Source organism: Pseudomonas sp. Choline-02u-1 (assembly GCF_002836515.1).
GTDB lineage: Bacteria > Pseudomonadota > Gammaproteobacteria > Pseudomonadales > Pseudomonadaceae > Aquipseudomonas.
Genome location: NZ_PJBC01000059.1, coordinates 1 through 56247, shown reverse-complemented (window position 1 = coordinate 56247; position 56247 = coordinate 1). Strand labels below are relative to the sequence as shown.

General features: G+C 60.7%; 56 protein-coding genes (1 of these 56 only partly in view). 22 read left to right on the top strand and 34 right to left on the bottom strand.

Translation table 11 applies throughout. The annotated features are described in order from the left end of the window. Nucleotides 1-429, bottom strand: the 5' portion of a protein-coding gene (locus CXF97_RS15570) for a Nif3-like dinuclear metal center hexameric protein (RefSeq protein WP_101159257.1). The gene continues 330 nt to the left of window position 1, outside the view; only the first 429 of its 759 coding nucleotides appear in the window; it begins with the start codon at nucleotides 427-429; the stop codon falls past the left edge of the window. Between the two features lie 104 nt (nucleotides 430-533). Here CXF97_RS15570 and algW point away from each other — a divergent pair, with 104 nt between their 5' ends. The 3 genes from algW (at nucleotide 534) to CXF97_RS15555 (ending at nucleotide 4617) form a co-directional block, all read left to right on the top strand. Next, nucleotides 534-1691 carry a Do family serine endopeptidase AlgW gene (gene algW / locus CXF97_RS15565; protein WP_101159256.1) on the top strand — a complete coding sequence of 386 codons (1158 nt, stop codon included), beginning with the start codon at nucleotides 534-536 and terminating at the stop codon, nucleotides 1689-1691. A gap of 88 nt (nucleotides 1692-1779) precedes the next feature. Continuing rightward, entirely contained in the window at nucleotides 1780-3885 is a 2106-nt protein-coding gene (locus tag CXF97_RS15560; RefSeq protein WP_101159255.1) for a TonB-dependent siderophore receptor, read from the top strand. Between the two features lie 12 nt (nucleotides 3886-3897). After that, entirely contained in the window at nucleotides 3898-4617 is a 720-nt protein-coding gene (locus tag CXF97_RS15555; RefSeq protein WP_101159254.1) for a DUF4198 domain-containing protein, read from the top strand. A gap of 113 nt (nucleotides 4618-4730) precedes the next feature. Here the strand turns inward: CXF97_RS15555 and hisC are convergent, their stop codons facing one another. The 10 genes from hisC to CXF97_RS15505 all read right to left on the bottom strand — a co-directional run bounded on the left by hisC (nucleotide 4731) and on the right by CXF97_RS15505 (nucleotide 12698). Further along, nucleotides 4731-5783 (bottom strand): histidinol-phosphate transaminase, encoded by a 1053-nt coding sequence (gene hisC, locus CXF97_RS15550; RefSeq protein ID WP_101159253.1) that lies wholly within the window; start codon nucleotides 5781-5783, stop codon nucleotides 4731-4733. Nucleotides 5784-5786: 3 nt separating this feature from the next. After that, nucleotides 5787-7124: a histidinol dehydrogenase gene (hisD, locus tag CXF97_RS15545; RefSeq protein WP_101159252.1), complete on the bottom strand. Its 1338-nt coding sequence runs from the start codon at nucleotides 7122-7124 to the stop codon at nucleotides 5787-5789. Nucleotides 7125-7250: 126 nt separating this feature from the next. Then, nucleotides 7251-7886: an ATP phosphoribosyltransferase gene (gene hisG / locus CXF97_RS15540; RefSeq protein WP_095180378.1), complete on the bottom strand. Its 636-nt coding sequence runs from the start codon at nucleotides 7884-7886 to the stop codon at nucleotides 7251-7253. A 128-nt stretch (nucleotides 7887-8014) separates the two neighbouring features. Further along, nucleotides 8015-9280, bottom strand: a complete 1266-nt coding sequence (murA, locus tag CXF97_RS15535; RefSeq protein WP_101159251.1) for a UDP-N-acetylglucosamine 1-carboxyvinyltransferase — start codon at nucleotides 9278-9280, stop codon at nucleotides 8015-8017. Between the two features lie 22 nt (nucleotides 9281-9302). Beyond that, nucleotides 9303-9542, bottom strand: coding sequence for a BolA family protein (locus CXF97_RS15530; RefSeq protein WP_008085051.1), 240 nt, complete (start codon nucleotides 9540-9542; stop codon nucleotides 9303-9305). Nucleotides 9543-9657: 115 nt separating this feature from the next. Beyond that, entirely contained in the window at nucleotides 9658-9963 is a 306-nt protein-coding gene (locus CXF97_RS15525; RefSeq protein ID WP_039759362.1) for a lipid asymmetry maintenance protein MlaB, read from the bottom strand. Further along, a complete protein-coding gene (locus CXF97_RS15520) occupies nucleotides 9960-10613 on the bottom strand; it encodes a phospholipid-binding protein MlaC (RefSeq protein WP_101159250.1) in 654 nt (217 codons plus the stop codon). Before CXF97_RS15520 ends, CXF97_RS15525 begins: the two co-directional genes overlap by 4 nt. A gap of 11 nt (nucleotides 10614-10624) precedes the next feature. Next, on the bottom strand, nucleotides 10625-11092 hold the full coding sequence (gene mlaD, locus CXF97_RS15515) for an outer membrane lipid asymmetry maintenance protein MlaD (protein WP_093104671.1): 468 nt from the start codon (nucleotides 11090-11092) through the stop codon (nucleotides 10625-10627). Continuing rightward, the gene (gene mlaE, locus CXF97_RS15510) at nucleotides 11092-11889 is read right to left on the bottom strand and encodes a lipid asymmetry maintenance ABC transporter permease subunit MlaE (RefSeq protein ID WP_101159249.1); all 798 of its coding nucleotides are present in this window, start codon (nucleotides 11887-11889) and stop codon (nucleotides 11092-11094) included. The genes mlaD and mlaE overlap by 1 nt, the downstream gene beginning before the upstream one ends. After that, nucleotides 11889-12698 (bottom strand): ATP-binding cassette domain-containing protein, encoded by an 810-nt coding sequence (locus tag CXF97_RS15505; protein ID WP_101159248.1) that lies wholly within the window; start codon nucleotides 12696-12698, stop codon nucleotides 11889-11891. Before CXF97_RS15505 ends, mlaE begins: the two co-directional genes overlap by 1 nt. Nucleotides 12699-12970: 272 nt before the next feature. Here CXF97_RS15505 and CXF97_RS15500 point away from each other — a divergent pair, with 272 nt between their 5' ends. The 10 genes from CXF97_RS15500 to CXF97_RS15455 all read left to right on the top strand — a co-directional run bounded on the left by CXF97_RS15500 (nucleotide 12971) and on the right by CXF97_RS15455 (nucleotide 19974). Further along, nucleotides 12971-13945 (top strand): KpsF/GutQ family sugar-phosphate isomerase, encoded by a 975-nt coding sequence (locus CXF97_RS15500; protein WP_101159247.1) that lies wholly within the window; start codon nucleotides 12971-12973, stop codon nucleotides 13943-13945. Continuing rightward, a complete protein-coding gene (locus CXF97_RS15495) occupies nucleotides 13945-14469 on the top strand; it encodes an HAD family hydrolase (RefSeq protein ID WP_101159246.1) in 525 nt (174 codons plus the stop codon). Before CXF97_RS15500 ends, CXF97_RS15495 begins: the two co-directional genes overlap by 1 nt. Nucleotides 14470-14477: 8 nt before the next feature. After that, nucleotides 14478-15050 carry an LPS export ABC transporter periplasmic protein LptC gene (gene lptC, locus CXF97_RS15490; protein ID WP_101159381.1) on the top strand — a complete coding sequence of 191 codons (573 nt, stop codon included), beginning with the start codon at nucleotides 14478-14480 and terminating at the stop codon, nucleotides 15048-15050. After that, on the top strand, nucleotides 15037-15582 hold the full coding sequence (lptA, locus tag CXF97_RS15485; RefSeq protein WP_039759374.1) for a lipopolysaccharide transport periplasmic protein LptA: 546 nt from the start codon (nucleotides 15037-15039) through the stop codon (nucleotides 15580-15582). The genes lptC and lptA overlap by 14 nt, the downstream gene beginning before the upstream one ends. Continuing rightward, nucleotides 15582-16307 carry an LPS export ABC transporter ATP-binding protein gene (gene lptB, locus CXF97_RS15480; protein ID WP_024011621.1) on the top strand — a complete coding sequence of 242 codons (726 nt, stop codon included), beginning with the start codon at nucleotides 15582-15584 and terminating at the stop codon, nucleotides 16305-16307. The genes lptA and lptB overlap by 1 nt, the downstream gene beginning before the upstream one ends. Before the next feature lie 166 nt (nucleotides 16308-16473). After that, on the top strand, nucleotides 16474-17964 hold the full coding sequence (locus tag CXF97_RS15475; RefSeq protein WP_101159245.1) for an RNA polymerase factor sigma-54: 1491 nt from the start codon (nucleotides 16474-16476) through the stop codon (nucleotides 17962-17964). Nucleotides 17965-18037: 73 nt separating this feature from the next. Next, nucleotides 18038-18346, top strand: a complete 309-nt coding sequence (gene hpf / locus CXF97_RS15470; protein WP_007912419.1) for a ribosome hibernation-promoting factor, HPF/YfiA family — start codon at nucleotides 18038-18040, stop codon at nucleotides 18344-18346. A gap of 12 nt (nucleotides 18347-18358) precedes the next feature. Next, the gene (ptsN, locus tag CXF97_RS15465; protein ID WP_039759380.1) at nucleotides 18359-18823 is read left to right on the top strand and encodes a PTS IIA-like nitrogen regulatory protein PtsN; all 465 of its coding nucleotides are present in this window, start codon (nucleotides 18359-18361) and stop codon (nucleotides 18821-18823) included. A gap of 2 nt (nucleotides 18824-18825) precedes the next feature. Then, nucleotides 18826-19683 (top strand): RNase adapter RapZ, encoded by an 858-nt coding sequence (gene rapZ, locus CXF97_RS15460; protein ID WP_101159244.1) that lies wholly within the window; start codon nucleotides 18826-18828, stop codon nucleotides 19681-19683. A gap of 15 nt (nucleotides 19684-19698) precedes the next feature. After that, complete coding sequence (locus CXF97_RS15455) at nucleotides 19699-19974, top strand: HPr family phosphocarrier protein (protein ID WP_101159243.1); 276 nt, start codon at nucleotides 19699-19701, stop codon at nucleotides 19972-19974. 96 nt (nucleotides 19975-20070) lie between these two features. Here CXF97_RS15455 and CXF97_RS15450 read toward each other — a convergent pair whose 3' ends face one another. The 6 genes from CXF97_RS15450 to pmbA all read right to left on the bottom strand — a co-directional run bounded on the left by CXF97_RS15450 (nucleotide 20071) and on the right by pmbA (nucleotide 25426). Continuing rightward, nucleotides 20071-20964, bottom strand: a complete 894-nt coding sequence (locus CXF97_RS15450) for a ZIP family metal transporter (protein ID WP_101159242.1) — start codon at nucleotides 20962-20964, stop codon at nucleotides 20071-20073. 29 nt (nucleotides 20965-20993) lie between these two features. Then, entirely contained in the window at nucleotides 20994-21605 is a 612-nt protein-coding gene (locus tag CXF97_RS15445; protein WP_101159241.1) for a superoxide dismutase, read from the bottom strand. A gap of 1 nt (nucleotide 21606) precedes the next feature. Then, nucleotides 21607-22047, bottom strand: coding sequence for a hypothetical protein (locus tag CXF97_RS15440; protein WP_101159240.1), 441 nt, complete (start codon nucleotides 22045-22047; stop codon nucleotides 21607-21609). 27 nt (nucleotides 22048-22074) lie between these two features. Continuing rightward, on the bottom strand, nucleotides 22075-23451 hold the full coding sequence (locus CXF97_RS15435; protein ID WP_101159239.1) for an aspartate ammonia-lyase: 1377 nt from the start codon (nucleotides 23449-23451) through the stop codon (nucleotides 22075-22077). Beyond that, on the bottom strand, nucleotides 23432-23839 hold the full coding sequence (locus CXF97_RS15430; protein ID WP_101159238.1) for a FagA protein: 408 nt from the start codon (nucleotides 23837-23839) through the stop codon (nucleotides 23432-23434). Before CXF97_RS15430 ends, CXF97_RS15435 begins: the two co-directional genes overlap by 20 nt. Before the next feature lie 234 nt (nucleotides 23840-24073). Next, nucleotides 24074-25426: a metalloprotease PmbA gene (gene pmbA, locus CXF97_RS15425; protein ID WP_178081199.1), complete on the bottom strand. Its 1353-nt coding sequence runs from the start codon at nucleotides 25424-25426 to the stop codon at nucleotides 24074-24076. Nucleotides 25427-25528: 102 nt separating this feature from the next. Here pmbA and yjgA point away from each other — a divergent pair, with 102 nt between their 5' ends. Beyond that, nucleotides 25529-26053, top strand: coding sequence for a ribosome biogenesis factor YjgA (yjgA, locus tag CXF97_RS15420; protein WP_101159236.1), 525 nt, complete (start codon nucleotides 25529-25531; stop codon nucleotides 26051-26053). 51 nt (nucleotides 26054-26104) lie between these two features. Here yjgA and tldD read toward each other — a convergent pair whose 3' ends face one another. From tldD to mreB, 8 genes are all read right to left on the bottom strand, one after another. Next, the gene (tldD, locus tag CXF97_RS15415) at nucleotides 26105-27547 is read right to left on the bottom strand and encodes a metalloprotease TldD (protein WP_101159235.1); all 1443 of its coding nucleotides are present in this window, start codon (nucleotides 27545-27547) and stop codon (nucleotides 26105-26107) included. A 4-nt stretch (nucleotides 27548-27551) separates the two neighbouring features. Beyond that, nucleotides 27552-28412, bottom strand: a complete 861-nt coding sequence (locus CXF97_RS15410) for a carbon-nitrogen hydrolase family protein (protein WP_101159234.1) — start codon at nucleotides 28410-28412, stop codon at nucleotides 27552-27554. 128 nt (nucleotides 28413-28540) lie between these two features. Then, nucleotides 28541-32344: a YhdP family protein gene (locus tag CXF97_RS15405; RefSeq protein WP_101159233.1), complete on the bottom strand. Its 3804-nt coding sequence runs from the start codon at nucleotides 32342-32344 to the stop codon at nucleotides 28541-28543. 75 nt (nucleotides 32345-32419) lie between these two features. Further along, nucleotides 32420-33877, bottom strand: a complete 1458-nt coding sequence (gene rng / locus CXF97_RS15400) for a ribonuclease G (RefSeq protein ID WP_016771696.1) — start codon at nucleotides 33875-33877, stop codon at nucleotides 32420-32422. Between the two features lie 58 nt (nucleotides 33878-33935). Next, a complete protein-coding gene (locus CXF97_RS15395; protein WP_101159232.1) occupies nucleotides 33936-34532 on the bottom strand; it encodes a nucleoside triphosphate pyrophosphatase in 597 nt (198 codons plus the stop codon). Between the two features lie 37 nt (nucleotides 34533-34569). Continuing rightward, the gene (gene mreD / locus CXF97_RS15390) at nucleotides 34570-35061 is read right to left on the bottom strand and encodes a rod shape-determining protein MreD (RefSeq protein WP_024011608.1); all 492 of its coding nucleotides are present in this window, start codon (nucleotides 35059-35061) and stop codon (nucleotides 34570-34572) included. Then, a complete protein-coding gene (gene mreC / locus CXF97_RS15385; RefSeq protein ID WP_101159231.1) occupies nucleotides 35061-36164 on the bottom strand; it encodes a rod shape-determining protein MreC in 1104 nt (367 codons plus the stop codon). Before mreC ends, mreD begins: the two co-directional genes overlap by 1 nt. 141 nt (nucleotides 36165-36305) lie before the next feature. Further along, nucleotides 36306-37343, bottom strand: a complete 1038-nt coding sequence (gene mreB / locus CXF97_RS15380) for a rod shape-determining protein MreB (RefSeq protein ID WP_002555108.1) — start codon at nucleotides 37341-37343, stop codon at nucleotides 36306-36308. A gap of 211 nt (nucleotides 37344-37554) precedes the next feature. On the opposite strand from mreB, the gene gatC reads away from it, so the two are divergent. The 6 genes from gatC to CXF97_RS15350 all read left to right on the top strand — a co-directional run bounded on the left by gatC (nucleotide 37555) and on the right by CXF97_RS15350 (nucleotide 42765). Next, nucleotides 37555-37842 carry an Asp-tRNA(Asn)/Glu-tRNA(Gln) amidotransferase subunit GatC gene (gene gatC / locus CXF97_RS15375; RefSeq protein ID WP_024011606.1) on the top strand — a complete coding sequence of 96 codons (288 nt, stop codon included), beginning with the start codon at nucleotides 37555-37557 and terminating at the stop codon, nucleotides 37840-37842. Nucleotides 37843-37858: 16 nt separating this feature from the next. After that, nucleotides 37859-39310: an Asp-tRNA(Asn)/Glu-tRNA(Gln) amidotransferase subunit GatA gene (gene gatA / locus CXF97_RS15370; RefSeq protein WP_101159230.1), complete on the top strand. Its 1452-nt coding sequence runs from the start codon at nucleotides 37859-37861 to the stop codon at nucleotides 39308-39310. 10 nt (nucleotides 39311-39320) lie between these two features. Next, entirely contained in the window at nucleotides 39321-40766 is a 1446-nt protein-coding gene (gene gatB / locus CXF97_RS15365) for an Asp-tRNA(Asn)/Glu-tRNA(Gln) amidotransferase subunit GatB (RefSeq protein ID WP_101159229.1), read from the top strand. A gap of 145 nt (nucleotides 40767-40911) precedes the next feature. Then, on the top strand, nucleotides 40912-41283 hold the full coding sequence (locus CXF97_RS15360) for a septal ring lytic transglycosylase RlpA family protein (protein ID WP_101159228.1): 372 nt from the start codon (nucleotides 40912-40914) through the stop codon (nucleotides 41281-41283). Nucleotides 41284-41314: 31 nt separating this feature from the next. Next, the gene (locus CXF97_RS15355; RefSeq protein WP_178081202.1) at nucleotides 41315-42391 is read left to right on the top strand and encodes a calcium/sodium antiporter; all 1077 of its coding nucleotides are present in this window, start codon (nucleotides 41315-41317) and stop codon (nucleotides 42389-42391) included. Further along, complete coding sequence (locus tag CXF97_RS15350) at nucleotides 42388-42765, top strand: carboxymuconolactone decarboxylase family protein (protein ID WP_101159227.1); 378 nt, start codon at nucleotides 42388-42390, stop codon at nucleotides 42763-42765. The genes CXF97_RS15355 and CXF97_RS15350 overlap by 4 nt, the downstream gene beginning before the upstream one ends. An 84-nt stretch (nucleotides 42766-42849) precedes the next feature. On the opposite strand, the gene CXF97_RS15345 is transcribed toward CXF97_RS15350, so the two are convergent. The 5 genes from CXF97_RS15345 to kdgD all read right to left on the bottom strand — a co-directional run bounded on the left by CXF97_RS15345 (nucleotide 42850) and on the right by kdgD (nucleotide 49470). After that, nucleotides 42850-43791: an AEC family transporter gene (locus tag CXF97_RS15345; RefSeq protein WP_101159226.1), complete on the bottom strand. Its 942-nt coding sequence runs from the start codon at nucleotides 43789-43791 to the stop codon at nucleotides 42850-42852. A gap of 159 nt (nucleotides 43792-43950) precedes the next feature. Beyond that, nucleotides 43951-45504 (bottom strand): galactarate dehydratase, encoded by a 1554-nt coding sequence (gene garD / locus CXF97_RS15340; protein WP_101159225.1) that lies wholly within the window; start codon nucleotides 45502-45504, stop codon nucleotides 43951-43953. An 11-nt stretch (nucleotides 45505-45515) separates the two neighbouring features. After that, nucleotides 45516-46877: an MFS transporter gene (locus CXF97_RS15335; RefSeq protein WP_101159224.1), complete on the bottom strand. Its 1362-nt coding sequence runs from the start codon at nucleotides 46875-46877 to the stop codon at nucleotides 45516-45518. A gap of 164 nt (nucleotides 46878-47041) precedes the next feature. After that, nucleotides 47042-48487, bottom strand: a complete 1446-nt coding sequence (locus tag CXF97_RS15330; RefSeq protein WP_101159223.1) for an aldehyde dehydrogenase family protein — start codon at nucleotides 48485-48487, stop codon at nucleotides 47042-47044. A 71-nt stretch (nucleotides 48488-48558) separates the two neighbouring features. Then, entirely contained in the window at nucleotides 48559-49470 is a 912-nt protein-coding gene (gene kdgD, locus CXF97_RS15325) for a 5-dehydro-4-deoxyglucarate dehydratase (protein WP_042557640.1), read from the bottom strand. Between the two features lie 124 nt (nucleotides 49471-49594). On the opposite strand from kdgD, the gene CXF97_RS15320 reads away from it, so the two are divergent. Next, nucleotides 49595-50149, top strand: a complete 555-nt coding sequence (locus tag CXF97_RS15320; RefSeq protein WP_256589837.1) for a hypothetical protein — start codon at nucleotides 49595-49597, stop codon at nucleotides 50147-50149. Between the two features lie 3 nt (nucleotides 50150-50152). Here the strand turns inward: CXF97_RS15320 and CXF97_RS15315 are convergent, their stop codons facing one another. From CXF97_RS15315 to CXF97_RS15300, 4 genes are all read right to left on the bottom strand, one after another. After that, nucleotides 50153-50902 (bottom strand): FadR/GntR family transcriptional regulator, encoded by a 750-nt coding sequence (locus CXF97_RS15315; protein WP_178081198.1) that lies wholly within the window; start codon nucleotides 50900-50902, stop codon nucleotides 50153-50155. A gap of 176 nt (nucleotides 50903-51078) precedes the next feature. Then, nucleotides 51079-52806: an ABC transporter ATP-binding protein/permease gene (locus CXF97_RS15310; protein ID WP_101159221.1), complete on the bottom strand. Its 1728-nt coding sequence runs from the start codon at nucleotides 52804-52806 to the stop codon at nucleotides 51079-51081. Between the two features lie 96 nt (nucleotides 52807-52902). Then, on the bottom strand, nucleotides 52903-53463 hold the full coding sequence (locus CXF97_RS15305; RefSeq protein ID WP_003221630.1) for a response regulator transcription factor: 561 nt from the start codon (nucleotides 53461-53463) through the stop codon (nucleotides 52903-52905). Beyond that, entirely contained in the window at nucleotides 53460-54719 is a 1260-nt protein-coding gene (locus CXF97_RS15300; RefSeq protein WP_101159220.1) for an ATP-binding protein, read from the bottom strand. Before CXF97_RS15300 ends, CXF97_RS15305 begins: the two co-directional genes overlap by 4 nt. Before the next feature lie 272 nt (nucleotides 54720-54991). On the opposite strand from CXF97_RS15300, the gene CXF97_RS15295 reads away from it, so the two are divergent. Then, the gene (locus tag CXF97_RS15295) at nucleotides 54992-55708 is read left to right on the top strand and encodes an SIMPL domain-containing protein (RefSeq protein WP_101159219.1); all 717 of its coding nucleotides are present in this window, start codon (nucleotides 54992-54994) and stop codon (nucleotides 55706-55708) included. Nucleotides 55709-56247 lie beyond the last annotated feature (539 nt).

The window sequence follows — 56247 nt, the reverse complement described above, 5'->3', positions numbered from 1 at the left end:
CGGTTCATTCAGCGAACCCACCAGACCGACGACTTTCGGATTGCCCGGATCCAGCGGCCCCTCGACGGTGATATCGAGCTGACGCGCCAGTTGCACGTTGTTGCCCACGTCCGGGTGCAGATCCAGCGGCAAGTGATAGGCGAGCAAACTGATGTCGTGCTTGAGCAGGGTTTTCAATCGACGTTGTTTCATCCCGGTGACGCAGGGGTTTTCGCCTTTCCAGAAATAACCGTGGTGGACCAGGATCAGATCAGCCTCGGCTTCGACGGCGGCGTCCAGCAAAGCCTGGCTGGCGGTGACGCCGCTGACGATGCGCATCACCTGCGGGCGGCCTTCGACCTGCAGTCCGTTGGGGCAATAATCGGCAATTTTCGCACTGGCCAGGTAACGGTCGGCTTCTTCGACGAGGGTGCTGAGGGCAACGGCCATGAAAGACTCCTAAATATCCCGTTCAGAGGCACGCGCGGCCTCGTATAATGCGCGACATTATGGGCGGTCTGACCTCGCCTGCAACCTTTCCAGGAACGTGCTTAATGCTCAAGGCGCTGCGTTTTTTTGGCTGGCCGCTGTTGGCCGGTGTGCTTATCGCTCTGTTGATTATTCAGCGTTACCCCGAGTGGGTCGGGCTGCCGAGCCTCGACGTCAATCTGCAACAGGCTCCACAGACCACGATCGTGCAACAGGGGCCGGTGTCCTATGCGGACGCGGTGGGCATCGCCGCGCCGTCGGTGGTCAATCTGTACACCACCAAGGTCATCAACAAACCGGCGCATCCTTTGTTCGAGGATCCGCAGTTCCGCCGTTTCTTCGGTGACAATTCGCCTAAACAGAAGCGCATGGAATCGAGCCTCGGTTCCGGGGTAATCATGAGCCCGGAAGGCTACATCCTTACCAACAACCACGTCACCAGCGGCGCCGACCAGATTGTCGTGGCACTCAAGGATGGTCGCGAAACACTGGCACGGGTGATCGGCAGCGATCCGGAGACCGACCTTGCGGTGTTGAAGATCGACCTGAAAAACCTGCCGGCGATCACCGTTGGCCGCTCCGACAGCATTCGCATCGGCGACGTCGCGCTGGCCATCGGCAATCCGTTCGGCGTCGGCCAGACTGTGACCATGGGCATCATCAGCGCCACCGGGCGTAACCAGTTGGGCCTGAACAACTACGAAGACTTCATCCAGACCGACGCGGCGATCAACCCGGGCAACTCCGGCGGCGCGCTGGTCGATGCCAACGGCAACCTCACCGGCATCAACACGGCGATCTTTTCCAAGTCCGGCGGCTCGCAAGGCATCGGTTTTGCCATTCCGGTGAAACTGGCGATGGAAGTGATGAAGTCGATCATTGAGCACGGTCAGGTGATTCGCGGCTGGCTGGGCATTGAGGTGCAACCGCTGACTCAGGAACTGGCCGAATCGTTTGGCTTGTCCGGGCGCCCGGGGATTGTCGTCGCCGGAATCTTCCGTGACGGCCCGGCACAGAAGGCCGGCCTGCAACTGGGCGATGTGATTCTGAGCATTGATGGCGAGCCGGCCGGCGATGGTCGCCGTTCGATGAACCAGGTCGCGCGGATCAAACCGACCGACAAGGTGACAATTCAAGTCATGCGCAACGGCAAGGAGCTGAAGCTGACGGCTGAAATCGGTCTGCGGCCCCCGCCGGCACCGGTGAAAGAAAAAGAACAATAAAAATGTTTTCACGCCAGGGGCGCGAATAACAGACATTCTCAACAGGCATGTTATATTGTTTCAATTCTGACAATTGGAACAACATAACATGTCGTCTCGCAAAAAGGCCTCGCTGTTGGGCCTGACTCTGGGTTTGCTCTGCGATCCCGCCTTCGCCGATGAATCACAGGCCGTTGAGCTGGAAGCCATCAGCGTCACCTCCGACTACGAATCACCCATTGGCCCGGTCAGCGGTTATCGCGCGACTCGCTCGGCCAGTGCGACCAAAACCGACACGGCGATTCGCGACATCCCGCAAGCCATCAGCGTGGTTCCGGCCAGCGTGCTCTCGGATCTGGGCAGCACCAGCGTTGAGCGCGCGCTGGATTTCGCCGGCGGTGTATCGAAACAGAACAATTTCGGCGGCCTGACCCTGTACGAATACAGCGTGCGCGGCTTCACCACTTCGGAGTTCTACAAGGACGGCTTCAGCGCCAATCGCGGTTACCCGAGCACGCCGGATGCGGCCAACATCGAGCGCATCGAAGTGCTCAAAGGTCCGGCGGCCAGCCTGTACGGCCGCGGCGATCCCGGCGGTACGGTGAACATCGTCACCAAGAAACCGCAGCGTGAAGCGTTCACCACACTGCAAACCAGCGCCGGCAGTTGGGATCGCTATCGCACTGCGCTGGACGTCAACACGCCCCTCGATGATCAGGGCGATGTGCTTTCGCGCATCAACCTCGCCGTAGAAGACAACAACAGCTTCCGCGATCACGTCGACAGTAAGCGGGTCTTCGTCGCGCCCTCGATCAGTTGGCAGTTGAACCCGGATACCTCGCTGCTGGTGGAAAGCGAAATCGTCCGTCACAACTCGACTTTCGATCGTGGCGTAGTGGCGCCGAACAACAAATGGAGCGGCGTATCACGCTCGACCTTCTTGGGCGAACCTGACGACGGCAACATCGACAACCACAACAACCTGCTCCAGGCCACCCTTGAACACCATCTGAACGACAGCTGGAAACTGCGTCTGGCCAGCCACTACAAGGAAGGCAAACTCTGGGGCGACGCTTCGGAACAACGAGCACTGAACGCCGACGGCCACACGGTCAACCGCCGCTTGCGCGAGCGCGATACCAGTTGGCACGACAGCATTACCCAACTGGAACTGCGCGGCCTGGTCGACCTCGGCCCATGGCAGCATGAATTGCTGATCGGCACCGAATACGAGAATTACCGCAAGGACGAACGTGTTACCACCATCGCCGGCGGCCCCTACGCCATCGATATCTATAAACCGGTCTACGGCCAGCCGAAACCCAATGGTGCACGCTCGGGCACCGATTTCTTCGAACACGTCGAAAGTCATGCGCTGAACCTGCAGGACCAGATCATCTTGACCGACAAACTGCGCGGCATGCTTGGCGCGCGCTTCGAGCACTTCGACCAGCGCATCGACGACCACAGCCGCAACGCCAAAAGCCAGCAGCGCCACGACGCCCTCACCCAACGCGCCGGCCTGCTCTATCAACCGACACCGAACACCGGCCTGTTCGCCAACGCCTCGACCTCGTTCAAACCGAACAACGGCCTCGACGCCGCCGGCAAATCGTTCGACCCGGAAGAAGGCGTCGGTTACGAAGTGGGGATCAAGAACGAACTGTTTGATGAGCGCGTGAGCAGCACCCTCGCCTTCTTCCACATCGACAAGGAAAACGTCCTCGCCCTCGACCCGGCCACCGACACCAGTCGCGCCATGGGCAAAGCGCGCAGTCAGGGCTTCGACTGGCAAGTGAGCGGCCAGGTGACCGATGCGGTGCGGGTCATCGGCGCCTTCGCCTACATCGATGCCGAAGTGACCAAGGGCGACGCGACGATCCCCACCGGCAGCCGCATCCTCGGCGTGGCCAAACGCAGTGGCAGCCTGCTCGGGGTGTATGAATTTCAGGATGGCCATCTGCGCGGCTCGGACGTTGGCGCAGCGTTCACTTACGTCGGCGACCGCTCGGGCGAATCCGGCAGCGACTTCGAATTGCCGGCCTATCAGACCGTCGACCTGCTCGCGCACTACAAGGCCAGCGACAACGTCACGGTCGGCCTCAACCTGAACAACCTCTTCGACAAAAAGTATTACGAGCGCTCGTACAGCAACTACTGGGTCAATCCCGGCGAGCCGCGCAACTTCACCGTCAGCCTCACACTCAACCTGTAAAAGGACGTCACCATGCACTACGGCAAAACCCTCGCACTCCTCGCCGCACTGTTCGCCGGGCAGGTTTCGGCCCACGGTTTGTGGACCGAACAGCGGCGCGGCAACATCGAAGTGGTCTACGGCCATGGCGCCGAAGACAACGCGTTCAAGGCGCAGAAAATCAGCGGCGCATGGGCTTATGACACGGTCGGCAAGATGATCCCGGTCAGCGTCGAGCGCCTGGCCGATCATGCCCGGCTGAAACCGTTGAAGCCGCCGGCGGTAATGGCCGTGGCGTTGAACAATGGCATGTGGTCGCAGACGGCGGACAAGAAGTGGATCAATGAAGGGCGCAGCAAAGTGCCTGGCGCCACCGAGGCCACACAGACGTTCAAATACAGCCTGGCGATTTACCAGCCGGGGGCGAAGTTGCCGAAACTTGATCAGATCAAACTGTTGATCCTGCCGGAGGTCGACCCGCTGACGGTAGGGCCGGGCAACTCATTGCCGGTGCGGGTGTTGCTCGATGGCAAACCGGCAGCGGGGGTGAAGTTGATTGGCGACTATCGCAGCGCGCCGAATACGCTGAGCACCGAGACCGACAAGGAGGGGCGTGCGCAAGTGCTGGTGAGAAATGAGGGGTTGAATGTGATTGCGGCGCAGGTTGAGGTGCCGGTGAAGGACAGCGCGGATGTGGACAGTCGAGGGTTGTTCAGTTCACTGACTTTCCTGGGCGAGCCGCATCACGAGTAAGGGTTCGAAAGCGGTGGCGCTCCTTTTGCGAACAAGCCCGCTCCCACACTCAATCGCGGTCCGGCTGAAGAAACGCGATTGAGTGTGTGAGCGGGCTTGCTCGCGAAGGCGATTCAGAGGTCGCCCAGGCCGTCGATCAGCGCCTGATTCTGCTCCGGCGTGCCAATCGAAATGCGCAGGAACTGCGCAATCCGTTCCTGCTTGAAATGCCGCACGATCACGCCCTGCTCGCGCAGTTTTGCCGCCAGCCCCGCCGCGTCATGCTGCGGATGCCGGGCGAAGATGAAGTTTGCCGCTGATGGCAGCACTTCAAAGCCCTTGGCCTGCAACTGCGCCACCACCCATTTGCGGCTCTCGATCACCTGACGACAGGTTTTGTCGAAATACTCGCGATCTTCAAACGCCGCCGCCGCACCGACAATTGCCAAACGATCCAGCGGATAGGAGTTGAAGCTGTTCTTGACCCGCTCCAGCGCCTCGATCAGTTCTGGATGCCCCACCGCCAGACCGACACGCAGGCCGGCCAGCGAGCGTGACTTGGACAGCGTCTGCGTCACCAGCAGGTTCGGATAGCGATCCACCAGACTGATCGCCGTCTCGCCGCCAAAGTCGATGTACGCCTCATCCACGACTACGACCGAATCAGGACTGGCCTTGAGGATTTGCTCGACCGCGTCCAGCGCCAGCAGGCAACCGGTCGGGGCGTTCGGGTTAGGGAAAATGACCCCGCCATTGGGTCTGGCGTAATCGGCGGGGTTGATCTGGAACTGCGCATCCAACGGCACCGCATCGAATTCAATGCCATACAACCCGCAGTAAACCGGATAGAAGCTGTAGCTGATGTCCGGGAACAGTAGCGGTTGATCGTGTTGCAGCAGGCCGTGAAAAATGTGCGCGAGCACTTCGTCCGAACCGTTGCCGAGGAACACCTGACTGGTTTGCACGCCGTAGTATTCGGCCACGGCGTTTTTCAGCAGGTCACTGTTCGGGTCCGGGTACAGGCGCAGGTTGTCGTTGAGCTCGGCTTGCATCGCCGCCAGCGCTTTTGGCGACGGGCCGTACGGATTTTCATTGGTATTGAGCTTGACCAGTTTGGTCAGCTTCGGCTGTTCGCCCGGCACGTAGGGCACCAGGTCCTTGACGAACGGGCTCCAGAATTTACTCATCGCTCAGTTCCCCTGCCCTTTCAGAAAGTCTTCGTCTTTGATGCGGTATTCGGCGCTGCGTGCGTGGGCGCTCAGCGATTCGCCACGGGCCAGTACCGATGCAGTTTTGCCCAACTCCGAAGCACCGGCCTCGGAACAGAAGATGATCGACGAGCGCTTCTGGAAATCGTAGACACCCAGCGGCGAGGAGAAACGCGCGGTGCCGGAAGTCGGCAACACGTGGTTCGGGCCGGCGCAGTAGTCGCCCAGCGCTTCGGAGGTGTGGCGGCCCATGAAGATCGCACCGGCGTGGCGGATCTGCGGCAGCCAGGCTTGCGGATCAGCGACCGACAATTCCAGGTGTTCCGGGGCGATGCGGTTGGCGACTTCGATGGCCTGGGCCATGTCGCTGACCTGAATCAAAGCACCCCGGCCATTGATCGAGGTTTCGATGATGGTCGCGCGATCCATGGTCGGCAGCAGTTTGTCGATGCTCGCGGCCACCTTGTCGAGGAACCCGGCGTCCGGGCTGACCAGAATCGCTTGCGCGTCTTCGTCGTGCTCGGCCTGGGAGAACAGATCCATGGCGATCCAGTCCGGATCGGTCTGGCCGTCGCAGACCACAAGAATTTCCGAAGGGCCGGCGATCATGTCGATGCCGACCTGGCCAAACACATGGCGCTTGGCCGTGGCGACATAGATGTTGCCCGGGCCAACCACCTTGTCCACACGCGGCACGCTTTCGGTGCCGTAGGCCAGCGCGGCAACCGCTTGCGCACCGCCGATGGTGAACACGCGATCCACGCCCGCGATGCAGGCAGCGGCCAACACCAATTCATTGATTTCACCGCGCGGGGTGGGCACGACCATGACCACTTCTGTCACGCCGGCGACCTTGGCCGGAATCGCATTCATCAACACCGACGACGGATACGACGCCTTACCACCCGGCACGTACAGACCGGCGCGATCCAGCGGCGTGACCTTCTGGCCAAGCACCGTGCCGTCGGCTTCGGTGTAGCTCCAGGAATCCTGCTTTTGCTTTTCGTGATAGCTGCGCACCCGTGCAGCGGCTTTTTCCAAAGCCTCGCGTTGCGGCGCAGTGATGCGGGTCAGGGCCAGTTCCAGGCGCTCGCGCGGCAGGATCAGGTCAGCCATCGAGGCTACTTCGAGGCCGTCGAATTTCTGGGTGAACTCGACCAGCGCCGCGTCACCGTGCTCGCGCACAGCCTTGATGATGTCCAGCACGCGCTGATTGACCGAGTCGTCAGACACACTTTCCCAGCTCAGCAGATGATCCAGATGATGCGCGAAATCCGGGTCAGCAGCGTTGAGTCGGCGAATTGCAGTCGGTGCGGTCATAGCGAGAGCCTCATAGGAATTGGCAAAAAACTCAGGCGCCCGAAACTAGCATTCGATCCGCTTGGGCACCTGAGAATTCTGGCTATGAGGCGGATAGACGGCGCGGCCTCGGGCCGCGCAGGTAGATCAGCCGCGGTGTCGCGATTCCACTGCGTTGCGCAGGGTGTCGATCAACGCCTGGATTCGGGCGTGCTGCATTTTCATCGAGGCCTTGTTGACCACCAGTCGCGAGCTGATCGTGGCGATCAGTTCCTGGGGCTCCAGGCCATTGGCGCGCAGGGTGTTGCCGGTGTCGACCACGTCGATGATCTTGTCGGCCAGACCAATCAGCGGCGCCAGCTCCATCGAGCCGTACAGCTTGATGATGTCGACCTGGCGGCCCTGCTCGGCGTAGTAACGCTTGGCAACATTGACGAACTTGGTCGCCACACGCAGACGGCCCTTGGGCTCGACCGCGCCGATCTTGCCGGCGGTCATCAGCTTGCACTGAGCAATCTGCAGGTCCAGCGGCTCGTACAGGCCCTGGCCACTGTACTCCATCAGCACGTCCTTACCGGCGACGCCGAGGTCGGCGGCGCCATGCTCGACATAGGTCGGCACGTCGGTGGCACGCACGATCAGCAGACGCACATCGTCCTGGGTCGTGGGGATGATCAGCTTGCGGCTCTTGTCCGGATTCTCGGTCGGCACGATGCCCGCTTCAGCGAGAAGCGGCAGAGTGTCGTCAAGGATGCGGCCCTTGGACAGTGCGATGGTCAACATGGGAAACGTCAGTCCTTATCAAGGTACTCATGCCCGGTCGCAATCGGCGCCGGACACACATCGAGGGTGCGCACACCCTCGACTCGAAACGAATTCAGTGGACACGTCCGTGTGTCCCGATGCAGCGATCAGCCCGGAACTCGACGGATCTTGGCGCCGAGCATCTGCAGTTTTTCTTCGATGCACTCGTAACCACGGTCTATGTGGTAGATGCGGTCGATCAGCGTGTCGCCTTCGGCAACCAGTGCCGAGATCACCAGGCTGGCCGAAGCCCGCAGGTCGGTCGCCATCACAGGCGCGCCTTTCAGGATTTCGGTGCCGGTGACGATCGCGGTGTTGCCTTCGACCTGGATCTTGGCGCCCATGCGGTGCAATTCGTACACGTGCATGAAGCGGTTTTCGAAGATCGTCTCGATCACCGCACCGGTGCCTTCGGCAATGGCGTTGAGCGAAATGAACTGCGCCTGCATGTCGGTCGGGAACGCCGGGTACGGCGCAGTGCGCACGTTGACCGCTTTCGGGCGCTTGCCGTGCATGTTCAGCTCGATCCAGTCTTCACCGCAGGTGATTTCCGCGCCGGCTTCACGCAGCTTTTCCAGCACCGCTTCGAGGATGGTCGGATCGGTGTCCTTGACCTTGACGCGGCCACCGGTCACGGCAGCGGCGACCAGATAGGTGCCGGTTTCGATACGGTCAGGCATGACCTTGTAGAAAGCCGAACCCAGACGCTCGACGCCGTCGATGGTGATGGTGTCGGTGCCGGCGCCGGAAACCTTGGCGCCCATGGCGTTGAGGAAGTTCGCCAGGTCGACCACTTCAGGCTCGCGCGCGGCGTTCTGCAGCACGCTGCGGCCTTTGGCCAGTGCTGCGGCCATCATGATGTTTTCGGTACCGGTCACACTGACGGTATCGAAGAAGAAGTGCGCGCCGCGCAAGCCACCTTCAGGCGCCTTGGCCTTGATGTAGCCGCCTTCTACGTCGATGACCGCGCCCATGGCTTCCAGACCGCGGATGTGCAGGTCGACCGGACGCGAACCGATGGCGCAGCCGCCAGGCAATGCGACTTCCGCTTCACCGAAACGGGCAACCATCGGGCCCAGTACCAGAATCGACGCACGCATGGTTTTCACCAGTTCGTACGGCGCGATCAGGGTCTTGATGGTGCGCGGGTCGATTTCGACGCTGAGCTTCTCGTCGATCACAGGCTCAATGCCCATACGCCCGAACAGCTCGATCATGGTGGTGATGTCGTGCAGGTGCGGCAGGTTACCAACGGTGACCGGGCCATCGCACAGCAAGGTCGCGGCCAGAATCGGCAGAGCGGAGTTCTTCGCGCCGGAAATGCGGATCTCGCCATCAAGACGAGCGCCACCGGTAATAATCAATTTATCCATTAGTATCTCGACGCCCTAGGGCTCAGGTGCGCTCGGCCCAGGCCGCGCTGCTGAAAAATTTCATAGTGACCGCATGGATGCTGCCATCGGTGATCCATGGGTTCAAATGGGCATAGACCTGCTGCTGACGCTTCACCGGGCTCAACGCCGCCAGTTCATCGCTAATCACGTTCAGCTGGAAGTTGCAGCCTTCGCCTTCAACTTCTACCAGCGTTCCTGGCAGCTTTCCTTCAAGGAAGCTCTTCACTTCTACGGCCTGCATGCTCAACCTCAATCGGCGCCCTGTGCGCACGGGTCGGACATCATACAAAAAAGCCCCGCGCCTGCGAACCCCGCAACGCAGGACTCTGACGGGGGGCTTCTTTACAGATGATGGTTCAGGGGTGCGCCAACAGCTCGGTCAATTCGCTGACCTGAGCGATTTCGCGCATGTCTTCCGGCATTGCGCGGATGCTGACGGCCTTGCCGGCTGCCTGCGCATCACGCATGAAGCACAGCAGCAACGACAGGCCGACACTGCTGGACTTCTGTACCGCCGAACAATCGATGACCAGCGCCGATGCCTTGCTCGACTTGATCAGCGCCTGCCCTTCCTTGCGCAGGTCGGGTCCGGTGCGATAGTCCAGCACGCCGCTGAGCACCAGCTCGTCGACATCACTCATACGAACTGCCGCCTCACTCATTGCGCTGGCTTCGCGGCGGCTTTGTCGGTTTCCTGCTTGGCCTTGGCCACTTCACCGGCCCAGCCATCGATGGTCTTGTCCAGATCGTTGCCATTGCGCTGCATGGCGTCGGCGAACTGGTCACGGAACAGTTTGCCGATGTTGATACCGTTGATGATCACGTTGCGCAACTTCCACTCGCCGCCGATCTTTTCAAGGGTGTACTGCACCGGATAGATCGCCCCGTTGCTGCCCTTGACGGTCATGTTGACGCTGGTGCGGTCGCCCGATTCGTCTTTGGCCGGGTCAACGGTGATGCCCTGGTTGTTGTACTCCAGCAGCGCGTTGCCGTAGAACTGGAACAGGCCGCGCTTGAAGTTTTCCTGAAAGCGCTGCATCTGTGCAGGCGTGGCCTTGCGCGAATACTTCACGGTCATGATGCTTTTGGAGATGCCCTCGGCATCCACCACCGGGCCGACAATGTTGTTCAGTGCCGCATAGAAATCCTGCGGATCCTGCTTGTACTTCTCTTTGTTGGCCTGCAAGTCGGCAAGCATCCGGTTCGTGGTGTCCTGAATCAGGTCATGAGCCGATTGCCCCGGTGCAGCGTTAGCCATCAACGGCAGGGCCGCGAGCAACACCAACAGGCCACGTCGCAAGATAGAGATCATTCAAAAGCTCCTCATTTGGCGTCTTTGCTAACGGTATTGAGCAGGAATTTACCGATCAGGTCTTCCAGTACCAGTGACGACTGCGTGTCATGGATGGTTCCACCGTCTTTCAACTGAGTGTCTTCACCGCCGACGCTGATACCGATGTATTTCTCGCCCAGCAGACCCGCGGTGAGGATAGACGCCGTGGAGTCGACCGGCAGGTTGTCGACCTTTTTATCCACTTGCAGCGTGACCCGACCGGTGAAGCTGTCGCGATCCAGATCGATTGCCGTGACCTTGCCGATGGTCACACCGGCCATGGTCACTTTGGCTCTGACCGTCAGACCGGCGATATTGTCGAAATACGCATACAACTTGTAGGTGTCGGTGGACGCAGTCGGAGACAGGCCGCTGACGCGCAAGGCGAGCAGCAGCAAAGCCAGGATCCCTGCCAGCAGGAACAGGCCGACACCGATTTCCAGGGTGCGGTTTTGCATCAGAAATCTCCAAACATCAAAGCGGTCAGAATAAAGTCCAGGCCGAGCACTGCCAGCGAGGCAAACACCACGGTCTTGGTGGTAGCACGACTGATCCCTTCGGAAGTGGGCTCACAGTCATAGCCTTGGAATACGGCGATCCAGGTGACGACAAAGGCGAAAACGACGCTTTTGATCACGCCATTGAGCACGTCGCTGGTGAAGGTCACGCTGTTCTGCATGTTCGCCCAGTACGAGCCTTCGTAGACGCCCAGCCAGTCGACCGCGACCCAGGAACCGCCCCAGATGCCGACGACGCTGAAGATCATCGCCAGCACCGGCAGGGAAATGAAGCCGGCCCACAGGCGCGGGGCAATGATGTACTTGAGCGGATCGACACCGATCATTTCCAGACTGGATAACTGTTCGGTGGATTTCATGTTGCCGATCTCGGCGGTCAGCGCCGAACCGGCCCGACCGGCAAACAGCAGTGCCGTGACCACCGGCCCCAGTTCACGCAGCAACGTCAGGGCGACCATCTGCCCCACCGCCTGCTCTGAACCATAGCTGGAAAGGATGCTGAAGCCCTGCAGCGCGAGAACCATGCCGATGAAAATGCCGGAGACCACGATGATCACCAGCGACATGACGCCAACCGAGTGCAGCTGCTTGACCAACAGACCGAAACCACCGCTGGTACCGCCACGCCCCAACAGGGCATGAAACAGGAACAGGGTCGCTCGACCAAACACCGCGACCGCGTCGATCGCCGATTCGCCGAACCGACGCACGCGTTCCATCAATGAAATTCTGCGCATCAGCGCTTCCCCAGAAGATCTGCGCGGTAATCCGTCGCTGGAAAATGGTACGGCACCGGGCCATCGGGATCACCGGTCATGAACTGGCGGATACGCGGTTCATCCGAATTCATCAGTTCATCCGGTGTTCCCTGCCCCAGTACCTGACCATCGCCCACTATATAGATGTAGTCGGCAATGCTCGCGGTCTCCGCCAGATCATGGGACACCACGATACTGGTGATTCCGAGTGCATCGTTAAGCAGGCGGATCAGGCGCACCAACACGCCCATGGCGATCGGATCCTGGCCCACGAAGGGCTCGTCGTACATGAGAATCTGCGGATCGAGGGCAATCGCCCGGGCCAGGGCCACGCGGCGCTTCATGCCGCCGGACAGTTCGTCCGGCATCAGCTCGATGGCGCCACGCAGCCCCACCGCCTGCAACTTCAGCAGGACGATGTCACGGATCATGTCCTCCGGCAGTTGGGTATGAACCCGCAGCGGGAAGGCCACGTTCTCGAACACATCAAGATCGGTGAACAGCGCACCGCTCTGAAACAGTACGCCCATGTGTTTGCGCGCATCGAACAGATCACTGCGCGACAACGTCGGCAGGTTCTGCCCGTTGACCCAGACTTCGCCGCTGGACGGCCGCAACTGCGCGCCCATAAGGCGCAGCAGCGTGGTCTTGCCGCAGCCGGAAGGCCCCATGATGCCGGTGACCTTGCCGCGCGGGATGCGGATATCGACGTTATTGAAAATGCTCCGCGCACCGCGCTTGAAGGAGACTCCCTTCAGCTCGACCGCGTAGGCGTTATCGGCACTCATCTAAACTCCTTGCGATGCAGCCTCTCACTGGGATGCCAGACTTTCCTAGGAAACACCTGCATCCCGGGCAGGCCGAACTGGCGGCGAACTATATCACTGCAATGGCTGAGCGCCCAAGCGAGAAGCCGGGCACAGTCGCCGACAGAATAAGGTGGGAGCGACTTTCGGAGGGTTTTGGTAACCAGTGATGACAAAGCACGACGAACTTGCGTGAGGCTTTGCCACATAACCGCTATAATCGCCGCCTTTTCATCGGCCCATACGATTCTGACATGAGCAAAACCCGCGACCTGATTCAATCGGCACAACGCACCATCCGCCTCGAAGTGGAAGCCGTCCAAGGCTTGATGGCCCATATCGACGCCGATTTCGTACGCGCTTGCGAGATGATTCTGGCGAGCAAGGGTCGTGTGGTCGTAGTCGGCATGGGCAAATCCGGGCACATCGGCAACAAGATCGCCGCCACCCTGGCCAGCACCGGCACCCCGGCGTTTTTCGTGCATCCGGCGGAAGCCAGCCACGGTGACATGGGCATGATCACCCGCGACGACGTCATTCTGGCCCTGTCGAACTCTGGCTCGACCAACGAAATCATCACGCTGCTGCCCTTGATCAAACGCCTGGGCATCCAGCTGATCAGCGTTACCGGCAACCCGCAGTCGCCACTGGCGAAGGCTGCGGAGGTCAATCTCAACGTGCATGTCGAGCACGAAGCCTGCCCGCTGAACCTGGCCCCGACGTCCTCGACCACCGCTGCACTGGTGATGGGTGATGCCTTGGCTGTTGCCTTGCTGGAAGCACGCGGTTTTACCGCCGAAGATTTTGCGTTCTCGCATCCGGGCGGCGCACTTGGCCGACGCCTGTTGCTGAAAGTGGAAAACGTCATGCACGCCGGAGAGCAACTGCCGCAGGTACAACGCGGCACCCTGCTCAAGGATGCGTTGATGGAAATGACCCGCAAGGGCCTCGGCATGACCGCTATCCTTGAAGCCGACGGCAAACTCGCCGGGATCTTCACCGACGGTGATCTGCGCCGCACCCTGGATCGCACCATCGACATTCGCAACGCCACCATCGACGAAGTGATGACCGCACACGGCAAGACCGCGCGGCCCGACATGCTTGCCGCTGAAGCCTTGAAAATCATGGAAGACCATCGAATCAGCGCCCTGGTAGTCGTCGACGAGGAGGATCGCCCGATCGGCGCCTTCAACCTCTCCGATCTGCTGCGCGCAGGAGTCATGTAATGAGCAACGATCTGCTGCAACGCGGCAAAGCGATCAAACTGGCAGTCTTTGACGTCGACGGTGTGCTCACCGACGGCCGCCTGTACTTCCTCGAAGACGGCAGCGAGTTCAAGACCTTCAACACCCTCGACGGCCAGGGCATCAAGATGCTGATGAATGCCGGCGTGCAAACCGCGATCATCAGCGGACGCAAGACCCCGGTGGTCGAGCGGCGCGCGAAGAACCTCGGTATTCCGCACCTGTTCCAGGGGCGCGAAGACAAATTGGTGGTACTCGACGGTTTGCTCGCACAACTGGGCCTAAGCTATGAAGAAGTCGCCTACCTTGGTGACGACCTGCCAGACTTGCCGGTGATTCGCCGCGTAGGGCTGGGCATGGCGGTGGCCAACGCTGCCGAATTTGTCCGCGAGCACGCCCACGGCGTTACCCGCGCCCGTGGCGGCGAAGGTGCCGCCCGCGAGTTTTGCGAATTGATCCTGCGCGCCCAGGGCCGCCTCGAAGCGGCCAACGCCGCGTATCTGTGAGCCTGACCATGTTTAGCAAAAAGTTTCGCAATTTCCTGCTGTTCGGCTGCATTGCGGCGATCTTCGCTGCCGTGGGCTATTGGAACATCAGCCCGGAACGCTTCCTCGACAGGCCACCGGTCTCGACCGCCGAAAATCCGATCGATTGGTACGCGACCAACACGCACACCATTCAGTACCTGCCCGACGGCAAGGTGCAGTACGAGATGACCTCAGACAAGGCCGAGCACGTCAAGGCCACCGACATTACGCTGGTGACCAAACCTGATCTGAACATGTATCGCGGAACCGACTTCCCATGGCACGTGACCAGCGAGCGCGGCGAAGTGAACTCCGGCGGCACCGAAGTGGAATTGATCGATTCGGTGCGCGTACAACGCACCGATGAGAAACAGCGCGGCACCCTGATCACCAGCACCCGCATGACCGTGTTCCCGCAGCAAGAATATGCGCAGACCGCGCAACCCGTTAGAATCGAGGGCGCTGGCGGCGTATCGACTGGCGTCGGAATGAAAGCGTACCTGAAGGACAGCAGGATACACCTGCAATCGAACGTAAGAGGACAGTATGAGGCTCGTTAAAACCCTCCCTATTTTGCTCAGTCTGGGCGCAGCACTGGGAAGCGCGAGCGCCTGGTCCCTGCCGAACGATCAGCAGCAACCTATCCGCATTCAGGCCGACGACGCCCAACTCGACGACAAGAATGGCATCGCCACCTATAAAGGTGACGTGATCATCACCCAGGGCTCGATGATCGTTAAAGGCAACACCGTGACGATGACTCGCGCGCCCAATGGCGACATCGACGTGGTGACCTCGGTGGGCAACCTGGCCTACTTCGAGCAGTTGCAGACGCAGGGCGACGCCAAGCCTGTTCAAGGCTACGGCGTGACGATTCAATACCACGCTCAGCAAAACCGTGTGGTGCTGATCGACAAGGCCAAAGTCGTCGACAAGGACGGCAACGTCACCCAAGGCGAAAAAATCGTCTATGACACCGTGAAGAAACTGGCCAGCGCCGGTCGCGCCACGGGCAGCAAGGTCACCGAAGCGCGTCCGCGCATCGATATGGTGATCCAGCCGAAGAAGAAAACCGAAGAGAAATCCCAGTAATGGCAACTCTGAAAGCTCAGCACCTGGCCAAGGCCTATAAAAGCCGCCAGGTCGTGCGTGACGTCAGCCTGTCGATCGACAGCGGGCAGATCGTTGGCTTGCTCGGTCCGAACGGCGCCGGCAAGACCACGTGCTTCTACATGATCGTCGGCCTGGTGCAGGCCGATCAGGGCCGCGTGCTGATCGATGATCTGGACGTCAGCCACCAGCCAATGCACGGCCGCGCCAAGGCCGGTATCGGCTATCTGCCGCAAGAAGCGTCGATCTTCCGCAAACTGTCGGTTGCCGACAATATCATGGCGATCCTTGAGACCCGCCCGGAGCTCGACAAGGCCGGTCGCCGCAAGGAGCTGGAAAGCCTGCTGCAGGAATTCCACATCAGCCACATCCGCGACAACCTCGGCATGAGCCTGTCCGGCGGCGAGCGCCGTCGGGTGGAAATCGCCCGAGCCTTGGCCACTGCGCCAAAATTCATTCTGCTCGACGAACCGTTCGCGGGTGTCGACCCAATCTCGGTCGGCGACATCAAGCAGATCATCCACCACCTCAAGGCCAAAGGCATCGGTGTGCTGATCACCGACCACAACGTCCGCGAGACCCTGGATATCTGCGAGACCGCTTACATCGTGAACGACGGTCAACTGATCGCTGAAGGCGATGCCGAGACCATCCTGGCCAACGATCTGGTCAAGGAAGTGTATCTGGGTCACGAGTTCCGCCTGTAAGCGCGACAGCGCTGTATCGATTCAAGGCGCATTTATCCGCTTTAATTGTTACAGCGCTCTAGGCAAACACTTCAGTTTCAGGCATATAATTTGCTTAAGTTTGGCGCTTCGGCGCCCTGTAGTGGATGGCGCAAAGCGCCGGCGAATAAGGTGTTAAGCCCCTGCCATGAAACCATCGCTAGTCTTGAGAATGGGCCAGCAGCTGACGATGACACCGCAGCTGCAACAGGCCATCCGCCTGCTCCAATTGTCGACCCTGGACCTGCAACAGGAGATCCAGGAGGCTCTGGAATCCAATCCGATGCTCGAGCGCCAGGAAGAAGGCGACGACTTCGACAACGCCGATCCTCTGGCCGACAACGCCGAACAGAAACCCGCCGAAATCCAGGAACCTTCCTATCAGGAAGCCGCTCCGACGGTGGATAACCTCGAGGATGGCGAATGGAACGAACGCATCCCCAATGAACTGCCCGTGGATACGGCATGGGAAGATGTCTATCAGACCAGCGCCAGCAGCCTGCCCAGCAGCGATGACGACGAATGGGATTTCACCACCCGCACCTCCGCCGGCGAAAGCCTGCAGAGCCACCTGCTCTGGCAACTGAACCTGGCGCCGATGTCCGACACCGATCGCCTGATCGCCGTCACCCTGATCGACTGCATCAATAATCAGGGCTATCTGGACGAAACACTCGAAGAAATTCTTGAAGCGTTCGATCCGGAACTGGACATCGAACTCGACGAGATCGAAGCCGTCCTGCATCGCATCCAGCAATTTGAGCCCGCCGGGATCGGCGCGCGCAACCTCAGCGAATGCCTGCTTTTGCAACTGCGCCAGTTGCCGGCCAAAACACCGTGGCTGGCCGAGGCCAAGCGCCTCGTCGCCGATTACATCGACCTGCTCGGCAGCCGCGATTACAGCCAGTTGATGCGCCGCATGAAGCTCAAGGAAGACGAACTGCGCCAGGTCATCGAGCTGGTGCAGAGCCTTAATCCGCGCCCGGGCTCGCAGATCGAGTCGACCGAAGCCGAATACGTCATTCCTGACGTGATCGTGCGCAAGGACAACGAACGCTGGCTGGTTGAGCTGAACCAGGAATCGGTGCCACGCTTGCGCGTCAACGCCCAGTACGCCGGTTTCGTCAAACGCGCCGACACCAGCGCCGACAACACCTTCATGCGCAATCAGTTGCAGGAAGCCCGCTGGTTCATCAAGAGCCTGCAGAGCCGCAATGAAACCCTGATGAAAGTAGCCACGCAGATCGTCGAGCATCAGCGCGGTTTTCTGGAGTACGGCGACGAAGCGATGAAGCCGTTGGTATTGCATGACATCGCCGAAGCAGTCGGCATGCACGAATCGACGATTTCCCGGGTGACTACGCAAAAATTCATGCATACCCCGCGCGGTATCTATGAACTCAAATACTTTTTCTCCAGCCACGTCAGCACCTCCGAAGGCGGCGAATGCTCGTCCACGGCGATCCGCGCGATCATCAAGAAACTGGTCGCTGCGGAAAATCAGAAAAAGCCGTTGAGTGACAGCAAGATCGCTGGTTTACTGGAGGCACAAGGCATTCAGGTGGCTCGCCGCACCGTCGCCAAGTACCGCGAATCCCTCGGAATCGCGCCTTCGAGCGAACGCAAGCGGTTGATGTAAGCCACGTTACAGCGTTCCAGTGGCAGGCTTTTCGGCCTGCCGCTTTATGCACTGGCAACGAAGGAGAAGCTGTATGCAAGTCAACATCAGTGGACACCAACTGGAAGTGACCCAACCTCTGCGTTCCTACATCGAGGAAAAACTCCAACGACTGGAGCGACATTTCGACAAGATCACCAACGTGCAGGTGACGATGTGTGTCGAAAAACTGAAGCAGAAGATCGAAGCCACCTTGCATATCCCCGGCAGCGAAGTGGTCGCCAACGCAGAAGATACTGACATGTACGCTGCGATCGACTCACTCACCGACAAGCTGGATCGCCAACTCAAAAAGCATAAGGAAAAGACCCAGAGCCTCCTACAGGGCGCGACCGGTCGTTAACACCCCTATCCCATGATCCGACTTGAAACCATCCTGACCCCCGGCCGTTCCCAGGTGAACGCGCCGGGCGGCAGCAAGAAAAAAGCCCTCGAACAAATTGCCAACCTGATCCACCGCGAAGTGCCGGATCTGGCGATGCAGGATGTTTTCGAGGCGTTGATCGCCCGTGAAAAACTCGGCTCCACCGGTTTTGGTAACGGCATCGCCATTCCCCACTGCCGCCTCAAGGGCTGCACGGCGCCAGTCAGTGCGCTGCTGCACCTTGAAGCTCCAATCGATTTCGACGCCATCGACGGCGCCCCGGTTGACCTGCTGTTCGTGCTGCTGGTCCCGGAGGCCGCGACCGACGCGCATCTGGAGTTGTTGCGCCAGATCGCGAGCATGCTTGATCGCAAGGAAGTGCGCGAAAAGCTGCGCAGCGCCGCGAGCAACGAAGCCTTGTACCAGGTTGTACTGGACGAGCAGAACGGGCACTAATCATGCGTTTGATCATCGTCAGTGGCCGTTCGGGATCGGGTAAAAGTACCGCCCTGAACGTCCTTGAGGACAACGGCTACTACTGCATCGACAACCTGCCGGCCGGTTTGCTGCCGGAACTGGCCGAGCGGGCGTTGATCCATACCGAGCTGGCGCAGCCGCTGGTGGCCGTGTCGATCGATGCGCGCAACCTGCCGAGCCATCTGTCACGCTTCCCCGAACTGCTCGAAGACGTCCGCGCCAAGCATATCAAGTGCGATGTGCTGTATCTGGACGCCGACGAAGAAACCCTGCTCAAGCGTTTTTCCGAGACCCGTCGTCGTCACCCGCTGAGCAATGCCAATCGCTCACTGGCCGAAGCCATCCACGATGAAACCGCCCTGCTCGGCCCGATCGCCGATCTGGCCGACCTGAAAATCAACACCACCAGCCTGAATCTGTATCAACTGCGCGACACGCTCAAGTTACGGCTGTTGAATCAGCCGGAGCCCGGCACTGCGTTTCTGGTTGAATCGTTCGGCTTCAAACGTGGCATGCCGGTCGACGCCGACCTGGTGTTCGATGTGCGTTGCCTGCCCAATCCGTACTGGAAACCGGAGCTGCGCGCGCAATCCGGCCTCGATGCACCGGTGGCCGAGTACCTGGCGCAGCAGCCGGATGTCGAAGAAATGTATCAGGACATCTTCGCTTACCTGAACAAGTGGCTGCCACGTTTCGCCGCCAGCAATCGCGCCTACGTCACCATTGCCATTGGCTGCACCGGCGGACACCACCGCTCCGTCTACCTGACCGAACGCCTGGGCCAGGCCCTGCAGAAAACCCTCAAGAACGTCCAGGTTCGCCACCGCGACCTCACCTAAAGGACTCACATCGCGATGCCTGCTCGTGAAATCGAAATCATCAACAAGCTGGGTCTGCACGCCCGGGCATCGGCCAAATTTGTCGGCGTGGCCGGCAAGTTTCCCGAGACGACGATAAGAGTGGGTCGCACGCCCGAGACCACAGTGGACGGTAAAAGCATCATGGCAATGATGATGCTTGCAGCGGGCAAAGGCACCAAAATCCACTTGAGCACCGAAGGCGCACAGGCTGAAGAGGCCATGGACGCCTTGGTGGAGCTGATCAACAACTACTTCGACGAAGGCGGCTGACCGCCGAACATCAAAAAATCGCAGCCTGCGGCAGCGCCTGCAGGGAGGCACATTCCAGATGCAGGCGCTGCCGAAGGCTGCGATCTTTTGACCTTCTTAACCCAGCGCCGTGTCCATCGCCATCATCAGACAAAACCCGATCAACAAGCCAAGACTGGCCAGCTTGTCATGGCCATGCCTACGCGACTCGGGAATCACCTCGTGAGTCACCACCAGCAACATTGCCCCCGCAGCCAGCGCCAATCCCAAAGGCAACAACACCTGGGCCAGACTCACCAGCCACGCACATAACAGCGCAAATACCGGTTCCACCACCCCCGACGCCGCGCCGATCAGAAACGCCCTGACCCGTGACATTCCTGCGCCGGCCAGCACCAGCGCAATCACCAGACCCTCCGGCACATCCTGCAAGGCGATGCCCATCGCCAGGCTGTCGGCATCCGCCATCCCGCCACCTGCAGACACGCCAACCGCCATGCCTTCCGGTATGTTGTGCGCAATGATGGCGAAAACGAACAGCCAGATTCGTGGTGGAATCACCGGATGTTCCGGCGTGCCGACGAGCATCTCCGGCGAGGCACCGGACACCCTGCGATCCACCAGATACAGGCCGAACGCGCCAAACAGGATGCCGAAGCAGATCAGACTACTGGCAGCCCACGGCGTCAGGCCAAGACTCTCAGCTGCCGCAATGCCCGGCACGATCAACGAAAATGCCGTCGCCGCCAGCATCACTCCGGCACCAAATCCCAGCAAGGTGTCGCTGAGTGCTTGCGGCATGCGGCGGATCACCAGCACCGGCACCGCGCCCAGCGCCGTGCCCAAGGCGCAGATGGCACCGCCCTGCAGCGCCCGCAACAGCCGTGGTTCCAGATTCAGCCAGTGCAAACCGTGGGCAACCAGCAAACTCATTCCCGCCAACAGCAACAGCGAACCCGCCGCGTAACGAAACATGCGCCCGCTGCCAATCGCCAGTGTTTCCGTGCCCATATTCGGCCCTGATCGTTTTTATTGCAGGCTTAGACCAGTGCGGCTTGATAGCGCGCAGCGACTTCCGGCCAGTTGATCACGTTATAGAACGCGTTGATGTATTCCGGGCGACGGTTCTGGTAGCGCAGGTAGTAGGCGTGCTCCCAGACGTCGAGGCCAAGGATTGGTGTGTTGCCGTGCATCAACGGGCTGTCCTGGTTGCCGCTGCTTTCCACGATGAGCTTTTTCTGCGCAGTCACGCTGAGCCAGGCCCAGCCGCTGCCGAACCGGGTCAGCGCGGCCTTGGTGAACGCTTCCTTGAAACGCTCGAGTCCGCCCAGTTGTTCGTCGATGGCCCTGGCCAGCTCGCCGTCAGGCTTGCCGCCACCGTTGGGCACCATCACTTCCCAGAACAGCGAGTGATTGGCATGGCCGCCGCCCTGATTGATCACCGCCGCGCGAAGGTTTTCCGGCAGTTGCTGAACGCTGGCGACGAGTTTTTCCACCGGCCACTCGGCGAATTCTGTGCCTTGCACGGCAGCGTTGAGGTTGTTGATGTAGGTCTGGTGATGCTTGGTGTAATGGATCTCCATGGTCTGCGCATCGATGTGCGGCTCGAGAGCATCGTAGGCGTAAGGCAAGGCAGGCAAGGTAAAAGCCATTTCAATGGACTCCATGCTGATGGGTGACTGTGGCGCGGCGGGCAATGCCGGTATCCGGGCGCAGCAGACGCTGGGTGCGTGGGTACTCGCCGTGCTCGCTGATGAAATTCAACAGCTCGACATAGGTCTTACTGCTCTGGCGCAACGCCGCTTCACGCAGGGCTGGACGCAAGCGTTCGTCCTGCATGGTCTGCAACAGTCGCTGGTGGATGGCGCAAAGATATTCGGCGCTCTCCTCCGGTTGGTTCAGGCGCAGATGCAGGTCGGCGAGGTTGTGATGAGAGACGACACACGCCGCCACCGCTTCGTCGGCGTCCGCCCAGCGCTCGAACAACACTTGCGCCAGCGCCAGGGCTTGCAGGTAAGCCTCGCGGGCGTCGATCAATTCGCCCAGCATGAAGCAGCGATTGGCCCGTTCGATCGTGCGTTTCCAGTGCTCCATGGTGAGCCTCCAAAACGGTTGCGGGGTTTACACGCCGCCAGCGGTGAGTTTCTCGGGATTGAGCAGCTCTTGCAGTTGGCTGCGTGACAGATCGGTGTGTTCCAGCGCGACGTCGATCACCGCACGGCCTTCCTTGTAGGCCTGCTTGGCGATTTCGGCGGCTTTCTGGTAACCGATGATGGGGTTGAGCGCGGTGACCAGAATCGGATTGCGCGCCAGTGCTTCTTGCAAACGCGATTCGTTGACCTTGAAAGTAGCGACTGCCTTGTCACCTAAAAGGCGACTGGCGTTGGCCAGCAGCTCGATGCTGCTCAGCAGGTTCTGCGCGATGATCGGCAGCATCACGTTCAGTTCGAAATTGCCGGATTGCCCGGCGACGGTGATCACCGAGTCGTTGCCGATCACTTGCGCGGCGACCATCGCGGTGGCTTCCGGGATCACCGGGTTGACCTTGCCGGGCATGATCGACGAACCCGGTTGCAGCGCTTGCAGTTCAATCTCGCCAAGACCGGCCAGCGGCCCGGAGTTCATCCAGCGCAGGTCGTTAGCGATTTTCATCAGCGACACGGCGGTGGCCTTGAGTTGGCCGGAGACGGCGACGGCGGTGTCCTGCGAGCCGATCAGCGCGAACAGATCCTTGCCGGGGGTGAACTGAACGTCAGTCAGTTGGCTCAGGTGCCGACTGAATCGCGCGGCGAATTCCGGATGCGCATTGATCCCGGTGCCGACTGCGGTGCCTCCCTGCGCCAGCGCTTGCAGGCTTGGCAGCAGATCCTGCAGATGCCCGATATTGGCCTTGAGCTGCTGCGCCCAGCCGTTGAGCACCTGGCTCATGCGCACCGGCATCGCGTCCATCAGATGGGTGCGCCCGGTCTTCACATGATGATGCACCTGACCGGCCTTGCGCTCGATGACCTGTACCAGATGCAATAGCGCCGGCAGCAGTTGTTCATGCAGCGCCAGCGCGGCGCTGACGTGGATGGTGGTCGGAATGATGTCGTTGCTGCTTTGCCCGCAGTTGACGTGATCGTTGGCGTTGACCGACTCGCCGAGCATGCGGCTGGCCAGCGTGGCGATGACTTCGTTGGCGTTCATGTTCGAGCTGGTGCCGGACCCGGTCTGGAAAATATCCACCGGGAAATGCTGCATGAAATCGCCTTCGAGCAGACCTTGCGCGGCATCGCTGATGGCTTTGCCCTGTGCCGCGCTGATCTGGTTCAGCTCAACGTTGGCCCGGGCAGCGGCGGCTTTGGCGAGGATCAGCGCGCGGATGAATTGCGTCGGCATCGGTTTGCCGCTGATCGGGAAGTTGTCAACGGCGCGCTGGGTCTGCGCGCCATAGAGCGCGTCGATCGGCACCTGCAGTTCGCCCATGCTGTCGCGCTCAATACGTGTCTTGGTCATTGGAGTGTCCTTGCAGCAAATCAATGAGAGGAATCGACGGTTGCAACTCGCAAGCGGCGAGCTGCCAGGTGTAGCGTTGCCAGCGCCGCAAGCGGCATTGGCACAGCGCCAGGCGCTCCATCTCACGCAATGGGCGCCAGGCTTGATCGAGACAGACACTGCGCCAGTGCCACGGCAACGCGATATCAGTGGCGGTATCGAGCAACAGACGGAAAGATGTTTGGGCGACGGTCCAGGGCGAAGTGGCCGTGCAACAGGACAGATAGCGTCCTTCAGCGAGGTAATGTTCGATCAAGCGCGGTTCGTCAGGATCCAGCGCGCAACGGATCTGGCGGCTCATCCAGCGCCAGCTTTCGAGGTAGGGCTGCTCGTGCAAGGCAGAACTCATGATCCGGGACTCGTTCGGAGATGAGATTCATTATTAGATGATAATGAGAACCAAAACAAGAGTTGCCTTTGTGGGCAAACGGGCTTGCTCACCAATGCGCTGTGTCAGCCAGAGATGTTGTGATTGAAAGACCATATTCGCGAGCAACCCCGCTCCCACAGCGGGTTTTTTGTCCGGCATGAAAAAGGCGCGACATCCGGGTGGATGGCGCGCCTTTTTGTAACGGCTGCGGGCTTAGCTGCCCGCGACAGTCATCCGCTCGATCAACACCGACCCGGTGCGAATGTTGCTGCGCAGCTCCAGATCATTACCGACGGCAACGATCTGCTTGAACATGTCGCGCATGTTGCCGGCGATGGTCACTTCCTGCACAGCGAACTGGATCTCGCCATTCTCGATCCAGAAACCCGCCGCGCCACGCGAATAGTCGCCGGTGACCATGTTCAGACCATGGCCCATCAGCTCGGTAACCAGCAGACCCCGGCCCATGCGTTTCAACAGCGCCGCCTGGTCTTCATCGCCATGGGTGACGAACAGGTTGTGCACGCCACCCGCGTTGGCAGTGCTCGGCATGCCCAGTTTACGGCCTGAATAGGTGCCGAGGATGTACGAGACCAACTCGCCCTTTTCGACGAACGGTTTCGCGTAAGTGGCCAGGCCGTCACCGTCGTAGGATGCACTGCCCATCGCGCGCATCAGATGCGGACGCTCATCGATAGTCAGCCATTCCGGGAACAGCTTCTGGCCCAGCGTGCCTTCGAGAAACGACGATTTGCGATACAAACTGCCACCCGACACCGCCGAGAGGAAGCTGCCGAACAGACCGCCCGCCAGCTCAGCGGAAAACAGCACCGGCACCTCGCAGGTCGGCACCGGACGCGCACCCAGACGGCTGGCTGCACGTTGCGCGGCACGCTGGCCGATGCTCACCGGATCGGCGAGCAGACTGCCCTGGCGATTGACGTCGTACCAGTAATCACGCTGCATCTGGCCGTCGGCTTCGGCGATCATTACGCAACTCAGGCTGTGCCGGGTCGAAGCGTAACCACCGATGAAGCCGTGGCTGTTGCCGTACACGCGGCAGCCCTGATGGGTGCTGAGGGTGGTGCCGTCGGCGTTCTTGATCCGCGCATCGGCGTCAAACGCCGCTGCCTCGCAGAGCAAGGCTTTCTCGATGGCTTGCTCCGGGGTTATGTCCCATTCATGGAACAGGTCGAAATCCTGCACATCCTTGGCCATCAACGCCGCATCGGCCAGACCCGAGGCTTCGTCCTCGGAAGTGTGTTTGGCGATGGCCAGTGCCGCCGCGACGGTTTCACGAATCGCCTCCGGCCCGGTCGCCGAGGTGCTGGCCGAGCCCTTGCGCTGGCCGACGTACAAGGTGATGCCAAAGCCCTGATCACGGTTGAACTCGACCGTTTCGACTTCACGCTGGCGCACCGACGTCGACAAACCCTGCTCCAGCGACACCGCGACTTCGCAGGCGCTGGCGCCCTGACGCTTGGCTTCGGCGATGATCTGCTCGACCTGTTCTTGCAGTGCCGGCAATGCCTGCGGGCCGACGCTTTGAACTGCACTCATGCTCATCTCCACTCAAATTCTGCTTTCGGCTGGGGCCATCGAGCGACCGGGCCGGACAAGCGGCCCCCGACTGGTTATCATGGCGGCGTTTCTTTGCGGACTGCCACCATGGTTGATTCTTACGACGACTCCCTCGATACGGGAGAAAAAAGCAAATCTCAGGTCAAACGCGAGTTGCATGCGCTGGTTGACCTCGGCGAGCGCCTGACCACACTCAAGCCTGATCTGGTCGCCAAACTGCCCTTGACCGACGCTCTGCGCCGGGCACTGGCCGATGCGCCCAAGCACACCGCGAACATCGCGCGCAAACGGCATCTGCAGTTCATCGGCAAGCTGATGCGCGACCAGGACACTGACGCGATTCTGATTTTGCTCGATCAACTCGATGCCTCCACTCGCCAGTACAACGAGCGTTTCCATAATCTGGAACGCTGGCGTGACCGCCTGATCGCGGGCGATGACGCCGTGCTGGAGAAATTCGTCATCGAGTACCCCGACGCCGATCGCCAGCAATTGCGTTCCCTGATCCGTCAGGCCCAGCACGAGGTTGCGCAAAACAAACCGCCTGCTTCGAGCCGCAAGATCTTCAAGTACATTCGGGAGCTGGACGAGACTCAACGCGGCCTGCGTTGATAATCGCCACCGGGTGGCCGTTCTGCGCGCCACCCGACAGCCCCCCTCTTCTTATGCGCCCGTGCCACCCACGGTGATCGCATCGATTTTCAGCGTTGGCTGGCCGACACCCACCGGCACCGACTGCCCATCCTTGCCGCATGTGCCCACACCGCTGTCCAGCGCCAGATCGTTACCGACCATCGACACCCGGCTCATCGCCTCGGGGCCGTTGCCGATCAACGTCGCGCCTTTGACTGGCGCAGTGATCTTGCCGTCCTCGATCAAGTACGCCTCGCTGGTGGAGAACACGAACTTGCCGCTGGTGATATCGACCTGACCGCCGCCGAGGTTGGCGCAGTAGATGCCTTTTTTCACCGAAGCGATGATTTCCGCCGGATCGCTTTCGCCGCCGAGCATGTAGGTGTTGGTCATCCGCGGCATCGGCAGATGCGCATAGGATTCGCGGCGACCGTTACCGGTGCGCGCCACGCCCATCAGGCGCGCGTTGAGCTTGTCTTGCATGTAACCCTTGAGCACGCCGTTTTCGATCAGCGTGGTGCACTCGGTCGGTGTGCCTTCGTCGTCGACACTCAGCGATCCGCGGCGGCCGCTCAAAGTACCGTCGTCGACGATGGTGCAGAGTTTCGAGGCAACCATTTCGCCCATGCGCCCGCTGTAGGCAGAACTGCCCTTGCGGTTGAAATCGCCTTCCAGACCATGCCCTACCGCTTCGTGCAGCAGCACGCCAGACCACCCCGAGCCCAACACCACCGGCAGGGTCCCGGCCGGCGCCGGAATCGCTTCCAGATTGACCAGTGCCTGACGCAGCGCCTCACGGGCATAGCCCATGGCGCGGTCCTCGGCGAGGAAATAGCGGTAGTCGGTACGCCCGCCACCGCCATGCCCGCCGCGCTCGCGACGGCCATTCTGCTCAACGATGACGCTGACGTTGAAGCGCACCAGCGGCCGCACATCGGCGGCCAGGCCACCATCAGTGGACGCCACCAGAATCCGCTCCCAGACCCCGGCCATGCTCACGCTGACCTGCTGGATACGCGGATCGAGCGCGCGCGTAGCCACGTCGATACGCTTGAGCAGCTCGACCTTCTCGGCGCGACTGAGCACTTCCAGCGGATTGTCCGGAGCGTACAGTTGCGCGACATCCTGAGTGCTGAACGCCTGCACCGTGCCATTCTGCCCGGCGCGGGAGATCGAGCGCGCGGCGCGGGCCGCTGCGCCGAGGGCTTCGAGGGTGATCGCGTTGCTGTAGGCAAAACCGGTTTTCTCACCGGACTGTGCGCGCACGCCGACGCCTTGATCGAGGTTGAAGCTGCCTTCCTTGACGATGCCGTCTTCCAGCGACCATGACTCGGAAATCTGGCCCTGGAAATACAGGTCGGCGGCATCGATGCCCGGCCCGGCCAGATCGCCGAGCACATCTTGCAGGCTCTCGATCGTGACACCGCCGGGTGCCAACAGGTGATCACTGACTGAGGACAACAACTCGCTCATAGGTTTACGCCTTAAATTCGTGTTCTGAAGCAGGCCGCTGGGCGCCCTGCGAGAAAAACCGCCGATGACGCGTCACCGGCATGCGCGCCCGGATGGACGCCTGTTCATCGCTGTCGCGGGCGGCCAACAACACCGCCTCGCCTTGATCCTTCTGGGCCAGCACACGCCCCCACGGGTCGACAATCGCCGCATGCCCGAAGGTCTCGCGCGGCCCTGGATGGCTGCCGCCCTGCGCCGCCGCCAGCACATAACATTGTGTCTCGATGGCTCGTGCACGGATGAGCACATCCCAATGCGCGGCGCCGGTCACGGCAGTAAACGCCGACGGTGCAGTAATCAACTCGGCACCGGCGGCGCGCAATTCGCTGTAAAGCTCGGGAAAGCGCAAGTCGTAACACACGGTCAGACCGACACGGCCCACCGGTGTGTCCGCCACCACCACGCCACTGCCATAAGCATAGTCATCGGATTCACGATACCGGCCGCGATTGTCGGCAACATCAACATCGAACAGATGCAGCTTGTCGTAGCGCGCGACGATCTCACCGTGTTCATTGATCAACAGCGAGCAGGCATGGGCTTTGGCCGTGGGTTGACCCAGCGGTGGCAACGGTAATGTACCGGCAACTATCCATAAGGTGAGGTCGCGGGCGGTCTGTTTCAACCAGGGCAGGATCGGTCCTTCCCCTAACGCTTCCGCGCGACCGATGTCGGCGACATCGCGACGGCCCATCGCAGCGAAGTTCTCTGGCAGCACCGCCAGCTTCGCGCCGCCGGCCGCAGCCTGTTCAAGCAGGCGCCGGGCCTGAGCCAGATTGGCCAGCACGTCGCTCTGGCTGACCATTTGAATCACTGCTAAAGACATGGCCGCTCCTCGGGATTTGCATAAGACTGTGCTGGAGCTGCCGCAGGCTGCGATCTTTTGATTTTTTTTAAGAGCCAGATCAAAAGATCGCAGCCTGCGGCAGCTCCTACAGGAGTAGTGTCTGTTAGTTAAAAAGGCTTGTCGAAGGTGATTTTCGGCTCTTTCCATGGGCCTTTGACGGTGTACTTCACGCTGGCAAAGCGCGCCACGCGGTCACCGATCAGCTTGTCGATGAGGAACAGCGCGCCGCCGACCGCCGGTGCGCCGACGAGCAGCGCGGCGATCGGCAGGTTGTTGGTCACCGGCAGCGTCACCAGCAATTTCGCATCGACCTTGTCACCCACCAGATCCAGCGTGCCGTCCAGCTCAAGGTTGCTCGAAGGCCCGGTCAGGCGAATCGGCTCACGGGTCACATACACCCCGTTGGTGGCCACCAGCAGCCCTTTGACCCGGTCGTAGCTCAAGCCTTTGCCGAACAGGTCGGAGAAGTCCAGGCGCAGACGCCGGCCGATCGAGTTGAAGTTGAGCAGGCCGAACACTCGCAGCGCCTGAGCACCGCCTTCCACTTCAACGAACTGGCCCTTGTTCAGCGACGCATCGAGGGTGCCGGAGAAGCGCTTGGTCGCCAGCCACGCCGGCGAGCCCGGCCAACGGCCGTCGACATCCATGTGGAATTCTTCGCTGGTCACGCTCGGCGCGAAGCCCCAACCTTTGAGCACGTCAGCCAGATTCTTGCCGCCGACCCGACCTTTGTACCAACTGCTGGTCGCGCCCGGCGCGCCTTCCCAGCCACCGTTGCCTTGCAGGAGGATTCCCTTGAGCCCCATGTCGAGGTTATTCAGGGCGATGCCCTTGGCGGTCGGCCGTACTTTCAGCGACCAGCCCCCGACCAGATCGGGGCCCAGAAACAACTGGTTGAGGGTGATATCCAGCGCCGGTATTTTCGTCGGATCGACCGATGCCAGCGGATCCGGCGCGTTCTCGTCAGCCTGCACCGTCGGGTCCGGCGCCGGCAGTTTCACGTACTGAAGATTCACCGCGATCGGCACGCCCTTGGCGTCCGGCAGGCTGGCGCTGCCCTTGGCTTGCTGGCTGTCGAGGGCCAGACTCCATGCGCCGGGCTTGCGATTGATCTGCACCGAGGCCTGATCCAGCGTGGTGCCGAATGCCGTCAGCTTGCCGACTTTGATATCAGCGCTACTGAGCAATTGCCTGGCGCTGCCGCCCGGATCCTGCCCGGCGTACTTGCTGGCCAGATCCTGCCATGGCGCGACGTCCAGTTCAGACAGCACCCCGCGAATCCGCAGGCCCTTGGCCCCCGGCAACACCGCTTCGCCGGCGCCGAGAAACAGCTCGCCACGGCCATCGGCGAAATCGCTCGGAGGCGCGGCAAAGGTGAAATTGGCCAGTTGATCGTAATTGACCCAGTAACGCCGCTCCTGGCCTTGCAAGGTCATGCGGAACACGGTGTCCCGCCCGACATCGGCGGCCATGCCGAACGGCGCCGGCAGATCCACCGCGACACCCTTGAGGCTGGAGCTGACCATCAACTGGCTGTCGGCCCCGGAAAGATTAAGTTGCAACTGATACGGAATCGTCCCCGATACTGGCAGCGGTTGGGTGACGCCCAGCCAGTCGGTGAGCTTTTTGACTTCGACCTGACCCGACGCAGCCACCCGAGTCTTGATCTGATTGGGGCTGCCATCAGCGAAGATCTGCGCAGTGACCGGCTTGTCGAAGGCTCGCGCAGTAATGTTCTGGCCGCTGAGGCCCTTGTTACTGTCGAAGCGGAAATCGCCCTTGAGCTGGCTCAGTTCCAGCTTGGGTTCGGCCAGTTTCAGCCGCGCATTGGCCGTTTTGAAATCGACGAGGATTTTCGGCTGTTCACCCTTGGCCAGCGGAATGTCCAGTTTGAGCTTGCCGTTGAGATCACCAGCGCCCTCCCAACCGGCAAACGTTTCGCCAGTGCCGATCGGCGCGTCCTGAAGAATCTTCAAACCATCGCCCAGGCCACCGGCAAACGCGCCATCGAGCAACAGATGGCTGTTCTGCCCGGCCGGTACGTGAGGAATATTGACGAAGACATCGCTGACTTGCGTATCGAGCAATTGGCCTTTGCTGGCCCAGATACGCACGCCGCTGTCTTCGATGAACACATCACCACTGACTTTGCTCACATGCGGCCAGCCTGGCTGAAACGCCAGTTCGGCGTCATGTACCTTGAAGAAAAGGCTGATGCTGCGGTCAGCCTCGCCGGCGTTTTTGCTCAGCGAGCCCTGATACTGGAAGAATCCCTGATCCACCGCGCCTTTGAGGATCGCGGTGCGCAACCACTCATCCAGCGCCGGGCTCAACACCGCCGGCAGGTATTTCGCGGTGTAGCGACCGTCGCCATCGACCAGGCCGACACGCAGGTCCATGTAGTCTTCCTGGCTGTGGTCGAAGTGCAGGCGAATGAGGAAATCGCCGGCAATCTTGCCCTCCTCGCCCAGCACTTTCAGGTACGGCGCAATGAGGGTGAAACCGTCCTTGTCGAGCTTCCAGGTCAACCTCGCATTGGCCTGCAGGTATTGCCACGGCTTGGCGAAGATCGGATCGAGGTGCAGGACAAAATCCTTGCTGTCCAGGCGCAACTCGCCGCCGTCGAGATTGCCGCTGAGGCTGCCGCTGACATTTCGCGCCGCCGGAGCGCCGTGATACGCGTCGAAACCGACGTTATCGAGATTGGCGGCAAAGCCGAATTTACTGCCATCGGTAGCCGTCGGCCGGAAATCCAGCAGGACGTTGCGCAGGCCGCCGGTGACCTTCAAACGCTCAACCACAGTGGCGAAACTCTGCGGCAGTGGCCCCAGCGCGTTGAGCAGCGGTGTGATCGGCGTCAGATCAAGGCGATCGGCCTGTAGATGCCAGAGCTCTCCGGCGTTGGCGCTGGCCCGGCTTTGTTGCACCTGTACACGCGATTCCCAGCGGGTTTCGCCAAAGCTCATTGCCAGCGAATCAAGGGTGACACGCGCACCCTCGGCACTGTTGCGGTAGTAGGCGTTCAGCGCCAGATTGTTGATCTGGATCGGCTCGCGCTCGGCGTAGGCGCCCGTGACTTGCGGTGCATTCAGGCGCAACGCGGCGCTCTGCAATGCGCCTTCGGCCCAGTCGACCCAGAGTTCGCCGCCGGCCTTGATCTCGGAAAAATTCCATTGCTGGGTCAGGCGCTCGGGCAGCCATTTCGACCAGTCGCTCTGCGGCAGGCTGGCGTAACCGTCGATGTTGCTGTTCTGCCATTGATCAGGTCGCAGCCGGGTACGCAGGCTCAACGCGACAGGCTGGCCATCGGGCAGGGTCAGACGCGCATCGAGACGCTGGCGACTGGCGCCGGTGCGCAGATTGAGGCCGACATAAGTGAGCGTCATGGGCGGGTGATCAAGCGGTTGCAGGGTGACCTGGCTATCGAGCACCGACAGTTGCTTTATCATCTGCGAGCGCTGGAACAGTTGCGGCGCGTCGAACGGTTGATCCTTCTGCACCGGCAGGCCTTCCAGCGCCCAGGTACCGTCTTCGGCTTCCTTGAGGCTGATCTTCAATCCGTTGAGTTCGATATGTGCGAGGCGCACCTCGCGGGCGAGCACACTGGCCCATAGATCCGGGACGACCCGAACACGATCCAGGCGCAGTGCGTTGGCGCCATCGCCGACCATAACGTCATGGGCCAGCAGGATCGGCGCAAAACCGCTCCAGTTACCCTCAAGCTCACCGATCTGCAAGGGCATGCCGAGGGCGGCGCTGGCCTTGTCTTCGATGTCGGCGCGGTATTCGGCCACCAGTGGCGTCAGCTCGCGGCCGAGGCTGACGTACAACGCCATCAACACCAGAACCAACGCGCACAGGCCCAGCCCCCAACGGGTGATTGCGGCCAGAATGCGTGTCAGACGCTCCATGTCAGTTGGCTCCCATGGCAAAAATACTGCGAAAAGCTGAGGCCAGCCGCGTTGAATGAAGGGTGATGCAGGGCTTCAGAGCAGCACCACATCATATTGTTCCTGGGAATACATGGTTTCGACCTGGAAGCGTATGGTGCGACCGATGAAGCCTTCAAGCTCGGCGACGTTACCGGACTCTTCGTCGAGTAGACGGTCGACCACTTTCTGGTTGGCCAGCACTCGGTAACCCTCGGCCTGATAGGCTCGGGCCTCGCGCAGAATTTCGCGGAAGATCTCGTAACAGATGGTTTCAGCGGTCTTCAGTTTGCCCCGGCCCTGGCAACTGCTGCACGGTTCGCACAGCACCTGTTCAAGGCTTTCGCGGGTGCGCTTGCGGGTCATCTGCACCAGGCCCAGCTCGGTGATGCCGATGATGTTGGTCTTGGCGTGATCGCGCTCCAGTTGTTTCTCCAGCGTGCGCAGGACTTGACGCTGGTGCTCTTCATCTTCCATGTCGATGAAGTCGATGATGATGATCCCGCCAAGGTTGCGCAGGCGCATCTGCCGGGCAATCGCCGTGGCCGCCTCGAGATTGGTTTTGAAAATGGTTTCTTCGAGATTGCGGTGACCAACGAACGCCCCGGTGTTGACGTCGATGGTGGTCATGGCTTCCGCCGGATCGATGACCAGATAGCCGCCGGACTTCAGCGGCACCTTGCGCTCCAGCGCGCGCTGGATTTCGTCTTCGACGCCGTACAGATCGAAAATCGGCCGTTCGCCTGGGTAGTGCTCCAGACGATCAGCGATTTCCGGCATCAGTTCGGCGACGAACTGTGTGGTTTTCTGGAAAGTTTCCCGGGAGTCGATGCGGATCTTCTCGATCTTCGGATTGACCAGATCACGCAGCGTACGCAGGGCCAGGCCGAGGTCTTCGTAAATCACGCTCGGCGCGGCGATGGTCTTGATTTGTTCGTTGATCTGATCCCAGAGTCGCCGCAGGTAGCGGATGTCCATGAGGATTTCATCAGCGCCCGCCCCTTCAGCGGCTGTGCGCAGAATGAAACCGCCGGCTTCCTTGATGCCTTCTTTGGCCACGCAATCGCTGACCACCTGCTTGAGGCGCTCGCGCTCGGCTTCGTCTTCGATCTTCAGGGAAATGCCAACGTGGGCAGTGCGCGGCATGTACACCAGATACCGCGAAGGGATTGACAGTTGTGTGGTCAGGCGTGCGCCTTTGGAGCCGATCGGGTCTTTGGTGACCTGCACCACCAGGCTCTGGCCTTCGTGCACCAGCGAACTGATGCTTTCCACCGCCGGGCCTTCGCGCAAGGAAATCTCGGCGGCGTGAATGAACGCCGCGCGATCAAGGCCAATGTCGACAAATGCTGCCTGCATGCCAGGCAGGACGCGGACGATCTTGCCTTTATAGATGTTGCCGACGATCCCGCGTTTTTGCGTGCGCTCGACGTGGACTTCTTGCAGCACACCGTTTTCGACCACCGCCACGCGCGACTCCATCGGCGTGATGTTGATCAGAATCTCTTCACTCATGGCAGGATCTCGTTCAGGCATGTTCACGATAGTGGCCGCATCTGGATTCGCACGACGCTCAGGGCGTGTTCGGGTTTTGCCAACAGGGTATGCCGAAATGGCCCAACACCTCGCAGGTTTCGCACAATGGCAAGCCGACCACCGCTGAATAGCTGCCTTCAAGCCCGGCGACAAACACCGCACCCAGGCCCTGAATGCCATAGCCGCCGGCCTTGTCGCGCGGTTCGCCACTGGCCCAGTAGACGGCCGCCTCTTCGAGGCTGATCGGGCGAAAACGCACTAGACTGCGCACCACCCGCGACTCGCAGCGCTCGCCTTCAAGCACGGCGATGGCGGTCAGCACTTCGTGTTCGTTGCCGGACAACATCATCAGCATGGCGCATGCATCGGCTTCGTCCACCGGTTTGCCAAGAATTTTGCCGTCGAGCACCACAGCGGTGTCGGCGCCGAGCACGCAGAACGGCTGCTCAGAGACGACCGAGCGGCGACCGGCCTCAGCCTTGCCACGCGCCAGGCGTTTGACATAGGCCGAAGGGGATTCTTCAGGAAGCGGGGTTTCGTCGATATCCGCGCTGATTGCGGAAAACTGCACGCCGATCTGCGTGAGCAATTCACGGCGACGCGGTGAGCCGGAGGCGAGGTAAAGCAGTTTCATCAAAACATCTCCCTGTTCAGTGCCCTGCTTCACCGGCTCAATAGATTCTGTAGCGTCGGCACATCCCGCGAAGGGCGAAGCTGACCCACGGCCAGAGCAAGGCACTGACCAGCGCCGGCAAGACCAGCGCCAAAGTTGGCTGGCGGTTGCCGGTCAAGGCGCTCAGCCACAGTTGCGCCAGTTGCGCGAGGCCAAAGATCACCAGGATCACCAGGCACTGTTGCCACATCGGGAACATGCGCAGACGCTGCTGCAACGACAATACCAGGAAGGTAATCAGGGTCAGGATCAGCGCGTTCTGCCCGAGCAGGTCGCCCTGCAGAACATCTTCGGCCAACCCCAGACAGAACGCCGTGACCATGCCGACCGTGTGCGGCATGTACAGCGCCCAGAAGGTCACGAGCAAGGCCAGCCACAGCGGACGAAGGATTTCCATGAAGATTGGCAATGGTGAAACGCTGAGCAGGATGCCGACGAAGAACGTCAGCCAGATCATCCAGCCGTTTCCGGATTTTTTCGCGCCGACCATTATTCTCGTCCCCCGGTAGTCGCTGGCGGTTTCGCCGGTGGTTTGCTGGCGGCCGGTGGTTTGGCAGCGGCCGGAGCGGCAGCGGGCGGCTTGCTCGCGGCGGGCCTGGCGGGTGTGGCGGCAGGCGCTGCAGCTTCGGCGGCCGGCGTTGCGGTAGCGGTCGAAGGCGTGGCGGGCATGATCAACGGTTTCGGCACGCTGGCCGGCAACATCGGGCCGCCGCCGTGGGCATCGAGCAGTTCCTGAGCCTGGGCCGCGTCATTGGCGCGCTCCTCGGCAGTGCGGCTGTCGCTGAACACCAGCAACAGGTAACGGCTGCGGTTCAGGGCGGCGGTCGGCACGGCGCGAACAATGGCAAACGGTTGGCCGGAGTCGTGGATGACTTCTTTTACCGTCGCCACCGGATAACCGGCCGGGAAACGCTGGCCGAGGCCGGAACTGACCAGCAGATCGCCTTCCTTGATGTCCGCGGTGTCGGCGACATGACGCAATTCCAGACGCTCCGGGTTGCCGGTGCCACTGGCAATCGCGCGCAGACCATTACGGTTCACCTGCACCGGAATGCTGTGTGTGGTGTCGGTCAGCAGCAGGACACGCGAGGTGTACGGCATCAATTCAACCACTTGGCCCATCAGCCCGCGGGCATCGAGCACCGGTTGGCCGAGCACCACGCCGTCGCGCTCACCTTTATTGATGATGATGCGATGGGTGAAGGGGTTGGGGTCCATGCCGATCAACTCGGCGACTTCGACCTTTTCGTTGACCAGGGCTGAGGAATTGAGCAACTCGCGCAGCCGAACGTTCTGCTCGGTCAGGGCCGCGAGCTTTTGCATGCGTCCCTGCAACAGCAGGTTTTCGGTCTTGAGTTTTTCGTTTTCGGCGACGAGCTCGGTGCGGCTGCCGAACTGACTGGCGACGCCTTCCCACAAGCGACCGGGCAGATCAGTGATCCAGTAGGCGTCCATGAGCACCAGCGACGCTTGCTTGCGCGCGGGCTTGAGCAGGTCGAAACGTGCATCGACCACCATCAGCGCGACCGCGAGCACGGCCAGCACCAACAGGCGCACGCCCAACGAAGGGCCTTTGGTGAAAAGCGGTTTAATAAGCCGCTCCTCCCAGGCAAATGTTCTGTTTATTCATACGGCATCAAACCGGCCTGGATGAAGACTGACAGAAGATAAACGCCAACAGGCAGCACTGCAAAGTGCTGCCTGTGCGCTCACCCACGTATTGCAATCGGCGACTTACTCGCTCGAGAGCAGATCCATGGTGTGCTTATCCATCATTTCCAGCGCACGGCCACCGCCGCGAGCCACACAGGTCAACGGGTCTTCGGCAACGATCACCGGCAGACCCGTCTCTTGCGCCAGCAGCTTGTCGAGGTCACGCAGCAGCGCGCCACCACCGGTCAGCACCAGACCACGCTCGGCGATGTCGGAAGCCAGTTCCGGCGGCGATTGCTCCAGCGCGCTTTTCACGGCCTGAACGATGGTTGCCAGCGACTCTTGCAGAGCTTCGAGCACTTCGTTGGAGTTCAAGGTGAATGCGCGTGGAACGCCTTCGGCCAGGTTGCGGCCGCGAACATCGACTTCGCGAACTTCGCCGCCCGGGTAGGCCGTACCGATTTCCTGTTTGATGCGCTCTGCGGTGGATTCACCGATCAGGCTGCCGTAGTTGCGGCGCACGTAGGTGATGATCGCTTCGTCGAAACGGTCGCCGCCGACACGTACGGATTCGGCATAAACCACACCGTTCAGGGAGATCAGGGCGATTTCAGTGGTACCACCACCGATGTCCACGACCATCGAACCGCGCGCTTCCTCAACCGGCAGACCGGCACCGATCGCAGCAGCCATCGGCTCTTCGATCAGGAACACTTCACGGGCACCGGCGCCAAGGGCCGATTCACGGATGGCACGACGCTCAACCTGGGTGGACTTGCAGGGAACGCAGATCAGCACGCGTGGGCTGGGCTGCAGAAAACTGTTTTCGTGAACCTTGTTGATAAAGTACTGCAGCATCTTTTCGCAGACGCTGAAATCGGCGATCACGCCATCCTTCATCGGACGAATGGCAGCAATGTTGCCCGGCGTACGGCCGAGCATGCGCTTGGCCTCGGTGCCGACAGCGACGACACTTTTCTGGTTACCGTGTGTCCGAATGGCCACAACCGATGGCTCATTCAGGACGATACCGCGCTCGCGCACGTAAATAAGGGTGTTGGCAGTGCCCAGGTCAATGGAAAGATCGCTGGAAAACATGCCACGCAGTTTCTTGAACATGGGAAAGGGACCCTAGGCAACGCGTGGGTAAAAAAGTGCGGCAAACTCTAACAACGACAGGGATTTTGGGCAAGGCGCCAATATGTTAAATTGGCCGCTTTTCTGTGCACCAAGCCCCACAATCGCGGCCTTATGACCGTAGAAGTGCGGTAGTGTTCCGACAATCTAACACACGGACGCCGTCCGTTCTGTTTTCCACTGGAGAATCCCGATGGCGCTAGAACGCTCCGACGTGGAAAAAATCGCGCACCTGGCCTGCCTTGGCCTCAACGATGCCGATCTTCCGCACATTACTTCCGCCCTCAACAGCATTCTCGGGCTGGTCGACGAAATGCAGGCCGTTGATACCGACGGTATCGAGCCGTTGGCCCACCCCCTGGAAGCCAGTCAGCGCCTGCGCGCCGACGTGGTGACCGAGACGAATAATCGCGAGGCTTACCAGTCCATCGCACCAGCGGTCGAAAACGGCCTGTATCTGGTTCCGAAAGTCATCGACTAAAGGGAAAGAGCCTGCAATGCATCAAATGACTCTGGCCGAGATCGCCCGCGGTCTCGCCGATAAAAAGTTTTCCTCCGAAGAGCTGACCAAAGTCCTGCTGGCGCGTATCACCCAGCTCGACCCGCAGCTCAACAGTTTCATCAGCCTCACCGAGGATCTGGCCATCGAGCAGGCGAAAGCCGCCGATGCACGCCGGGCCAATGGTGAGAGCGGCGCCCTGCTCGGCGCGCCGATCGCCCACAAAGACCTGTTCTGCACCCAGGGCATCCGCACCAGCTGCGGCTCGAAGATGCTCGACAACTTCAAAGCACCGTATGACGCCACCGTGGTCGCGAAACTGGCCGCTGCCGGTGCAGTGACACTGGGCAAGACCAACATGGACGAATTCGCCATGGGTTCGGCCAACGAGTCAAGCTGGTACGGCGCGGTGAAAAACCCGTGGAATCTGGAACACGTGCCGGGCGGATCGTCCGGTGGTTCGGCCGCCGCTGTCGCTGCTCGCCTGTTGCCTGCCGCGACCGCCACCGACACTGGCGGCTCGATCCGTCAGCCGGCGGCATTCACCAACCTCACCGGCCTGAAACCGACCTACGGTCGCGTTTCGCGCTGGGGCATGATCGCCTACGCTTCCAGCCTCGATCAGGGTGGCCCGCTCGCGCGCACCGCTGAAGACTGCGCAATCCTGCTGCAAGGCATGGCCGGTTTCGATCAGAACGATTCGACCAGCATCGATGAGCCAGTACCGGATTACTCCGCCAGCCTCGGCGATTCCCTGCAAGGCCTGCGCATCGGCGTGCCGAAGGAATACTTCAGCGCCGGTCTCGATCCGCGCATCGCCGAGCTGATCCAGAACAGCATCCAGCAGTTGCAGAAGCTCGGTGCGGTCATCAAGGAAATCAGCCTGCCGAACATGCAGCACGCGATTCCCGCGTACTACGTGATCGCCCCGGCAGAGGCTTCTTCGAACCTGTCGCGTTTCGACGGCGTGCGTTTCGGCCACCGCTGCGAGAACCCGGAAAACCTCATCGACCTGTACAAGCGCTCCCGTGGCGAAGGTTTCGGCCCTGAAGTGCAGCGCCGGATCATGGTCGGTGCCTATGCGCTGTCCGCCGGTTACTACGATGCCTACTACCTGAAAGCGCAGAAGATCCGTCGTCTGGTGAAGAACGATTTCATGGCGGCGTTCAATGAAGTCGACATCATCCTCGGCCCGACCACGCCGAACCCGGCCTGGAAACTCGGCGCGAAGAACAGCGACCCGGTCGCTGCCTATCTGGAAGACGTCTACACCATCACCGCCAACCTCGCCGGCCTGCCGGGCCTGTCGATGCCGGCCGGTTTTGTCGACGGTCTGCCGGTGGGCGTGCAGTTGCTCGCGCCGTATTTCCAGGAAGGCCGCCTGTTGAACGTTGCCCACCAGTATCAGCTCAACACTGACTGGCACACCCGCACCCCAACCGGCTTCTGAGGAGACACACATGCAATGGGAAGTCGTGATCGGGCTGGAGATTCACACTCAGCTCACCACCCGGTCGAAAATCTTTTCCGGTAGTTCCACCACGTTCGGCTCCGAGCCTAACACTCAGGCCAGCCTGATCGATCTGGGCATGCCCGGCGTGTTGCCGGTGCTGAACCAGGAAGCGGTGCGCATGGCAGTGATGTTCGGTCTGGCGATTGACGCCGAGATCGGTCAGCACAACGTGTTCGCGCGCAAGAACTACTTCTACCCGGACTTGCCGAAGGGCTACCAGATCAGCCAGATGGAATTGCCGATCGTCGGTAAAGGCCACCTGGACATCGCCCTGGAAGATGGCACGGTCAAACGTGTCGGCATCACCCGTGCGCACCTGGAAGAAGACGCCGGCAAGAGCCTGCACGAAGAATTCAACGGCGCCACCGGCATCGACCTGAACCGTGCCGGCACGCCGCTGCTGGAAATCGTTTCCGAGCCGGACATGCGCAGCGCCAAGGAGGCCGTGGCTTACGTCAAGGCGATCCACGCGCTCGTACGTTACCTCGGCATTTGTGACGGCAACATGGCTGAAGGTTCGCTGCGTTGCGACTGCAACGTGTCGATCCGTCCGAAAGGTCAGGTTGAATTCGGCACGCGCTGCGAGATCAAGAACGTCAACTCGTTCCGCTTCATCGAGAAGGCGATCAACTCCGAGATCCAGCGCCAGATCGAGCTGATCGAAGACGGCGGCAAAGTGATCCAGCAGACCCGTCTGTACGATCCGAACAAGGACGAGACCCGTCCGATGCGTTCGAAAGAGGAAGCCAACGACTACCGTTACTTCCCCGATCCGGACCTGCTGCCGGTGGTCATCGAAGAATCGTTCCTCGGCGAAGTCCGCGCCACCCTGCCGGAACTGCCACCGCAAAAGCGCGAGCGCTTCCAGAGCCAGTTCGGTCTGTCGGCCTATGACGCCAACGTGCTGGCCACCAGCCGTGAGCAAGCGGATTACTTCGAGAAAGTCGCGGCCATCGGTGGCGACGCGAAACTGGCGGCGAACTGGGTGATGGTCGAGTTGGGCAGCCTGCTCAACAAGCAGGGCCTGGACATCGACGAGTCGCCGGTTTCCGCGCAACAGCTGGGCGGCATGCTGCAGCGCATCAAGGACAACACCATCTCCGGCAAGATCGCCAAAGTGGTGTTCGAAGCGATGGCCAACGGCGAAGGCAACGCTGACGAAATCATTGAAAAGCGTGGCCTGAAGCAGGTGACCGATACCGGCGCGATCTCCGCCGTGCTCGACGAAATGCTCGCGGCCAACGCCGAACAGGTCGAACAGTACCGCGCGGCAGACGAAGCCAAACGCGGCAAAATGTTCGGCTTCTTCGTCGGCCAGGCCATGAAAGCCTCCAAAGGCAAGGCCAACCCGCAGCAGGTGAACGAATTGCTGAAAAGCAAGCTCGAAGGCTGATTCCGGCCCCGCGCTCGGGGATCGTTCCCACGCTCTGTGTGGGAATGCCGCCCCGGACGCTCCGCGTCCATTGCGGTATGACGCAGAGCGTCACGGGATGCATTCCCACGCCGGAGCGTGGGAACGATCACTTTGGAGTATTTCAATGAAACGTTTGCTCGGCGCCTGCGCCCTGCTCTCCCTGCTGGCCGGTTGCGCCAGTACCGACACCATCGACCCGCACGGTTACGACCAGACCGGCGTCGCCTCCTATTACGGAGCCAGACACCACGGTAAACGCACCGCCAGCGGCGAAGCGTTCAACCAGCATTCTCTGACTGCCGCCCACCGCCAGTTGCCGTTCGGCACGCGGGTGAAAGTCACCAACCTGAAAAACGACGAATCAGTCGTGGTCCGCATCAATGACCGTGGCCCGCACACCCGTGGCCGGCTGATCGATCTGTCGCGCGAGGCCGCCGATGAAATCGGCATGCTGCGCAGCGGCACCGCACGGGTTCGCGTGCAGGCCCTCGACTGATGGAGCACCGACCATTTTCGGACTAGCCGATCTGCCGCTGATCAACGTCATCGAACTGCTCAGCGGCCTGTGTCTTCTGATCATCGGCGCCGAGCTGATGGTGCGCGCCGCCGTACGTCTGGCCGAGCGTCTGCATGTGCGCCCGCTGATCATCGGTCTGACGATCGTCGCCCTCGGCAGCAGCGCGCCGCAAATGACCGTCAGCCTGCAAGCGGCGCTGACGGACAACCCCGACATCGCCGTCGGCAGCGTGGTCGGCAGCGGCATCTTCAACATTCTGGTGACCCTCGGCCTGTCGGCGCTGATCATCCCGCTGCGCGTGTCGCGACAATTGGTGCGCCTGGATATCCCGCTGATGATCGGCGCCAGCCTGCTGGTATTCATCCTGGCCTGGAACAAGGACCTCGGGCGTTTCGACGGCGTCCTGCTGCTCGGGGCGTTGGCGCTGTACCTCGGCTTGCTGCTGCGCCAGTCGCGACATTCGACCCGCCCGCATGGCACACGACCGCAGGAGACTCGGCAATCTTGGCTGATCAGTGTGCTGATGATTCTCGCTGGCCTGGCCATGCTGGTGTTCGCCGGTCGTTTGCTGCTCGGCGCCGCTGTGGCCGTGGCCACCGACCTGGGCCTGTCGGAACGGGTCATCGGTCTGACCGTGGTCGCGGTCGGCACCTCGCTGCCGGAACTGGCGACCTCGCTGATCGCCGCGTTGCGCGGGCAGCGCGACATTGCCGTGGGCAACGTGATCGGCGCCAATCTGTTCAACCTGCTCGGGGTGCTCGGGCTGACCGCGTTGCTCGCACCGGCGCCGTTGTCCGTATCGCCCAATGCGCTGGATTTCGACCTGCCGGTGATGCTCGCCGTGGCTGCGCTGTGTCTGCCGGTGTTCTATTCCGGCTATCGCGTGACGCGGGCTGAAGGCTTGCTGCTGCTCGGTTTGTATCTGGTCTACGGGCTGCATGTGGTCTCGTTCACCACCGGCATGCCGCTGGCCGGCAAGCTCGAGCGCTTGATGCTGTTTTATGTCTTGCCGGCGCTGCTGACGTTTCTGCTGTTCACGTCGATCCGCGCCTGGCGTCGCCAACACCACAAGAGAGATGTGCCATGAGCGAATCGAAGCAGTCCGGGATTGAAATCCGTCGTCAGGTCATGGGCGATGCCTTTGTTGATCGCGCGCTGGGCAACGCCACTGAGTTCACCCAGCCGTTGCAGGATTTCGTCAATGAACACGCGTGGGGCGGAGTCTGGAATCGCGAAGGTTTGCCGCTGAAAACCCGCAGCCTGATTACCCTCGCCGCCCTGACCGCATTGAAGTGCCCCCAGGAGTTGAAGGGCCACGTGCGCGGCGCGCTGAACAATGGCTGCAGCGTGGAGGAGATTCGCGAGGCGCTGCTGCATTGCGCGGTGTATGCCGGGGTGCCGGCGGCGATCGATGCGTTTCGCGCGGCGCAGGAAGTGATCGACACTTACCAGAAAAGCTAAAAGATCGCAGCCTTCGGCAGCGCCTACAGGAGACCGCATTTCCATGTAGGAGCTGCCGAAGGCTGCGATCTTTTGATCTTGCCTTTAGATCCATCCACCCCACTGCAACACAAAGATCCCGACATTGGTGGTAATCGCCGCCATCAATGTGGTCAGCACGATGATCGCCGCCGCCAGCTCATGATTGCCCTGCGCTGCCCGGGCCATGACGAAACTTGCCGCCGCCGTCGGGCTGCCAAAGTACAGAAACAGAATCCCCAGCTCTGCCCCACGAAAGCCCCACAACCATGCCCCCAGTGTCGCCAGCACGGGTAAACCGACCATTTTCACCAGACTGGAACTGAGCGCCATCTTGCCGCTCTTGCGCAACGCCGCGAGTGACAGCGTGCCGCCGATACAAATCAGCGCCAACGGCAACGTGGTCTGGGCCAGATACTGGCCGGAGGTTTCCAGCCAGCCCGGCAGTCCGATCTTGAAGTAAGCAAACGGCGCAGCGGAAATCACGCTGATGATCAACGGATTGCTGAACACGCTTTTGCAGATGCTCCACGGATCGGACTTGATCACCGGGCTATACACCGCCAGGACGATGGTCGACAGGGTGTTGTAGAACAGGATCACCAGCGCCGCGAGAATCGCTCCGAGGGAGATGCCGTAATCGCCATACATGCTGGCGGCGAGCGCCAGACCGATCACGCCGTTGTTGCCACGAAACGCGCCTTGGGTGTAGATGCCGCGATCTTCACGCGGACACCTGAAAATCGCCCAGCCCCAGGCGACAGCGAAACTCACCAGGGTAGCGAGGGAAAAGTAGATCAGTAGCGACGGTTGCAGCGCGGCGTGCAGGTCCGCATGGAGGATGCCGAGAAACAGCAGCGCCGGCATGGTGACGTTGAAGACCAGCGACGAGGCGGTGTGGATGAAGTTGTCGTTGATCCAGTCGATGCGCTTGAGCAGCACACCGAGAAACAGCATGGCAAACACCGGCGCGGTGATGTTCAGGGTTTCAAGAAAGATTGCCAGCATGCCGGAGAGCCTTGGGTGAGCGTCGATAGGGGGCTAATGATAAGCCACTGAACTCTATTGAAGATCAAAAGATCGCAGCCTGCGGCAGCTCCTACAGGAAAAAATGCATTCCAAGGTAGGAGCTGCCGCAGGCTGCGATCTTTTCAAGGCAACTCGGTCTCAGGTAATCGGCGCCGGGTTGAACAAGGTGATGTCGTTATGCAGCTTGTGCTTCTCCGCCCAGGTCTGTTGCTTGCCGCTCGCCACGTCCAGATAGTAGTGAAACAGCTCCCAACCCAACTCCTCGATGGTCGCGCGCCCGGTAGCAATGCGCCCGGCATCGATGTCGATCAGATCCGGCCAACGCTGCGCCAGTTCGGTCCGCGTCGACACCTTGACCACCGGCGCCATCGCCAAGCCGTAAGGCGTGCCGCGCCCGGTGGTGAACACATGCAGGTTCATCCCCGCCGCCAGTTGCAAGGTGCCGCAGACAAAATCGCTCGCCGGCGTCGCACAGAAAATCAAACCCTTCTGCTTGAAGCGCTCGCCCGGGCCGAGCACGCCATTGATCGCACTGCTGCCCGACTTGACGATCGAGCCCAGCGATTTTTCGACAATGTTCGACAACCCGCCCTTCTTGTTGCCCGGCGTGGTGTTGGCGCTGCGATCGGCTTCGCCCTTGGCCAAGTAACGGTCATACCAGTCCATCTCGCGCACCAGCTCTTGCGCGACGGTTTGCGTCTGCGCCCGTGACGTCAGCAGGTAGATCGCATCGCGCACTTCGGTGACTTCGGAAAACATCACCGTCGCCCCCGCGCGCAACAGCAAATCCGAGGCGTAACCCAGCGCCGGGTTGGCGGTGATGCCGGAAAATGCATCGCTGCCGCCGCATTGCATCCCGAGAATCAGCTCGGACGCCGGCACGGTTTCGCGGCGACGCTGGTCGAGTTTCTTCAAGCGCACTTCGGCCAGCTCCATGATCTGCTCGATCATTTCGGTGAAGCCGTGACTGGAGTCCTGCAAGCGATACAACCACGGATCACTGAGATCCACCGAGGCATCGTCCTCGTGCATCACCTGCCCGGCCTGCAATTTCTCGCAGCCCAGGCTGATCACCAGCGCCTCGCCGCCCAGGTTCGGGTTGCGCGCCAGATTACGCACCGTGCGAATCGGGATGTAGGCGTCGGTGGCGGTGATCGCCACGCCGCAGCCGTAGCTGTGGGTCAGTGCCACCACGTCATCGACGTGCGGGTACTTGGGCAGCAGCTCTTCCTTGATCCTTTTCACCGCGTGATCGAGCACGCCGGTGACGCACTGCACGGTGGTGGTGATGCCGAGAATGTTGCGCGTACCGACGGTACCGTCGGCGTTGCGATAACCCTCGAAGGTGAAGCCTTCCAGCGGAGCCTGCGCGTCCGGCACGTCGGTGGACAGCGGCAAGCTGTCCAGCGGCGGCGCGGTCGGCATGCGCAGTTGATCTTCCTTGACCCAACTGCCACGACGGATCGGCTGCAAGGCATAACCGATGATCTGCCCGTAGCGAATCACCGCGCCGCCCTCGGGGATGTCTTCCAGGGTGACCTTGTGGCTCTGCGGAACGAAATCCACTGTCACCAGGCCATCGGCAAACTCGGTGCCGGCCGGTACGCCCTGGTCGTTGACCACCACTACAACGTTATCCCGCTCGTGCAGGCGGATGTAGCGCGGCGAGTCGGAATGTTCAATCAACTGCATGACGCCGCTCCTCAGGAATGCGCTTGAGACAAATTACCGGTGACTTCATTGCCGCCCTTCGCTGGCGGCTCTTTCAAGACCACACGCTTGATCGGGCCGACGATTACCAGATAGCTGAACACCGCGACCAGTGCGTTGGCACCGACGAACACCAGCGCCCACTTGAACGAACCGGTGGAGCTGATGATGTAGCCGATCACGATCGGCGTGGTAATCGAAGCGATGTTGCCGAAGGTGTTGAACAGGCCACCGCTCAGACCGGCGATCTGTTTTGGCGAGGTGTCGGAAACCACCGCCCAGCCCAGTGCGCCAACCCCTTTGCCGAAGAATGCCAGCGCCATGAAGCCCACGACCATCCATTCCACGTCAACATAGTTGCACGCCACGATGCTGCTCGACACCAGCAGACCGGCGATGATCGGCGCCTTGCGGGCGAAGGTCAGCGAGTGGCCTTTGCGCAGCAGGTAATCGGAAATCACCCCGCCGAGCACGCCGCCGATGAAGCCGCAGATCGCTGGCAACGAAGCGATGAAACCGGCCTTGAGAATGGTCATGCCACGCTCTTGCACCAGATACACCGGGAACCAGGTCAGGAAGAAATAGGTGATGCCGTTGATGCAGTACTGGCCCAGATACACGCCAAGCATCATGCGGTTGGTCAGCAGCTGACGGATGTAATCCCACTTCGGACCGTCGGACTTCTTGCCCTTCTGATCCATGTCGACCATGCCGCCGTTGTCAGCGATGTGTTTGAACTCGGCCTCGTTGACGCGTGGGTGTTCGCGCGGGCTGTAGATGACTTTCAGCCACACCAGCGAGAACACGATACCGAGGATACCCATGACGATGAACACGTGCTCCCAGCCGAAGCTGTAGACGATCCAGCCCATCAGCGGCGCGAACAACACGGTGGCAAAGTATTGCGCCGAGTTAAAGATCGCCGAAGCGGTGCCGCGTTCAGCGGTCGGGAACCACGCCGCAACGATGCGCGCGTTGCCGGGGAACGATGGCGCTTCTGCCAGGCCCACCAGGAAGCGCAGCATGAACAGCGCAACCACTGCTGTGGACATGCCGAACTCACCGACAAAGCCTTGCAGCACGGTGAACAGCGACCAGGTGAAAATGCTCAGGGCATAGACTTTTTTCGAGCCGAAGCGATCGAGCAGCCAGCCACCGGGAATTTGCCCGGCCACGTAGGCCCAACCGAATGCGGAAAAGATATAGCCGAGGGTGACGGCGTCAATGCCCAGATCCTTCTGCAGGCTGGAGCCGGCAATGGCGATCGTGGCACGGTCGGCGTAGTTGATCGTGGTCACCAGAAACAGCATGAGCAGGATCAAATAGCGGACGTGAGTCGGCTTGGAGGATTGCATGCAGATGTACTCCCACTGATTATTTTTATGCGGGGTGAAGCTTCTTTGGTCTTGCATTTATTCCCTGTAGGAGCTGCCGAAGGCTGCGATCTTTTGATCTTGATCTTAAAAACAGGATCAAAAGATCGCAGCCTTCGGCAGCTCCTACAGGGGTATTGCGTGTATCAGGAGCCTACGTAGGCGGTTTTCACCACGGTGTAGAACTCTTGCGCATAGCGCCCCTGCTCGCGCGAGCCGTAGGACGAGCCTTTACGGCCACCGAACGGTACGTGGTAATCGACACCGGCGGTCGGCAGGTTGACCATCACCATCCCGGCCTGGGAGTGGCGCTTGAAGTGGTTGGCGTACTTCAACGAAGTGGTGGCGATGCCGGCCGACAGACCAAATTCGGTGTCGTTGGCCATTGCCAGCGCAGCTTCGTAATCGGCCACACGAACAATGTTGGCCACCGGGCCGAAAATTTCTTCGCGGCTGATGCGCATCGACGCTTCACTGTCGGCAAACAAGGTTGGTGCGAGGAAGTAGCCTTCGGTATCGCAGGTCACCACACCACCGCCGCTGACCAGACGTGCACCTTCGGACTGGCCGATGTCGATGTACTTCATGTCCTGCTCAAGCTGCGCCTGGGAGACCACCGGACCGATGTCGGTGCCGGCTTTCAGCGCGTGGCCGACCTTGATCGACTTCATGCGTTCGGCCATGGCCTCAACGAACTTGTCATGAATGCCGGCAGTCACGATCAGACGGCTCGACGCGGTGCAACGCTGGCCGGTGGAGTAGAACGCGCTCTGCACCGACAGCTCGACCGCTTGCTTGAGGTCGGCGTCGTCGAGAATGATCTGCGGGTTCTTGCCGCCCATTTCCAACTGAACCTTGGCCTGACGCGAAACGCAGTTGACCGCGATCTGGCGCCCAACGCCCACCGAACCGGTGAAGCTGATGCCGTCGACTTTCGGGCTCTGCACCAGCGCATCGCCAACCACACGACCGCTGCCCATTACCAGGTTGAACACACCGGCCGGGAAGCCCGCGCGGGAGATGATTTCCGCCAGCGCCCAGGCGCAGCCCGGCACCAGATCGGCAGGTTTGAGCACGACGCAGTTGCCGTAGGCCAGGGCCGGAGCGATTTTCCACGCCGGGATGGCGATCGGGAAGTTCCACGGGGTGATCAGACCGACCACGCCGAGCGCTTCGCGGGTGACTTCGACGTTGACGCCCGGGCGTACCGACGGCACGTAGTCACCGGACAGGCGCAGGCATTCGCCGGCGAAGAACTTGAAAATGTTGCCGGCGCGGGTCACTTCACCGATCGCCTCCGGCAGGGTCTTGCCTTCTTCACGGGCCAGCAGCGTGCCGAGCTCTTCGCGACGGGCGAGGATCTCGCTGCCGACTTTATCCAGCGAATCGTGACGGGCCTGAATGCCCGAAGTGGAATAGGCCGGGAACGCAGCGCGAGCAGCGTCGATGGCGGCGTTGACCTGGGTGAGGTCAGCCTTGGCGTAGTCGCCGATGGTGTCGCTGAGTTCGGACGGGTTGATGTTGGCCGAGTAATCGGCACCGGCGACCCATTCGCCATTGATGTAGTTGTCGTAGCGTTTTGCAGTTGTCACAGGGCAGCCCTCAACTCTAAAAGCCTTTACGCAAAAAGCCGCTGATTGCTCAGCGGCCTCGCTTTTCTCGTTTACTGCGCGCCTTGCTTGTCGATCAGCGCAGCGAGCATTTCGTACTCTTCGCCGGTCAGGTCGGTCAGCGGCGCACGCACCGGACCTGCGTCATAGCCGGCGATTTTTGCACCTGCCTTGACGATGCTCACCGCGTAACCGGCCTTGCGGTTACGAATGTCCAGGTACGGCAGGAAGAAGTCGTCGATGATCTTGCCAACGGTGGCGTGATCTTCGCGAGCGATCGCATGGTAGAAGTCCATCGCGGTTTTCGGGATGAAGTTGAATACCGCCGAGGAGTAGACCGGCACGCCCAACGCCTTGTAGGCAGCGGCGTAAACTTCGGCGGTCGGCAGACCACCCAGGTAGCTGAAGCGATCACCGAGGCGGCGACGGATCGACACCATCAACTCGATATCGCCCAGGCCGTCCTTGTAGCCGATCAGGTTCGGGCAGCGCTCGGCCAGACGTTCCAGCAGCGGCGCAGTGAGGCGGCAAACGTTGCGGTTGTAGACGACCACGCCGATCTTCACCGATTTGCACACGGCTTCAACGTGCGCGGCAACACCGTCCTGGCTCGCTTCGGTCAGGTAGTGCGGGAGCAACAACAGGCCTTTGGCGCCCAGACGCTCGGCTTCCTGAGCGTATTCGATGGCCTGACGGGTCGAACCACCGACACCGGCCAGAATCGGCACGCTGGTTTCGCAGGTGTCGACGGCAGTCTTGATGATTTCCGAGTATTCGCTGGCCGCCAGGGAGAAGAACTCACCGGTGCCGCCCGCTGCGAACAGAGCCGAAGCGCCATACGGAGCCAGCCATTCCAGGCGTTTGATGTAGCCCGCGCGGTTGAAATCGCCTTGCGCGTTGAAATCGGTTACCGGGAAAGACAGCAGGCCGGCAGAGAGGATGGACTTCAGTTCTTGTGGATTCATTATTCGAACACCCTGGTAGCAACGTTTTATTGTGAGTGGACCGTTCAGCCTTCGCCGAAGTTGTAGGTCATCGTACAACTTAAAAGATAACCGTCAACTGCATTTCATCGTTGGCAGCACTTTTTTGTCGGACAAAGTCGACTTCTGCACGTTGGAAAATCGCTGGAAGGCCCGTCCCGGCAGCATTTGCCGGCGGAAATATCTGGTCTGGATTCGTTTAATCGCCAAAGGACGAGCGGCTCGTAAAGTACGCCCGCTGCCACGAAGGATCGTGGCGGACCACTCAAAGGAAGCCGATATGTTCATGCATTTTGCCGCCCCCAGCCTCACAACCACCGCCACAGCGCAGGACGACTGCGTCACCGTTCAGCTCTCGCAATTGCCCGACATCCTCACCGTACAAATTCCGGATTCCAGCGATTTCGCGGCGAACTGGAGCGTCTACGCGATTCTCGGCAGCGACGCCGAGGAGCCCGAGTGGGAAGGAGATGAAGTGGACACGGGCGCCTGGGACGACGCCGAAGACGAGATGGAAAAACTTTTCGACATCGAGGTTCATCTGCCGAAAGAAGCGCTGCAACCGTACCTGAACCGCGAGGTGGAGCTGCGCTACAAGTTTCGGGACGAGTCGAGTATGGAGCCGTATTCGCTGCCGCTGAGGATGCGCATAGAGGCGTAAGAATCAGCCTCGCTGCGCCTGCGCCTCTTCATGGGCCTGGCGCAGTCTTTCGCGGCTGTTAGTCAGATGCAGGCGCATAGCCGCACGGGCGGCATCGGAATCCTGGCGGGCAATCGCGTCGTAGATTTCTTCATGCTCGCGGCTCAACCGGCCCATGTAGTGCTGCTGATCATCATGGGCCAGGCGCGCCGAGTTCAGCCGCGTACGCGGAATGATGCTGGTGCCCAGGTGGGTCATGATGTCGGTGAAATAGCGGTTGCCGGTGGACAGGGCAATTTCGAGGTGGAAAGCGAAGTCCGACGACACCGCGTCACTGGCATGCGAGGCGCTTTCGTTCAACGCGTCGAGGGCGGCGCGCATGGTTGCCAATTGTTCGGGGCTGCGACGTTGCGCGGCGAGGCCGGCGGATTCGACTTCGAGGCTGATGCGCAATTCGAGGATTGCCAGGACGTCACGCAGGGTGACGACGGTGGCCGGATCGATGCGGAAACCGCTCGGGCTCGGCGTATCGAGAACAAAGGTGCCAATGCCGTGGCGGGTTTCCACCTGGCCGGCGGCCTGCAGACGGGAAATTGCCTCGCGAACCACAGTGCGGCTGACGCCATGGGCTTCCATGATCGCCGACTCGGTGGGCAATTTGTCGCCACGCTTGAGCAGGCCATCACGGATCTGCTCGCTCAACACCGTCACCAATTCCTGGGCGAGGCTGCGGCGCTTGCGGGGGAGGCGCGGGGTGTCGATCAGCTTTTCCATGGTCTGCATCTTGTCTCGAAAGTTCGGCTTGGCGCCATCATAGCTCAAGCGAGTTGTACGATCACCGTCAACACGACTTCCATGTAGGAGCTGCCGAAGGCTGCGATCTTTTGATCTTGGCTTTTCAAAATCAAAAGATCGCAGCCTTCGGCAGCTCCTACAAGGGATCCGTGGGTTCAGGCAGTCACGGGTTGCTCCACCAAATGCCCGCTGTCGATCCGCACATGCCGAGGATGGAATCGTTTCAAACTGCTTCGATGACCGACGCTGACAATGCTCAACCCGGGAATCTCATCAATCAGCGCCTGATACAACGTCGCCTCATCTTCTTCATCCATCGCCGAAGTCGCCTCGTCCATGTACAGCCATTGCGGTGCATAGAGAAGTGCACGGGCGAATGCCAGGCGTTGCTGCTCACCCGGCGAGAGCATGCGCTGCCAGTGATTGGCTTCATCCAGCCGCCCGACCAGGTGTGGCAAACGACAGGTTTCCAGCACTTGTGCATAACGTTCCGGGGCGTAGGTGTCGCCAGGCTGTGGATAACTCAGCGCTTCACGCAACGTGCCGATCGGCAGATAAGGTTTCTGCGGCAGGAACAGATAGCGCGCTGCCGGCAAACGAATATTGCCGTGCCCCGCCGGCCACAAATGCCCCATCGCCCGCAGCAATGTGGATTTGCCACTGCCGGACCGCCCGCTGAGCATCACCCGCTCACCCGGTTCAACGGTCATGTCGGCGTCGGTCAGCAGGTGACGACCGTCAGCCAGGTCAAGGCCGAGGCCCTTCACTTGCAATTCGCTGCCCTGATTCTGCACATCAATGGCCGGAGTGCGCTGTTCGTTGTCGGACATCGCCTGACGGAAACTCAGCAGACGATCACAGGTGGCGCGCCATGCAGCCAGATCCGAGTAGGCGGTGATGAACCAGCTGAAGTTCTCCTGCACGTTGCCGAACGCCGAGTTGATTTGCATCAGCTCGCCCAGCTCGATCTTGCCGGACAGGTAGCGCGGCGCCGCGACAATGAACGGGAAAATAATCGCGATCTGACCATAACCGGACGTGAAGAACGTCAGGCGCTTGGACACGCGCATGATGTCCCAGAAGTTGTGCCAGACCAGCCCGAAACGGCTGCTCAAGCGGCGGTTTTCATTCGGCTCGCCGTTGTACAGCGCAATACTCTCGGCATTCTCGCGCACCCGCACCATGGAGAAACGCAGGTCGGCCTCGAAGCGTTGCTGCTGATTGTTCAGGCCGATCAAGCGGCGGCCGATGAGGTGCGTCAGCCAACTGCCGACGGCTGCATAGAGCAGCGCACACCAGAACATGTAGCCTGGAATCTCGATGCCAAACACTTCGATGCTGCCGGACACGCCCCACAAAATGATCGAGAACGACACCAGACTGACAATCGTGCGCAGCAGCCCGAGGCCCAGGCTCAGGGTGTTGGCGGTGTAGGTATTGAGGTCTTCGGAAATCCGCTGGTCGGGGTTATCGGTGTAACCGCCCTGCTCCAGCTGGTAATAGTTCTTGTGGTCGAGCCAGCGCTTGAAGTGCTTTTCGGTCAGCCACGCCCGCCAGCGGATGGTCAGCATCTGCGTCAGGTACAGGCGATACACCGCGCCAAGAATCGCTACCGCAGCGATACCGCAGAAATACAGGATCAACTGCCAGAACGCCGCCTCATCCTTTTTTTGCAGGGCGTTGTAGAAATCCTTGTACCAACTGTTGATCCACACCGAGATGGCCACGCTGAACAACGTCAGCGCAATCACGGCAATCAGCAACGTCCAGGCCTTGCCCTTCTCTTCACTGCGCCAGTAAGGCGTGGTCATCGCCCATACTTTGCGAAAAAACTGCCCGCGCACAGCATCGTTGACCGCGGAGTATTCAGCGTTCTGATTCATGGATAAGGCTCGATAAAGATAAGAACAGACACGCACCGATCATAGATGATCGGTGCGTTTCATCGCGAGGGCTGGCGATAGTCGTTCAGCGCAGGTTCAGCGACGAACCGGACGCTTCTGCAGTTTGCGCTGCAGGGTGCGGCGGTGCATGCCCAAGGCGCGGGCAGTGGCAGAGATATTGCCTTCGTGCTCGGTGAGCACGCGCTGGATGTGCTCCCACTGCAGGCGGTCGACCGACATCGGGTTTTCCGGCACCAGACTGTCGAGGTCGGCGTGCTCGGAGAGCAACGCAGCCAGCACGTCGTCAGCGTCGGCCGGCTTGCACAGGTAGTTGCAGGCACCGCGCTTGATCGCCTCGACCGCAGTGGCAATGCTCGAATAACCGGTGAGGATCACCACGCGCATTTCCGGATCAAGTTCGAGCAGCTTGGGCAGCAGGACAAGTCCGGAGTCACCGTCCATTTTCAGGTCCAGCGCGGCGTAATCCGGCAGATCGGCCTGGGCGATGGTCAGGCCTTCTTCGGCGGAACCGGCGGTGCTGACGCGAAAGCCACGGCGGGCCATGGCGCGCGCCATCACGCGGGTGAAGGTCGCGTCGTCGTCGACCAGCAGCAGATGCGGCAGTTCTTCGCCTTCGACTTGGATTTCGTCACTCATGTTAGGTCTCCTCGGGCGCCGTGGGGCAGGCGCAGCTCGGTGAGCGTGCCGCCTTCCTCATGACTATAGAGTTTCACTGAGCCGCCGGCGCGTGTCACGCTGGCCTTGCTCAAAAACAGGCCCAGGCCGAAACCTTTGCCCTTGGTGGTAAAAAACGGTTTGCCGATCTGCTCGGCAATGGCCAGCGGCACACCGGCGCCGTGGTCGCGAATGCTGATGGTCAGCGTTTCCGCATCCCAATCCAGGGTGACCTGAAGGTTTTCCGGGCAGGCGTCGGCGGCATTGTTCAGCAGATTGAGCAGCGCCTGGGTCAGATCCGGCGGCGGCGCCATGCGCGGCACGCTGCCCTGGCCGAGACGCTGGAAGCGATAACTGGCCTCCGGGCGCATCAAGTGCCAGCGGTTCAGCGCTTCATCAAGCCAGTCGGTAACATCCTGCATCTCCACCGCCAGACGCCGGTTGGCCTCGGCGGCACGCACCAGTTGCTGCAAGGTTTCCTTGCACAACTTGACCTGATCCTGCAGCACCTTGAGATCGTCCTGCAACATCGGGTCGGGATGGTCCTGCTGCATTTCCTTGAGCAAAACACTCATGGTCGCCAGCGGCGTGCCAAGTTCATGGGCAGCCCCTGCGGCCTGAGTGGCGACGGCGAGTAACTGCTGATCGCGCAGACCCTCTTCACGGCGAATTGCGCGCAATTCTTCTTGCCGGCGCAGCTCTTCAGCCATGCGCGCGGCGAAGAAGGTAATCACCGCAGCAGCCAGCGCAAAGCTCAGCCACATGCCGTAGATCTGCAGATTCTCGCGGGCTACCGGCAAGGTTTCCAGCGGATAGAAACGCGTCAGCATCACGGTGTACAGCGCCAGCGCAATGCCCGAGAGGATCACCGAATAGCGCCACGGCAGCGTCACCGCCGCGATGGTCAGCGGCACCAGATAATAGGAAACGAACGGGTTGGTCGAACCGCCGGAGAAGTACAGCAGCGCACTGTGGATCACCAGATCGCAGGCCAGTTGCAGCGCATATTCAAGCTCGGTCACCGGCCACGACGTGCGCAGGCGCACAGCGGTGAACACGCAGAGCAGAATCGAGCAGCCCAGGGTCATCGCCAGTTGCACCCACGGCAACGGCAACAATTGCAGCCAATACGCCAGGCCCACGGACCCGGCCTGCGCGGCGAGCACCAGGGTGCGGATAAAAGTCAGCCGCCAGAGGTTCTGGCGAGTGGCGGAAGTCAGTTGTACGGGGGCGAGCATGAGCTCTCCTGATGAGCGCTCCAGGCGGATCGCACGGAGTATAACCAAGGCGCGGGCGTGAGAGGCGAAAGTGCGGCAAACGACCACATGGCAAATTCTTCTCCGGCGGCTGATACAACGCATCGTGGGAGCGAGCCTGCTCGCGAAGGGCTGCGCAGCTGCCCCGGCAACTGTATAGAAGTTGTAACTGGGCGAACCGGATCGTAGAAGTTAGAGTCTGATGGTTCACGCAGGCCGCGACCCATCACCTGCGCCTCATTCAAGGAGCCTTCATGCACACATTTCGCCGCAGCGCCGCCCTCCTCGCTCTGACCGTCGGCAGCGTCGCCAGCCTTCCGGCGCTGGCCGCCGATGAGCTGCATTACAACCAGATTTCCCTGCGCGCCGAAGTCAGCCAGGAAGTGGCCCGCGACCAGATGATCGTGACCCTCTACACCGAAGAGCAGAACACCGACCCGGCCAAACTCGCCGCCGCCATCAGCACCACCATGAACAAGGCCACCGCCCAGGCCAAACAAGTCAAAGACATCACCCTGCGCACGGGCAGCCGCAACAGCTATCCAATCTATGACACCAAAGGCCAGAAGATCACCGGCTGGCGTGAACGCGCCGAACTGCGCCTGGAAAGCACCGACTTCGCCGCCCTGTCCAAACTCACCGGCGAGTTGCTGACCGACCTGAAAATGGGCGGCATGGACTTCGCCATCGCCGACCCGACCCGCAAGGCCAGCGAAGACCAGTTGCTCAAAGAAGCCGTCACCGCCTTCAAGACCCGCGCCCAACTGGCCACCGACGCCCTGGGCGGCAAGGGCTACAAAATCGTCAACCTGAACCTCAACAGCAACGGTTACCCACAACCGTACCTGCGCGCGCCGATGATGATGAAAGCCGCGGCCATGGATTCGGCGCCGGTAACCCCGGAAGTCGAAGCCGGCACCAGTCAGGTCGGCATGACCGCTGATGGCTCGATTGAAGTGTTGATGCAGTGATTTGATGTGAGCCGAATGAAAGCCGCCGATCGGTGAATGATCGGCGGTTTTTTTGTGCCCGGGATTTGTGGTGAATGTTCCACCGCTTTCGCGAGCAGGCTCACTTCCACAGAAAAGCAAAAGCAAAAGATCGCAGCCTTCGGCAGCTCCTACACAATGAGCGCAAGCTCGAGTGCTCTTGATCTTGATCCACCGGCGACGTCGGAAGGCTGAGTGGAGGGATTGATCGGGGCGTGGGAGCGCAGCGACCGTCTGGCGCAGCCAGACACAGCGCAAGGAGGTGCAGCGAAGCAAACCGGAGCCGCTGGGCCCGGATCAGTCCCGTAGCGAAGGAACCCGAGCCTGCGAGGGCCGACGTAGGAGCAAGCCTTTTCGGTTACCTTTTTACTGGGCCGCCACTCCGGCGTTTGAAAAAGGTGACCCGCCGTAAGGGCGGAACCGCAATCCGTAACACCCGCAGAAACGGATATACACCCAAAACCCCAAGAGCCTGGTCGGCCCAAAGGCCGCCAAGGTGCCACCAATCGAAACACCCAGTT

What these genes read in the sequence shown, in the direction of transcription:
- algW (WP_101159256.1), top strand. Translation starts at nt 534, where the DNA reads ATGCTCAAGGCGCTGCGTTTTTTTGGCTGGCCGCTGTTGGCCGGTGTG.
- CXF97_RS15560 (WP_101159255.1), top strand. Translation starts at nt 1,780, where the DNA reads ATGTCGTCTCGCAAAAAGGCCTCGCTGTTGGGCCTGACTCTGGGTTTG.
- CXF97_RS15555 (WP_101159254.1), top strand. Translation starts at nt 3,898, where the DNA reads ATGCACTACGGCAAAACCCTCGCACTCCTCGCCGCACTGTTCGCCGGG.
- hisC (WP_101159253.1), bottom strand. Translation starts at nt 5,783, where the DNA reads ATGAGTAAATTCTGGAGCCCGTTCGTCAAGGACCTGGTGCCCTACGTG.
- hisD (WP_101159252.1), bottom strand. Translation starts at nt 7,124, where the DNA reads ATGACCGCACCGACTGCAATTCGCCGACTCAACGCTGCTGACCCGGAT.
- hisG (WP_095180378.1), bottom strand. Translation starts at nt 7,886, where the DNA reads ATGTTGACCATCGCACTGTCCAAGGGCCGCATCCTTGACGACACTCTG.
- murA (WP_101159251.1), bottom strand. Translation starts at nt 9,280, where the DNA reads ATGGATAAATTGATTATTACCGGTGGCGCTCGTCTTGATGGCGAGATC.
- CXF97_RS15530 (WP_008085051.1), bottom strand. Translation starts at nt 9,542, where the DNA reads ATGCAGGCCGTAGAAGTGAAGAGCTTCCTTGAAGGAAAGCTGCCAGGA.
- CXF97_RS15525 (WP_039759362.1), bottom strand. Translation starts at nt 9,963, where the DNA reads ATGAGTGAGGCGGCAGTTCGTATGAGTGATGTCGACGAGCTGGTGCTC.
- CXF97_RS15520 (WP_101159250.1), bottom strand. Translation starts at nt 10,613, where the DNA reads ATGATCTCTATCTTGCGACGTGGCCTGTTGGTGTTGCTCGCGGCCCTG.
- mlaD (WP_093104671.1), bottom strand. Translation starts at nt 11,092, where the DNA reads ATGCAAAACCGCACCCTGGAAATCGGTGTCGGCCTGTTCCTGCTGGCA.
- mlaE (WP_101159249.1), bottom strand. Translation starts at nt 11,889, where the DNA reads ATGCGCAGAATTTCATTGATGGAACGCGTGCGTCGGTTCGGCGAATCG.
- CXF97_RS15505 (WP_101159248.1), bottom strand. Translation starts at nt 12,698, where the DNA reads ATGAGTGCCGATAACGCCTACGCGGTCGAGCTGAAGGGAGTCTCCTTC.
- CXF97_RS15500 (WP_101159247.1), top strand. Translation starts at nt 12,971, where the DNA reads ATGAGCAAAACCCGCGACCTGATTCAATCGGCACAACGCACCATCCGC.
- CXF97_RS15495 (WP_101159246.1), top strand. Translation starts at nt 13,945, where the DNA reads ATGAGCAACGATCTGCTGCAACGCGGCAAAGCGATCAAACTGGCAGTC.
- lptC (WP_101159381.1), top strand. Translation starts at nt 14,478, where the DNA reads ATGTTTAGCAAAAAGTTTCGCAATTTCCTGCTGTTCGGCTGCATTGCG.
- lptA (WP_039759374.1), top strand. Translation starts at nt 15,037, where the DNA reads ATGAGGCTCGTTAAAACCCTCCCTATTTTGCTCAGTCTGGGCGCAGCA.
- lptB (WP_024011621.1), top strand. Translation starts at nt 15,582, where the DNA reads ATGGCAACTCTGAAAGCTCAGCACCTGGCCAAGGCCTATAAAAGCCGC.
- CXF97_RS15475 (WP_101159245.1), top strand. Translation starts at nt 16,474, where the DNA reads ATGAAACCATCGCTAGTCTTGAGAATGGGCCAGCAGCTGACGATGACA.
- hpf (WP_007912419.1), top strand. Translation starts at nt 18,038, where the DNA reads ATGCAAGTCAACATCAGTGGACACCAACTGGAAGTGACCCAACCTCTG.
- ptsN (WP_039759380.1), top strand. Translation starts at nt 18,359, where the DNA reads ATGATCCGACTTGAAACCATCCTGACCCCCGGCCGTTCCCAGGTGAAC.
- rapZ (WP_101159244.1), top strand. Translation starts at nt 18,826, where the DNA reads ATGCGTTTGATCATCGTCAGTGGCCGTTCGGGATCGGGTAAAAGTACC.
- CXF97_RS15455 (WP_101159243.1), top strand. Translation starts at nt 19,699, where the DNA reads ATGCCTGCTCGTGAAATCGAAATCATCAACAAGCTGGGTCTGCACGCC.
- CXF97_RS15450 (WP_101159242.1), bottom strand. Translation starts at nt 20,964, where the DNA reads ATGGGCACGGAAACACTGGCGATTGGCAGCGGGCGCATGTTTCGTTAC.
- CXF97_RS15445 (WP_101159241.1), bottom strand. Translation starts at nt 21,605, where the DNA reads ATGGCTTTTACCTTGCCTGCCTTGCCTTACGCCTACGATGCTCTCGAG.
- CXF97_RS15440 (WP_101159240.1), bottom strand. Translation starts at nt 22,047, where the DNA reads ATGGAGCACTGGAAACGCACGATCGAACGGGCCAATCGCTGCTTCATG.
- CXF97_RS15435 (WP_101159239.1), bottom strand. Translation starts at nt 23,451, where the DNA reads ATGACCAAGACACGTATTGAGCGCGACAGCATGGGCGAACTGCAGGTG.
- CXF97_RS15430 (WP_101159238.1), bottom strand. Translation starts at nt 23,839, where the DNA reads ATGAGTTCTGCCTTGCACGAGCAGCCCTACCTCGAAAGCTGGCGCTGG.
- pmbA (WP_178081199.1), bottom strand. Translation starts at nt 25,426, where the DNA reads ATGAGCATGAGTGCAGTTCAAAGCGTCGGCCCGCAGGCATTGCCGGCA.
- yjgA (WP_101159236.1), top strand. Translation starts at nt 25,529, where the DNA reads ATGGTTGATTCTTACGACGACTCCCTCGATACGGGAGAAAAAAGCAAA.
- tldD (WP_101159235.1), bottom strand. Translation starts at nt 27,547, where the DNA reads ATGAGCGAGTTGTTGTCCTCAGTCAGTGATCACCTGTTGGCACCCGGC.
- CXF97_RS15410 (WP_101159234.1), bottom strand. Translation starts at nt 28,412, where the DNA reads ATGTCTTTAGCAGTGATTCAAATGGTCAGCCAGAGCGACGTGCTGGCC.
- CXF97_RS15405 (WP_101159233.1), bottom strand. Translation starts at nt 32,344, where the DNA reads ATGGAGCGTCTGACACGCATTCTGGCCGCAATCACCCGTTGGGGGCTG.
- rng (WP_016771696.1), bottom strand. Translation starts at nt 33,877, where the DNA reads ATGAGTGAAGAGATTCTGATCAACATCACGCCGATGGAGTCGCGCGTG.
- CXF97_RS15395 (WP_101159232.1), bottom strand. Translation starts at nt 34,532, where the DNA reads ATGAAACTGCTTTACCTCGCCTCCGGCTCACCGCGTCGCCGTGAATTG.
- mreD (WP_024011608.1), bottom strand. Translation starts at nt 35,061, where the DNA reads ATGGTCGGCGCGAAAAAATCCGGAAACGGCTGGATGATCTGGCTGACG.
- mreB (WP_002555108.1), bottom strand. Translation starts at nt 37,343, where the DNA reads ATGTTCAAGAAACTGCGTGGCATGTTTTCCAGCGATCTTTCCATTGAC.
- gatC (WP_024011606.1), top strand. Translation starts at nt 37,555, where the DNA reads ATGGCGCTAGAACGCTCCGACGTGGAAAAAATCGCGCACCTGGCCTGC.
- gatA (WP_101159230.1), top strand. Translation starts at nt 37,859, where the DNA reads ATGCATCAAATGACTCTGGCCGAGATCGCCCGCGGTCTCGCCGATAAA.
- gatB (WP_101159229.1), top strand. Translation starts at nt 39,321, where the DNA reads ATGCAATGGGAAGTCGTGATCGGGCTGGAGATTCACACTCAGCTCACC.
- CXF97_RS15360 (WP_101159228.1), top strand. Translation starts at nt 40,912, where the DNA reads ATGAAACGTTTGCTCGGCGCCTGCGCCCTGCTCTCCCTGCTGGCCGGT.
- CXF97_RS15350 (WP_101159227.1), top strand. Translation starts at nt 42,388, where the DNA reads ATGAGCGAATCGAAGCAGTCCGGGATTGAAATCCGTCGTCAGGTCATG.
- CXF97_RS15345 (WP_101159226.1), bottom strand. Translation starts at nt 43,791, where the DNA reads ATGCTGGCAATCTTTCTTGAAACCCTGAACATCACCGCGCCGGTGTTT.
- garD (WP_101159225.1), bottom strand. Translation starts at nt 45,504, where the DNA reads ATGCAGTTGATTGAACATTCCGACTCGCCGCGCTACATCCGCCTGCAC.
- CXF97_RS15335 (WP_101159224.1), bottom strand. Translation starts at nt 46,877, where the DNA reads ATGCAATCCTCCAAGCCGACTCACGTCCGCTATTTGATCCTGCTCATG.
- kdgD (WP_042557640.1), bottom strand. Translation starts at nt 49,470, where the DNA reads ATGAATCCACAAGAACTGAAGTCCATCCTCTCTGCCGGCCTGCTGTCT.
- CXF97_RS15315 (WP_178081198.1), bottom strand. Translation starts at nt 50,902, where the DNA reads ATGGAAAAGCTGATCGACACCCCGCGCCTCCCCCGCAAGCGCCGCAGC.
- CXF97_RS15310 (WP_101159221.1), bottom strand. Translation starts at nt 52,806, where the DNA reads ATGAATCAGAACGCTGAATACTCCGCGGTCAACGATGCTGTGCGCGGG.
- CXF97_RS15305 (WP_003221630.1), bottom strand. Translation starts at nt 53,463, where the DNA reads ATGAGTGACGAAATCCAAGTCGAAGGCGAAGAACTGCCGCATCTGCTG.
- CXF97_RS15300 (WP_101159220.1), bottom strand. Translation starts at nt 54,719, where the DNA reads ATGCTCGCCCCCGTACAACTGACTTCCGCCACTCGCCAGAACCTCTGG.
- CXF97_RS15295 (WP_101159219.1), top strand. Translation starts at nt 54,992, where the DNA reads ATGCACACATTTCGCCGCAGCGCCGCCCTCCTCGCTCTGACCGTCGGC.